At 53.6% G+C, this 56,695-nt stretch carries 55 protein-coding genes and 1 pseudogene (1 of these 56 cut by a window edge); 13 read left to right on the top strand and 43 right to left on the bottom strand.

Annotation, left to right across the window (positions count from 1 at the left end; all coding sequences use genetic code 11):
• Positions 1-1,111: the 5' end (the start) of a PD-(D/E)XK nuclease family protein gene (locus ACGLHT_RS23435; protein ID WP_274120949.1), read on the bottom strand. The gene continues 1,580 nt to the left of window position 1, outside the view; only the first 1,111 of its 2,691 coding nucleotides appear in the window; the start codon lies at positions 1,109-1,111; the stop codon falls past the left edge of the window.
• A gap of 162 nt (positions 1,112-1,273) precedes the next feature.
• On the opposite strand from ACGLHT_RS23435, the gene ACGLHT_RS23430 reads away from it, so the two are divergent.
• Complete coding sequence (locus ACGLHT_RS23430; protein WP_123085355.1) at positions 1,274-2,017, top strand: EAL domain-containing protein; 744 nt, start codon at positions 1,274-1,276, stop codon at positions 2,015-2,017.
• A 292-nt stretch (positions 2,018-2,309) separates the two neighbouring features.
• Here ACGLHT_RS23430 and ACGLHT_RS23425 read toward each other — a convergent pair whose 3' ends face one another.
• From ACGLHT_RS23425 to ACGLHT_RS23365, 13 genes are all read right to left on the bottom strand, one after another.
• Positions 2,310-3,326 carry an ATPase, T2SS/T4P/T4SS family gene (locus tag ACGLHT_RS23425; protein WP_274120950.1) on the bottom strand — a complete coding sequence of 339 codons (1,017 nt, stop codon included), beginning with the start codon at positions 3,324-3,326 and terminating at the stop codon, positions 2,310-2,312.
• An 8-nt stretch (positions 3,327-3,334) separates the two neighbouring features.
• Complete coding sequence (locus ACGLHT_RS23420; protein ID WP_259677111.1) at positions 3,335-3,817, bottom strand: SPASM domain-containing protein; 483 nt, start codon at positions 3,815-3,817, stop codon at positions 3,335-3,337.
• Positions 3,818-3,861: 44 nt separating this feature from the next.
• Positions 3,862-4,071 (bottom strand): type II secretion system protein, encoded by a 210-nt coding sequence (locus ACGLHT_RS23415; protein ID WP_259677112.1) that lies wholly within the window; start codon positions 4,069-4,071, stop codon positions 3,862-3,864.
• Complete coding sequence (locus tag ACGLHT_RS23410; RefSeq protein ID WP_123085357.1) at positions 4,052-4,567, bottom strand: type II secretion system protein; 516 nt, start codon at positions 4,565-4,567, stop codon at positions 4,052-4,054. The genes ACGLHT_RS23415 and ACGLHT_RS23410 overlap by 20 nt, the downstream gene beginning before the upstream one ends.
• A gap of 8 nt (positions 4,568-4,575) precedes the next feature.
• Positions 4,576-5,739, bottom strand: a complete 1,164-nt coding sequence (locus ACGLHT_RS23405; RefSeq protein WP_123085358.1) for a type II secretion system F family protein — start codon at positions 5,737-5,739, stop codon at positions 4,576-4,578.
• A gap of 10 nt (positions 5,740-5,749) precedes the next feature.
• Entirely contained in the window at positions 5,750-6,211 is a 462-nt protein-coding gene (locus ACGLHT_RS23400) for a type II secretion system protein (protein WP_021263644.1), read from the bottom strand.
• 89 nt (positions 6,212-6,300) lie between these two features.
• Positions 6,301-6,762: a type II secretion system protein gene (locus ACGLHT_RS23395; RefSeq protein ID WP_123085359.1), complete on the bottom strand. Its 462-nt coding sequence runs from the start codon at positions 6,760-6,762 to the stop codon at positions 6,301-6,303.
• 46 nt (positions 6,763-6,808) lie between these two features.
• On the bottom strand, positions 6,809-8,566 hold the full coding sequence (locus ACGLHT_RS23390; RefSeq protein ID WP_123085360.1) for a GspE/PulE family protein: 1,758 nt from the start codon (positions 8,564-8,566) through the stop codon (positions 6,809-6,811).
• A 2-nt stretch (positions 8,567-8,568) separates the two neighbouring features.
• On the bottom strand, positions 8,569-9,228 hold the full coding sequence (locus tag ACGLHT_RS23385) for a hypothetical protein (protein WP_021263691.1): 660 nt from the start codon (positions 9,226-9,228) through the stop codon (positions 8,569-8,571).
• A 2-nt stretch (positions 9,229-9,230) separates the two neighbouring features.
• Positions 9,231-9,707: a hypothetical protein gene (locus ACGLHT_RS23380; RefSeq protein WP_021263692.1), complete on the bottom strand. Its 477-nt coding sequence runs from the start codon at positions 9,705-9,707 to the stop codon at positions 9,231-9,233.
• Positions 9,704-10,639 carry a hypothetical protein gene (locus tag ACGLHT_RS23375; protein WP_123085361.1) on the bottom strand — a complete coding sequence of 312 codons (936 nt, stop codon included), beginning with the start codon at positions 10,637-10,639 and terminating at the stop codon, positions 9,704-9,706. The genes ACGLHT_RS23380 and ACGLHT_RS23375 overlap by 4 nt, the downstream gene beginning before the upstream one ends.
• Positions 10,639-12,285, bottom strand: coding sequence for a type II secretion system protein GspD (locus ACGLHT_RS23370; protein ID WP_274085618.1), 1,647 nt, complete (start codon positions 12,283-12,285; stop codon positions 10,639-10,641). Before ACGLHT_RS23370 ends, ACGLHT_RS23375 begins: the two co-directional genes overlap by 1 nt.
• A 13-nt stretch (positions 12,286-12,298) precedes the next feature.
• The gene (locus tag ACGLHT_RS23365; protein WP_123085363.1) at positions 12,299-13,186 is read right to left on the bottom strand and encodes a hypothetical protein; all 888 of its coding nucleotides are present in this window, start codon (positions 13,184-13,186) and stop codon (positions 12,299-12,301) included.
• 127 nt (positions 13,187-13,313) lie between these two features.
• Here ACGLHT_RS23365 and ACGLHT_RS23360 point away from each other — a divergent pair, with 127 nt between their 5' ends.
• Positions 13,314-14,807, top strand: a complete 1,494-nt coding sequence (locus ACGLHT_RS23360) for a hypothetical protein (RefSeq protein WP_274120951.1) — start codon at positions 13,314-13,316, stop codon at positions 14,805-14,807.
• 42 nt (positions 14,808-14,849) lie between these two features.
• Here the strand turns inward: ACGLHT_RS23360 and ACGLHT_RS23355 are convergent, their stop codons facing one another.
• From ACGLHT_RS23355 to ACGLHT_RS23220, 28 genes are all read right to left on the bottom strand, one after another.
• Positions 14,850-15,323 (bottom strand): hypothetical protein, encoded by a 474-nt coding sequence (locus ACGLHT_RS23355; protein ID WP_021263695.1) that lies wholly within the window; start codon positions 15,321-15,323, stop codon positions 14,850-14,852.
• Between the two features lie 5 nt (positions 15,324-15,328).
• On the bottom strand, positions 15,329-16,726 hold the full coding sequence (locus ACGLHT_RS23350; RefSeq protein ID WP_259677123.1) for a helicase HerA domain-containing protein: 1,398 nt from the start codon (positions 16,724-16,726) through the stop codon (positions 15,329-15,331).
• Entirely contained in the window at positions 16,690-17,379 is a 690-nt protein-coding gene (locus tag ACGLHT_RS23345) for a hypothetical protein (protein WP_010794193.1), read from the bottom strand. The genes ACGLHT_RS23350 and ACGLHT_RS23345 overlap by 37 nt, the downstream gene beginning before the upstream one ends.
• 47 nt (positions 17,380-17,426) lie before the next feature.
• Complete coding sequence (locus tag ACGLHT_RS23340; protein ID WP_123085514.1) at positions 17,427-18,332, bottom strand: hypothetical protein; 906 nt, start codon at positions 18,330-18,332, stop codon at positions 17,427-17,429.
• Positions 18,326-19,126, bottom strand: a complete 801-nt coding sequence (locus ACGLHT_RS23335) for a hypothetical protein (RefSeq protein ID WP_057382989.1) — start codon at positions 19,124-19,126, stop codon at positions 18,326-18,328. The genes ACGLHT_RS23340 and ACGLHT_RS23335 overlap by 7 nt, the downstream gene beginning before the upstream one ends.
• A gap of 155 nt (positions 19,127-19,281) precedes the next feature.
• Positions 19,282-19,662: a hypothetical protein gene (locus ACGLHT_RS23330; RefSeq protein ID WP_057382988.1), complete on the bottom strand. Its 381-nt coding sequence runs from the start codon at positions 19,660-19,662 to the stop codon at positions 19,282-19,284.
• A 114-nt stretch (positions 19,663-19,776) separates the two neighbouring features.
• Positions 19,777-20,370, bottom strand: coding sequence for a hypothetical protein (locus ACGLHT_RS23325; protein ID WP_010792577.1), 594 nt, complete (start codon positions 20,368-20,370; stop codon positions 19,777-19,779).
• A 98-nt stretch (positions 20,371-20,468) separates the two neighbouring features.
• On the bottom strand, positions 20,469-21,239 hold the full coding sequence (locus ACGLHT_RS23320) for a hypothetical protein (RefSeq protein ID WP_010794197.1): 771 nt from the start codon (positions 21,237-21,239) through the stop codon (positions 20,469-20,471).
• A 73-nt stretch (positions 21,240-21,312) separates the two neighbouring features.
• Complete coding sequence (locus ACGLHT_RS23315) at positions 21,313-22,578, bottom strand: DUF3150 domain-containing protein (protein WP_058201940.1); 1,266 nt, start codon at positions 22,576-22,578, stop codon at positions 21,313-21,315.
• Positions 22,579-22,736: 158 nt separating this feature from the next.
• Positions 22,737-23,015, bottom strand: coding sequence for a hypothetical protein (locus ACGLHT_RS23310; protein WP_183596742.1), 279 nt, complete (start codon positions 23,013-23,015; stop codon positions 22,737-22,739).
• Between the two features lie 115 nt (positions 23,016-23,130).
• Positions 23,131-25,185, bottom strand: a complete 2,055-nt coding sequence (locus tag ACGLHT_RS23305; RefSeq protein WP_274085619.1) for a hypothetical protein — start codon at positions 25,183-25,185, stop codon at positions 23,131-23,133.
• 2 nt (positions 25,186-25,187) lie between these two features.
• Positions 25,188-25,403: a hypothetical protein gene (locus ACGLHT_RS23300; protein ID WP_123085510.1), complete on the bottom strand. Its 216-nt coding sequence runs from the start codon at positions 25,401-25,403 to the stop codon at positions 25,188-25,190.
• Between the two features lie 167 nt (positions 25,404-25,570).
• On the bottom strand, positions 25,571-25,828 hold the full coding sequence (locus ACGLHT_RS23295) for a hypothetical protein (RefSeq protein ID WP_123085509.1): 258 nt from the start codon (positions 25,826-25,828) through the stop codon (positions 25,571-25,573).
• A gap of 131 nt (positions 25,829-25,959) precedes the next feature.
• Positions 25,960-26,781, bottom strand: coding sequence for a hypothetical protein (locus ACGLHT_RS23290; protein ID WP_123085508.1), 822 nt, complete (start codon positions 26,779-26,781; stop codon positions 25,960-25,962).
• Between the two features lie 11 nt (positions 26,782-26,792).
• Positions 26,793-27,914 (bottom strand): AAA family ATPase, encoded by a 1,122-nt coding sequence (locus tag ACGLHT_RS23285; protein ID WP_274120952.1) that lies wholly within the window; start codon positions 27,912-27,914, stop codon positions 26,793-26,795.
• A 159-nt stretch (positions 27,915-28,073) separates the two neighbouring features.
• Entirely contained in the window at positions 28,074-28,511 is a 438-nt protein-coding gene (locus ACGLHT_RS23280) for a hypothetical protein (RefSeq protein WP_010792586.1), read from the bottom strand.
• Positions 28,512-28,591: 80 nt separating this feature from the next.
• Positions 28,592-28,765 (bottom strand): hypothetical protein, encoded by a 174-nt coding sequence (locus tag ACGLHT_RS23275; protein ID WP_010792587.1) that lies wholly within the window; start codon positions 28,763-28,765, stop codon positions 28,592-28,594.
• Between the two features lie 46 nt (positions 28,766-28,811).
• Positions 28,812-29,108: a hypothetical protein gene (locus tag ACGLHT_RS23270; protein ID WP_274120953.1), complete on the bottom strand. Its 297-nt coding sequence runs from the start codon at positions 29,106-29,108 to the stop codon at positions 28,812-28,814.
• Between the two features lie 619 nt (positions 29,109-29,727).
• Complete coding sequence (locus ACGLHT_RS23265; protein ID WP_123085507.1) at positions 29,728-30,225, bottom strand: hypothetical protein; 498 nt, start codon at positions 30,223-30,225, stop codon at positions 29,728-29,730.
• Positions 30,226-30,287: 62 nt separating this feature from the next.
• The gene (locus ACGLHT_RS23260) at positions 30,288-31,238 is read right to left on the bottom strand and encodes a PD-(D/E)XK nuclease family protein (protein ID WP_123085506.1); all 951 of its coding nucleotides are present in this window, start codon (positions 31,236-31,238) and stop codon (positions 30,288-30,290) included.
• Positions 31,239-31,308: 70 nt separating this feature from the next.
• Positions 31,309-31,449: a hypothetical protein gene (locus tag ACGLHT_RS23255; RefSeq protein ID WP_172765401.1), complete on the bottom strand. Its 141-nt coding sequence runs from the start codon at positions 31,447-31,449 to the stop codon at positions 31,309-31,311.
• A gap of 468 nt (positions 31,450-31,917) precedes the next feature.
• Entirely contained in the window at positions 31,918-33,156 is a 1,239-nt protein-coding gene (locus ACGLHT_RS23250) for a toprim domain-containing protein (protein ID WP_274120954.1), read from the bottom strand.
• A 342-nt stretch (positions 33,157-33,498) separates the two neighbouring features.
• Positions 33,499-33,636, bottom strand: a complete 138-nt coding sequence (locus ACGLHT_RS23245) for a hypothetical protein (protein WP_153274579.1) — start codon at positions 33,634-33,636, stop codon at positions 33,499-33,501.
• 611 nt (positions 33,637-34,247) lie between these two features.
• On the bottom strand, positions 34,248-35,447 hold the full coding sequence (locus tag ACGLHT_RS23240; RefSeq protein ID WP_023111015.1) for a ParB/RepB/Spo0J family partition protein: 1,200 nt from the start codon (positions 35,445-35,447) through the stop codon (positions 34,248-34,250).
• Positions 35,447-36,346, bottom strand: a complete 900-nt coding sequence (locus ACGLHT_RS23235; protein ID WP_010792594.1) for a ParA family protein — start codon at positions 36,344-36,346, stop codon at positions 35,447-35,449. Before ACGLHT_RS23235 ends, ACGLHT_RS23240 begins: the two co-directional genes overlap by 1 nt.
• Before the next feature lie 174 nt (positions 36,347-36,520).
• Positions 36,521-37,963 carry a hypothetical protein gene (locus ACGLHT_RS23230; protein WP_274120956.1) on the bottom strand — a complete coding sequence of 481 codons (1,443 nt, stop codon included), beginning with the start codon at positions 37,961-37,963 and terminating at the stop codon, positions 36,521-36,523.
• Between the two features lie 119 nt (positions 37,964-38,082).
• Positions 38,083-38,943, bottom strand: coding sequence for a ParB/RepB/Spo0J family partition protein (locus tag ACGLHT_RS23225; RefSeq protein WP_019484885.1), 861 nt, complete (start codon positions 38,941-38,943; stop codon positions 38,083-38,085).
• Between the two features lie 61 nt (positions 38,944-39,004).
• Complete coding sequence (locus tag ACGLHT_RS23220) at positions 39,005-39,646, bottom strand: hypothetical protein (protein WP_123085501.1); 642 nt, start codon at positions 39,644-39,646, stop codon at positions 39,005-39,007.
• A gap of 141 nt (positions 39,647-39,787) precedes the next feature.
• Here ACGLHT_RS23220 and ACGLHT_RS23215 point away from each other — a divergent pair, with 141 nt between their 5' ends.
• The 6 genes from ACGLHT_RS23215 to ACGLHT_RS23190 are packed head-to-tail and all read left to right on the top strand — an operon-like array spanning position 39,788 to position 50,158.
• Entirely contained in the window at positions 39,788-40,174 is a 387-nt protein-coding gene (locus ACGLHT_RS23215) for a response regulator (protein WP_010792598.1), read from the top strand.
• A complete protein-coding gene (locus tag ACGLHT_RS23210; RefSeq protein ID WP_019439027.1) occupies positions 40,164-40,652 on the top strand; it encodes a chemotaxis protein CheW in 489 nt (162 codons plus the stop codon). Before ACGLHT_RS23215 ends, ACGLHT_RS23210 begins: the two co-directional genes overlap by 11 nt.
• Positions 40,653-40,663: 11 nt before the next feature.
• Positions 40,664-42,673, top strand: coding sequence for a methyl-accepting chemotaxis protein (locus ACGLHT_RS23205; protein ID WP_021018430.1), 2,010 nt, complete (start codon positions 40,664-40,666; stop codon positions 42,671-42,673).
• A complete protein-coding gene (locus ACGLHT_RS23200; protein ID WP_019439029.1) occupies positions 42,670-43,461 on the top strand; it encodes a protein-glutamate O-methyltransferase CheR in 792 nt (263 codons plus the stop codon). The genes ACGLHT_RS23205 and ACGLHT_RS23200 overlap by 4 nt, the downstream gene beginning before the upstream one ends.
• Before the next feature lie 2 nt (positions 43,462-43,463).
• The gene (locus ACGLHT_RS23195; protein ID WP_274120958.1) at positions 43,464-49,229 is read left to right on the top strand and encodes a response regulator; all 5,766 of its coding nucleotides are present in this window, start codon (positions 43,464-43,466) and stop codon (positions 49,227-49,229) included.
• Positions 49,226-50,158 (top strand): chemotaxis protein CheB, encoded by a 933-nt coding sequence (locus tag ACGLHT_RS23190; RefSeq protein ID WP_010792602.1) that lies wholly within the window; start codon positions 49,226-49,228, stop codon positions 50,156-50,158. Before ACGLHT_RS23195 ends, ACGLHT_RS23190 begins: the two co-directional genes overlap by 4 nt.
• 45 nt (positions 50,159-50,203) lie before the next feature.
• Here ACGLHT_RS23190 and ACGLHT_RS23185 read toward each other — a convergent pair.
• Positions 50,204-50,749: pseudogene (locus ACGLHT_RS23185) on the bottom strand (DNA recombination/repair protein RecA); the annotation flags it as partial.
• 266 nt (positions 50,750-51,015) lie between these two features.
• Here ACGLHT_RS23185 and ACGLHT_RS23180 point away from each other — a divergent pair.
• From ACGLHT_RS23180 to ACGLHT_RS23160, 5 genes are read left to right on the top strand one after another with little or no spacing between them, the layout of a single operon-like run.
• Positions 51,016-52,644 carry a hypothetical protein gene (locus ACGLHT_RS23180; RefSeq protein ID WP_169715795.1) on the top strand — a complete coding sequence of 543 codons (1,629 nt, stop codon included), beginning with the start codon at positions 51,016-51,018 and terminating at the stop codon, positions 52,642-52,644.
• The gene (locus ACGLHT_RS23175; protein WP_124082590.1) at positions 52,637-54,517 is read left to right on the top strand and encodes a hypothetical protein; all 1,881 of its coding nucleotides are present in this window, start codon (positions 52,637-52,639) and stop codon (positions 54,515-54,517) included. Before ACGLHT_RS23180 ends, ACGLHT_RS23175 begins: the two co-directional genes overlap by 8 nt.
• 1 nt (position 54,518) lies before the next feature.
• Positions 54,519-55,058, top strand: coding sequence for a hypothetical protein (locus ACGLHT_RS23170; protein WP_032489556.1), 540 nt, complete (start codon positions 54,519-54,521; stop codon positions 55,056-55,058).
• Positions 55,055-56,110, top strand: coding sequence for a site-specific integrase (locus ACGLHT_RS23165; RefSeq protein ID WP_180705491.1), 1,056 nt, complete (start codon positions 55,055-55,057; stop codon positions 56,108-56,110). The genes ACGLHT_RS23170 and ACGLHT_RS23165 overlap by 4 nt, the downstream gene beginning before the upstream one ends.
• An 8-nt stretch (positions 56,111-56,118) precedes the next feature.
• Entirely contained in the window at positions 56,119-56,340 is a 222-nt protein-coding gene (locus tag ACGLHT_RS23160) for a hypothetical protein (protein ID WP_180705492.1), read from the top strand.
• The last annotated feature ends 355 nt before the right edge of the window (positions 56,341-56,695 follow it).

Raw genomic sequence — 56,695 nt, 5'->3', positions numbered from 1 at the left:
GGACTGCATCACCTTTGTATACGCCGATTGCTCGGAGGAAGTCCTCACCCCCCATGGAAAGGCCCATGTTGTCGCGCAGCCAGATATCCAGCAATGCACGCGCGCGGCCTTCAGAAGCTTCACCGCCGATCCACGGCGAGCGCAGAACACGACTGAAGGCCTCGGAGTCCGCCTCTTGAGGAGTGATGGACAGAAGGTCCATAGCGGCACGGACCAGAGGGCGACTGCCCAAGGTCGCGCCACTGGAGATATCCCATGGAGTCCGCATATCAGAATCGGACTCGCCAGGAATCAGCGTTGCCGGGCTGCAGTGCAGCGAAAGTGCCTCAATCAGCGGGGCTTGGAAATTCCGGATATCGGGTACCAGGATGGCAAGTTGGGGCGCAGCGAGCGGAGTGTCAACGTAAGGTGAGAGGTGATTATTCACCCATTCTGCAACGAGCGTGAACTCATCGCCCTGGTTCGTTGCACGGATCAGTCGAGGTGTGGAGCGGTCACCGGCGACGTCCACTTCTTCCACTTCGACACCACGAGCAGCAATTGCCTGGAAGAGCACTTTCTCTGCAGGGTTCATGTCGAGGATGCCGACAATGACAATTTTGGTTGGAAGCTCAACCAACCCTTCTTGAACCGCATTCAGCAGCAAGCCTGGGACCTGAGCTCGGAAGACAACGCCCTGAGAGGAACACTCCCGACGAAGCATTTCTTGCAGTTGCCAGAAGACTTCCAGCTCGCGCTTGAACCGGAACCGTTCTTGATCCATCGGGATCTGGTATTTGAGGGCTTCGGAGTACGCGCTACCAATACGGCGAGAGGTCGCAGTAGAGGAAATCAGAGTTGCTGGCATCAGGCCGGAGCTATCTGCGAGGCCCTTCACCACTGCCAGTTCCTGTACCGGATACAGTAGTTGCTCTGCCGGCATCAGTTCGAGCCACGCATTTTCAATCCACGACGTGACGGTTTGAATTCGCCCTTTGTTGAACCAGGCTTTTTTGCCGGACATGGACTGCAGCAATGCTGACTGTAGCCTCAGGTGGCGGGCAACCCGCTCGGTTGATGTCAGCACCAGGGTGCCTTCGTTCAGGTCGCTCAACTCTTTCAGGAATTTCATCTGTTCTGGTCTCCACAGTGGATGGAGCCAGATTAACGTCCGTCTGCTGTGCCACCACCCGTCTGGCGAACCAGTTTCGCATTAAGATTTTCACGCCTGACCAGCGGATTTGGGGCAGTCGATTTCCACTATTGGGGAAAGAGCCGAAGCGAATCCCCTCCCATGATGATCAGCCGTCCCCGAAGTATTGCTGTAGGAGCTTGTGCAGGGCCTGACCTGGAACTCGCCCTGGTTGTCCAACCAGTCATGCACCTCGGCAGCCGCCATCCCTCAGCCATTGCCTATGAGTGTTTGCTCCGTGTGGTCGAAGGGACTCAGTTAGCTGCCCCCGCGCGCTTGATTGCAAGCGCGGAGGCTGATGGCTCGATTGTCGACCTGGATAGGTGGGTGGTCTCTCAAGCGGCTCGGATCGCTGGAGCGTTTCCGAATGTGCATCTCTGGGTGAACGCCTCGCAGATCTCCGTCAGCGATATCCGATTCATTGAGCACGCAATATCGGAGTTTGACCGACACGAAGTCACATCCCGAATGACGTTCGAGATCACTGAATCCGCGGATGGAGATGCCTGCAAAATCGTTAAAGGTTTGGAGCGTCTCAACCTCAAGGCGATGCCCGTGATGCTGGATGACTTGAGGGATGGATTCGCGAAGAGGCAACTCTTGATGAACCGCGCTGTGACCGGTTGCAAGCTGTCACGTCGGACTACACGAGACATCGCTGAGAGCCCAGCAGTCCGGAGTGAGGTAGAGAAGCTTGTGCGTGACTGCCGGGCGGCAGGGAAACGTGTGGTGCTCGAGGGGATCGAGGACGCAGCTGAGCTTGAAATTGCCCGGGCTCTGGAGATCGAATTATGCCAAGGCTTCTACTTTGGCCGCCCGGTACTTCCAGAATTCCTTTTCCGTTGAACGTCCCGTACTTTACGAGTTTCCCTAACCGGTCGGCCCCGCCCTCTCGGTCTTGGAAGGCAGACGGGGGAAAGCCGATGTGCCTTACTTTCAGCTCCCAACCAAGTCTTTGGAAGCGAAGGCTTTGTAAGAAAAGGCAATGTTCAAGAGCAGAGGCATCTCCTCCAATCCTGCCGAGTGGTTGTGAGGAGTTCCGCCGTCAACGCTTAGTGGATCTCGTTGACGGCGCAGATGAGCTAAGCAGGGCGCTCCAAAAGATATGGATGCGAATAGGACTTGGACGGTTTAAGCCTCAAAGCTCATTGATCCTGCCCCTGCGGTCTGTAAACTCACGAACCTCTTCGCGTGACACCTTATTGGCCGTTACCCATGCCATGGCGGTTTCCGCCATGTTCCGCCGACCCTGGCGCTTCATCTCGTTCGCCAGCATAGGCAACTTCTCCGGACCACCCTGCAGGATCTGACGCACAGCCCCAGTCACCTCGATCGACTCATAGATGGGGAGTGGAGCACGCTGCCCGTCCGAGAAGCGCAACATGTGCTGCCAGAAGATTCCGCGCAGCGTCTGTGGGACAAGTCTTTCATACCGGGGATCAACCAGGGCCAGCATTCGGGTGTACGCATCGGGTCCGCTATCAGCATGGATAGTCGCGAAAACCGAGTGACCGGTCGATGCAGCTAGCAGGGCGGCATTGGCCGTTTCAGGATCTCGGATCTCGCTGACCATGATGGTTTTTCGGTTCTGTCGGACACAGTCCCGGATGGCCTGCTCAAAGCTTTCTACGTGCTCTCCGACTTCACGCTGAATGACGCCACCGCCTTCGAAGATGTACTCGATGGGGTCTTCGCAGGTACCGAGCAACCCTCTTTCGAGGGGGTCCATATTCTCCAGCGCTGAGAACATGGTTGTGGATTTACCCGAACCCATTACCCCTGCGAAGAGCGTCAAGCCCGCACCTTTCATGAGGGACTTAACGACGTTGTAATCGAGTTTCAGGTCCTTCTGGAAGTTCAGCTTGCCCTGGAGTAGGCGGCGCATTGCGATCACCCAACCATCCATTGAGTTGGCCAGGTTGCAGCGGTAACGGTAACCATTAAAGGGGATCGTGAAGTCAGCAGATTTGCGCTTATTCCCCTTCCCTTTTTCCGCTAGCATTTTTTCATAGAAATCCTTCCAGATCGGCAGGATCTCCGGACTATGGACCTGGCCAAAGTTGTCGACCATCTCCATGGTGCGCTCGCTGAGTGTGATGTTCGTCGCTTCCTTGGCAAACGCTTCGGCGTCGAACTCCTTGGTTTTAAGCAGCATGGAATCTCCTAATACAGCGTGACGGGACCGCTCAACAGCGGCTCGATACCGCTGCGAGCAATAGCGTGCGCAACGAAGCGCTTCGCCACGAAGCATTCATCGTTGGGCTTATTGGGTTTGGCGAACTCCAACAGACATGCGTTCCGGAACTCGCAGTGCCGGCATTCGAGATTGTTATTCCGCGAGCTCTGTCGGCGCATGTACAAGAACCTCTCCCGAGAGCAGAGGATTTCTCGGAACGTTGTCTCCGGCTCCAGAATGTTGCCGATGGAGTGCATGTACTCCTTCCACCCATCCCGATAGTTGGGCAGTACAAACTCTCCGTCGGGGAGTAGAAACAGGGTCTGCCCTGCCATGTTGCTAAGGTCGCCGCCGGCGGCGTGATCGACTGCAAAATGAGCCTCACCAATGCTTGGCATCTTCAACCGCTGGGCCTTGCCTCTGTACCGGTGGTTTAGCATCTCGATCATGAAGTCGTTGAAGGCAGTCATGGTTGGCCTCCTCGTTGACTACCAGGCGGTCACCGGCAGATTACTCAAGCAGTTGTGCAATGCTCGGTGCCGGTTTGTGGCCAGGCTCCATGTTGATCTGCCGCGGTCAGGATGGCACGCTTCTGGTTGAGCTGCTCCATGTACCTGGGTGTGGCATAGACAGCAATCATCGCCATCACGGCCAGCACAATCGTCAATTCAATCAGCGTGAAGCCTCCCATCGAGGCCTGGGAATTAGCGCGTCGTTTCTTCATGGAGGATTCGCTTCTGATAAGACACCCAGGCGGAAGAGGAGCTCTGCGCCGGCCTGGTTGTGATGATAATCCGGGTGTTTGCCCCGACGTTCTCTGTGATGTAACCACCGTAGTTGTCTTCCTTGAAGGGCAGATCTACGGCTATGTAGCAGCGCTGCGAGTCGAACTTCACGAGGATGTTTGAGCCAAGTGGGTTGGTAGCTGGCAGGCGGTAATCGGCACTCAGCAGGTTCTGAAGATCCGCTGTTTTCGACCAGTTGGTCAGTGATCCATATGTATGGGTGACCTTAAGGTTCGCCCCGACGGTGGAGGACACTGCTTTTGTCCGCGCAATCTCGCAGACAGGAATCAGGTTCTTGGCCTGCAAAATTGAAGAATTGATTTTTCCCTGCTGATACTTCTCCATTGCGCCTGGAAGAAGCGCAACCGTCATGACTGCGACGATTGCCAAGCAGACGGCCAGCTCGATGAGGGTGAAGCCGCGGGAACGAACCATAGCCACAGTCATCGCATGGCCGATGCGAGGTTAATGATGGGCAGATAAAAGCCGATCGCGAACATCATGATGGTCAGGAGCATCATTGAGAAACCGATGACCGATGACATCTGGGCTACCTTCTCCGAATGCCGAAGGTAGTACGCCTTAAGAGCATCAGCCATATTGCTCAGCACGTTGTCTCGGCCAGCTGGTGACTGGTTGTCGAAACCCTGGAGGTTCTGAGTAATCAGGGGTGGCCACTCGGGGTTGTCGAAAACATCGGATAGCTCACGGCCCTCGACGAGGCGTGCGTGAGCTTCTTGATAGAGAGCATGTGCGCGGCCCCGCGAGCGTTGCATCATGAACTTGAAACTTTGGGGGTTAGTAAAGCCACTGCTGAGCAGTAGCTGATAAGTCTGAACAAACTCCAGGCCCATCCGCACCTTATTTCTCTCATTGAGAAACGAGAAACCTGGCAGGTTCCTCACCATTTCCCATACCCGAGCACGGAACACATAGATCCCGGCAGCGATTCCAAGCAGGACGTAGAGATACTGGGTATAGACAGTGTGCAGAAGCAAGATCAGCTGGCTCAGGGAGTTGAGCTGCAGGTCGAGGCGCTGTACATGGATGAAGTCGTGGATAGTTCCACCTGCCCATAGCGGAATGCCGATGATGAAGCCAAGACCAAAGCATGCGTTGATCATGGCTTTCTTCATCAGAGCAGAGAACTCTTTCTTCGCTGCCAGACGTTCTGCGATTGCTTTGGATGCCCTGTTCAGAGCATCAGGCAATCGCCCTGTCTTGTCACCGGCCTCAGCCAGAAGGACCGCGGTCTCGTCGAATCGAAGAAGCGACAAGTATTCTTTTGGGGTTTGACAGGAGTCGATTTGAGCAAATGTGATCTTCAGTGCTTTGTAGTCCACTGACTCCTGGACCGCCTTACCGAAGGTCTTGCCTGAAGAAATTTTTGAAGCAATGGCTGACAACATGAGGACCTGCTCGACAAGGGGAAACTTCTTGTCGAACAAGGCCAATTTGATCCCCCCGAGGTGGTCAACAGCAACGCTATGGATGACCGACTCGGGGATGCCGGACATGGCAATGGCCTGCTCTTTGGTTTCCGCCTCAACACCGACGGAAACCACACCACCCGATTCACCTAGATACTTCAGTTGGTAGTAGGCCATGGCCAATCCCTTAGTTGCAGCGGTACGCCACGGTCACTTTGGTGTTACCGGTCGCGGTTGCGGAGTTCTTCACGATGTTGTTGCTCTGGTTCAAAGCGGATGCCAGGTCGGCAGCGGCGCTGGTGTCGGTGCTGTCGATGGTGTAGCTGATGGTCACCTGGTTGCTGGTGACAGCATCAACGCTCCAGGCTGTGTTCCAGACTGTCAGGTCGGGCAAGCCGCGTTCCTTCAGCTTGGCTGCAGTGATTGTGGTCGTGCTGCAAGTGTTGGTGCGGCTCACCTGCCGGGCGATTGCACCGGGGAAGTCTTTCTGCAGCTGAGTGATCGCAGTGCTCAGCTTGGAGTCTTCACGCGCCTTGAGCATGCCCGGCAGGAAGAAGGCAGTCAGGATTGCGATGACCCCCAGCACAATGGCCAGTTCGATCAGGGTAAAACCCTTCTGGCGATTACCTTTGGTACTACGTTCGATCATGGATCGTTCCTTTTGTGTGAGTTTCAAGCTTGCTGTTGTGCAACCAAGACCACGTGCTGACTTGTCAAGCAGCAGTCAGGCTCGACCACTTAGTTGCAGCGGTATGCCACTGTGACTTTGGTGTTGCCCGTCGCTGTTGCGGAGTTCTTCACGATGTTGTTGCTTTGGTTCAATGCTGTTGCGAGGTCAGCAGCAGTATTGGTGTCAGTGCTGTCTATGGTGTAGCTGATGGTCACCTGGTTGCTGGTGACAGCATCAACGGTCCAGGCTGTGTTCCAGACAGTCAGATCGGGCAAGCCGCGTTCCTTCAGCTTGGCTGCAGTGATGGTGGTTGTGCTGCAAGTGTTGGTGCGGCTCACCTGCCGGGCGATTGCACCGGGGAAGTCTTTCTGCAGCTGAGTGATCGCAGTGCTCAGCTTGGAGTCTTCACGCGCCTTGAGCATGCCCGGCAGGAAGAAAGCAGTCAGGATCGCGATGACCCCCAGCACGATGGCCAGCTCGATCAGGGTGAAGCCCTTCTGGCGAACATGCTTGGTACTACGTTCGATCATTGATCTATTCCTTTTCTCTGTGTTTTTCCTGGGATGGATCTGGCGGTTACAGCTGTGGTACCAACGATGAAGTGCTCGCTTCGCGGGTGGGGCGAATACCCGTTTTCTCCTGTAGATTCTTCGGTGCGCCAACTCGATCAGAGAGGTAGGGGCGTAGCTCTTTTTCGAGCTGCTCGAACCCGATCACACCTTCGAACACCAGGCGTAAACCATCGTCCCAGAGGTCCTTGAAGGTCCCTTCTGCGATTTGGGAGCGTCTCAGCAAGCTGGGGGAGATTCCATTCAAAATGGCCTCCTGAATTTCCGGCGTAAGCTCGAGTACCTCGATGACACCGCGCCGCCCTTTCAATCCGCCAGATTGGTGCGATCCGTTGTTACACACCTGACAGCCTTTGGGGTTTGCTCGATAGAGCTTGAGATCGCCGTTGCTGCCGAACACCGGGTTCGAGCCATACAAGGCGAATCGCTTCTCATCAGACCGGAAGAGGTATTCGACTTTGCAGCTCTTGCAGAGGCTGCGGACCAAACGCTGGGCCATGATGGCTTGCGTGTTGGTTGCGATAATGTCTGTCGGAATATCCATCCTCCCGAGGCGATCCAGCGACTCGTGGGCATTGTTTGTGTGCAAGGTGGTCAAGACCAGGTGACCAGTTTGGCCGGCTTTGAAAGCGTACTCGGCGGTCTCGTTGTCGCGGATCTCTCCAAGTAAGATCACGTCGGGGTCTTGTCGCAGCAATGCACGGAGCGCGGTAGCAAACGACAAGTGCTTACCGCATTCGGTATGCGACATGCCCTCATGCTGGATCTCCACCGGCTCTTCGATAGTGTGGTAGTTCCGGTTCGGGTCCTGGCCATAGATGTCCAGGAGCATCGCATTGAGAGTTGTGGTCTTACCTGAGCCAGTAGGGCCTGTAACGATGATCAAGCCATTGGGGGCCTCACCCAATCGCCGGAGCAGCGCCTTGTTTTCGGCAGACATGCCCAGTCTGTCCAGGTTGGCCAAGCTCGTGTCGTTGCCCAATAGACGAACCACAACCTTGGGGGTGCTCTCCGAGCCCTTGGTGACAGGAAGCGTGCTAACCCGCAGGTTGATTTTCTTGTGGGTCGAGACCGCGAAATCAAACTTCCCATCCTGGGCTGCGTTCAACTCCAGGGTAAGGCCGCAGTTGTTCTCGATAATCACTCGGCAAATAGCCTCGTGAATTTTGGATGTGTAGAGCTGGCGAGTCAGAAGTTCGCCGTCGATTCGCAACCGGACTTGAACCTGATCACCTTGTGTAGGCTGAAGGTGGATATCCGAGGCATTGAGCTTTGCCGCCTCGCGCACCAGGTCTTCCACACGCTGTGTTGCTCGGGCCTTAAGCTGCTCGCTGTCATGGACTGCGCTATCATCATCTTCAGTTTCGATGGCCTTGATCGCTTCCAAGCGGGTCAGGCTTACCACACCAACCTTTGGCTGGTGGATGTTGTGGGTCCTGGCGAACCCTGTGGCACGCTCGTGCATCCGTTTGTGGAACGGATTGGCCATGAAGATGGTGTTGCCGTAAATGAACCATGGCTCCCCTTCAGGGCCCTGAGTAATCGAGAGCCCTTCCTCCAGCTCGAAGAACACTTCACGGCCGAGCGCCTTGCCGATCGCTTGGGCAACTGCTTCGTCGTCCTTGCAGACGCGGAGGATGTCGGGAACAACCTGCTCGATGACTTCGGATACTGGTTGCGTATCAGCTTGCTGTTGCGTGATTTTCCCCGCCTCAACCAGATTCCGCAGGATCTTTCGTTGAATCCCCTGGATGTTATTGCTCATGGTCAGTCGTCCGCATAGCGTTTGGATTTGGTCCAATCGATTACCAGTTCCCGAGTGCCGTCAGGACCTTTGAAAACAGCCTTGTCGAGCCCAAATCGCTGCAGTGTGTAGTCGTTGACCTTTTCGCCATTGCGCACGATTCGGCGCCCTTGGCTGGTCATTACTACGATCGAGTCAGCCCGAACCTCGAGGAGCGCCAGAAAGTGTTTGGCCTTGTCTTCATCGTCGTCGGGGACGTTTTTCTGAGAGGAGCCAGGCTGGCCTGGACCGCCTGGAGCACTCTGGCCATTTGGTCCGCTCATCCCCATCGTAGGCTGGTCGAGCATGAACGGTGCGGCATTGGGGATGACTGGATTTTGACCGAACGGGAGGTCAGCCTTATCGGGCTTACTGCCTGCCTTGCGCACCTCTTTACCCAGAGTTGCGATATCTGTTACTCCCAGTGGAGAGCCACTTTCGTCCACAATGAAGCCGGCATCCGACATTTTCTTGTAGGAGTCTGCCATTTCAGCTTGAAGTTTCAGCTGATCGCGCTTGTACTCCATGTCTCCAATCTTCCGACTGCGGTCACGATGAGTGTCTGCATCGTCCGCATCTGCAAGAGCATAGATAGGGAGCGAAAATTGAGCTGCCATAAGAGTGCCGATGACAAGATTTTTCATAATCAGGTACCCACGACTACAAAGTTAAGTTTCATCACTCCGTTCGCAATGGAGTAATCGTAGAGATAAAGGGGGATCTCCTTTTGAAGCGACCGCACACTTGATAACACCACCTGCGGATCGCCTATCACTTGGCCCGGCCAGCCTTTCAGCGGGCCTGAATAAGTATTCCCCATCTCCGAAGAATTATTCGCGTCGAAGGTTTCGAGCTTGAGCCCATCGAGTTCAAATGATGCAGTAACCTTTTTCCAAGAGGTCACGAGTTTCGGAAGCTTTTCTAGCTCCGTATACCGCTGAACGTCTTGTCTTGAAGTTTCAATTACAGCATCGATCTGATCGAAGTCTCTAGGGAGAGTGCGGCTCTCCCCCATGGTCATGCTGAATCGAACGGCACCAACTGCCACGGCTGCAATGACAATCAACATCAGATTCGAAAAGCCGAAGGTTGAAATTGACAGTTTTGAGCGCTTGATAATCATTGGTTGTCGCCCCCGCCAATTTCCGAAGGGTCAATTCGAATGACGTAATTCTGGTGGGGAGTGAACTCCGAAACTATGCCTCGGACTTTATCCGCCGGATCGAATGGCAAGTATCTGCTCGATACGAATCGGTGCAACGTCGTGAACCCGACATGAGTTTCACCATCAGGTGAAGTTTCAAGACTGCTATCGTAAGCAACTAGCTCACTGATTTTTCCGAGCTCAGCGGAGTTGTCCGGCCACTTATCCAATCGCTCACGCAGCAGCTCGCCGATCTTGGTGTCTAACTCGTCCCTTTGAATTTGCTTGGTTTTATAGACCGCCATGTCAGCGTTATACAGCGTGTACATCCCGTAGTTATATACAAGTGTAGCGATCAACATCAGGCCGCATATGCTTGCGACCATATACCAGCGTTTGGTTTGATCGTGCCTTTGCTTTTCGAATAGTTCTTGTCGGGTATATGCCGGGCTGGCGGGCAATACCAGGTCAAGATTGTCAAGATTAATGCGAGAAGCATTTGTGAGGTCGTAGTCCATCCACTCAGGGATGAAATTATCTACAAACTCAGAGGAGCTCAGAATGCTCGAAGGCTTATTGAGATCCGTACTAGAATCCACCCGCAGATAAAGCCCGCGGTCAGGACCCATTGGGAAAATAATAACCTCGTTTCCCAGAGGAACGAGGTTGTTGGCGAATAGGAGCTGCCAGAGTCCATACACGTTAATGCCCGGGTACGACTCCCGCATCGACTTTAGTTCAGCTTCGTCGATGTAGATCGCTGGCCGGCCGTCTTCGCGTGGCCCATCAATTATGGTATACACCTCCGACTCGCGGGAGCTGCTGAGCGCCTGCGAGCCGAGGGAGTCACGGCAGATGATGACCTCTTCGCCACCAATCTGGATTGGTACGCCAAGAAGCAACTGATTCATTAGAGAGCCCCCTCCACCAATGTGGGGGTGACAACCAGGACCAACTCACGTCTGTCGAGCTGATTGTTGATGTCCTGGGTGATAGGGTTCAGCACTGCTTTAGTGACCAGATTCTGCCAAGGCAAATGACGTAGAGCCTGGTTCATTTTTTTGGTAATCAGACCGCCCAGATGGACCGCTCGACCAGAACTGGTTATCAGTTGGGTGCTGAACTCCTTCAGGTTCACGCGGGGGGTTTGGAACTCATAGTCACCAATTGCAATGGTGTCATTACCACTAAGGTTGGATATTACCGGCCAGATATCGACCATTATTTGGTCGTTGTCTAGAACCCGAACAGTAACGCTAAGCGTCACACCTACTTTCAGCCGGCCGAGCTTAGGGGTCACTGTGACATTGCCGGATTCGTCTTGGCTTTGTTCGACGTCGACGATATAGGTAAGTTCTTCACCTGCGTAAATTTGGGCTGGAACCCCATTTCGAACGGTAATATTTGGCTGATCAGTAAGCTCTACCCGCCCAAAATTCTCAAGGAATCGAATGAGCACATCTGCTTTAACATGGTCAGACTCATAGGTCCCTTGCACATTCCAGAAAGGGTCCGTGTTTCCAGTTTTTGTATTGAAGAAGTTCAGGCCAAGTGGGTTGCCATTCAGCGTGCCTTGAACCAGCAGATTCCAGTCAACACCTTTCTGCTTGTCGTTATTGAGAATTACATCATACGCCTCAACCTGAACGTTTACGACTTTAGTGGCTTCGCCAATAGCTCGTTTGAAGTAGCGATCAAGAACCTTCATTTTAGAAGGCTTGCCACCTGCAGTGATAATTCCTACCGACCGAATACCTTCTATGTAAGGCTCAATCTCATCGTTCGATGTCAACAAACCGAAATCAGCTGGTGATGGAGCATCAAAGTTCAGGCCACTCGTCATGCCGTTGTTCGAGTTGTTACCCCCACCTACATTAGCGCTTGAAGCTCCCGAGGAGTTCTGTGTACGCCCACGACTGCCTCGGTCGGACTCTTTCTCTGCTCCGATGATCGTACGGGCACCTTCCATAACTTTCTGCCACTCATCTTCCGAGAGTTGAAGTCCAATGGTCGTGCCAGTCGCGACGTTCGAGTCCTGCTGATTATTGGAGTCGTCATCGCCCGCTTTAGCACCACGAGTCTGCGTGGATGCGATGACGTTGTTGACGTTCCGGGTCGATGCGAAAGTGGCAAGGTTCCACTCGCGGGTTTCGAAATCGCTAACAATTACTCGCTTGCCTACGATCTCGATGTTCAGGTCGCGGGTCCCTTCGATGTATTCGATGAAATCTGCAAGGGTCATCCCAGCAGCAGCTACATCGATTGGATCGTTGAGGTTGACCTTGCCTTTCGGAATGATCGCGTACCCAGGCAGCGTGTCTTGCAGCACGCTTCGAAGCGGCTTGCTCTGTGCAGTTAGGAAGATCGGCCGGGCTTTCGCGATATCTTCAGTCCTGATCTCGCGTACGAAAGTGTTACCCCGGGCAGCCTGAAGAGCATCTTTCGCTTCGGGGCGCAGGGAGGCATTTTTCGCTTCTTCGGAAATGTCGAAGCTGCTGGTACATCCCAACAGGCCGGTGGCAACCAGCAGAGCCAGGGCAATGGATTTCATCTTCATGGGTGTGGCTGCCTTAGTTCGGGCGGTCGGTGATCAGGATCATGGGAGAGGGATTTCCCTGTTCGTCAGTCAGGTCCCAGAAATACTGGTAGCGAACACGGGCGTCCCGGACGGAAGCCGTGAGCTTGCGCAGGGCAATGTCACGGGCGTCAGTGGAAATGAACTCGTAGCGGCGGGTCTCAAGCTCAGGCTTGTTGTAGAAGGCTGTTTTCACACGCCAACCGACCGGCATGATCCCTTCCACAATCTCCTTCAGAGTTGCCCCTTGGTATTCGGCTTCAACCGGTTCGTTGATCACCACGGTCGGGTCTACCCGCTCCAGGGTCACTCGTTTGCGAGCAGCCGTTTCGATCATCTCCGCGTTGTTCTCGGCCAGCATGAGAAGCTGTTTGCTTTCAGTGCGGATCTGTTCGATGTCCGTGAGCTGTGCGACCTGTACCTGATCAGCCTTCGACTGCGCCGCTTGGTTCAGCTCCAGGGCTTTACGAATCTCGGCCTCTTGCGCCAGCAGATCCTGCTTTCGCTTTGCAGCAGCCTCGATCGCCGTCTTCTGCGCAGCGATGAGGTTGCGTTCTGCTTCGCTACGTGCGGCAGTCAGGGCTTGGCGGTTTCGTTCCAGGTCTTCGAGAGTTTTCCTGTATTGCCGTTCGGTCTCTGTTTCTTCTACCGAGGCAACGGGGTTATCGATCGACAGGTCGATCATTGCCGCAGGTGCTGAAGGAGTTTGCGTGGACCGCTTGTAGTCGATGGGCTGCATCACCTGCTGCGCCCTGCCGGCTTCATAAGTGCGATCGAACGGTGAGAGAGTTTCGCTCCGCGCGAGGTGAGAATCATCAAAGGCGGAAGCGTAGGCGCCCTGGCTCAGGAGGCTGACGCCCAGGATGAGGATCGTTTTTTTCACTGCGGAGTCCCATAGAAGCTTCTGTTACCTCAATAGTGGGAAGGCAGTGCTCCAAATCCGGGGTTTGGTTGGAAAATCTTTTTCAAAACCTGCATCGTGATCTTGTGTTCACCACGTTGAGATAGTCATGTCCGCTTCTACACCGAAGGTCAAAGCCTCATCTGGGGTTGTTGCCCTGATCGTCATGATTGCAGTTGTCATCCTGGGCTATGCGGCTTACTTAGAATCCACGCATAAGGCATTGGACTTCCAGGCTGAAGCCCTGTCGCCCCACTTCTACATGTTCAAGCCTCATGCAGTGGTTCAGCTCATTGCATCTGGTGGTTACGTGGGGACGCTGGTTGCAGTCCTGGTAGAAGTGCTGCACTGCATTTTCGCGGCCGCTATGGTCTACACCATTGCCAGGGTTGCAGCTTTCAGGTATTTCCGACCGCGGAACACTTCGACTGAAGCCACTGTCGTGAGCGACGATCCCTTCGAGTACGAATGCTCTATTCCAGGATCGACCATGATGATCCTGCTCAGGAACAACAAGGACCCGCGAACCGGAGAGGAAATTGGAGGGGTAACAGACCTCAACCCCTACAACCAACGCTTCTTCCGATGCAACCGAAAACAGGTAGCTCTGAGCCGGGAGCCGTCGACGCCCATTGAACACCTCGAACTGGCCGTGCATGAGTTACTAGCTGCTCATCCTACAGTCCCAGCCAGTGTCGGCGCTCACCATGCCGATGCCACGTTACGCGAGCATTCCCTCGCCATCGCCAAGGAGGTCTTGTCCTATCTGAAGCGCCAGAATGTGCAGGAACCTCTCGCTTATCTCGCTGGGCTGTCTCATGACCTGGATAAGTTATTGGCATATGCCGAGAAGGCGCCTGGCCAGTGGGTTAAGAACAAGGACGCAACACACCACAACACCTACAGCGCTTACATCGTTCGTCAGATGCCTGAGTTCGCGAAACTCCAGCCGGAGGATCAAAACGTACTCACCCTTGCGCTGCGTTACTACCATCATCCTGCAATGCTTCCTGTTTCTTCTGGCCCGCGCGTTGAGAAGTTGGTCCAAGCGCTGAGACACGCTGACGGTTTCGTGATACGTGCAGAGAAGCAAGATGGTATTCGCGCAGCCAAGGAAAGCTCCCAGACTGAGGAACTGATCAGGGAGGCCATCCTGAAATTTGTCGGCGAAGCCAACATCAACAAGTTCCGGGCGACTGGAGAAGCAGAGGGCTGGACGAAGGACGCCATGGAGTTCGTCATCATTCCGATGTCACGAATCCTTGAGTCGATCGGCTCACATTTGCCGCTGGAGTTGAGCCGTCAGCTTCAGATGGGAGTTGATACTCGTACCTTCAGCCACCCTGCTATTCCGGTGATGCTGGAGACCCTCGAGGGTATGGGGCTTTTGCTCCATAGCTACAATCATCATGACAGCCCATCGGGCCTGTTTGATGTGAAGATTGGGGTGATCAACTTCAATGCTTGCGTATTGCTAGACAAGGAAACCCTGCAAGAGCTTCTACCCGGGGTTGTCGACCGTTGGGGTATGGCGAACTACAAAATTCAAGTTCGTCGCCCCACTCGAGATGGTGGCGCAGAAGAGGAATCGGGCGGTGATTGACCGCCCGATTTAGCATGCGAAACTCAAATCACTTGATGCTGCTCATTCGGTCCCGAGAATGCGAAGGGCAGCCTCAGTGCGAATAGTCCTCTCCGCTCTGTCTTCATGGCCGAGGTTGTTCCAGCAGGCATACGCATCCGGATAATGCGCCTGCCGTTCCGAGAGTCGGCACATAGTGACCTTGTACTCGTCTCCCGAAAGGTATTCTTTTGCGAACTGAGCCAGCGTCTGGTCCCTCCCGGTTTCCCAGAGGAGAGAAATCACAGTGTCGATTGCTATTTTCCTGCTCTCTCCGTTGAGCCCCCAGAACTGGATTTTCAGATCGCCCTTGTCCGTTCTATAGACGTACTTGGAGAGGAGCTGCTCTGCCTCCTGGTACTGCCCTCGTTGAACAGCCTGCTGAGCCCCGAGTATAAGGCTGCGGTCCTGAATGTCCGCCGCGGTGACCGGGAGTATGGTTTTGCCACCAGTGCACCCAGTCAGGGTTAGGCAAAGAAGCAGAGCATATTTCTTCATCCCTACTACTCCTTAAAGTGGGTTACTAGAGTGAAGGCGTCCCCTGCGCTGAAGAGTACGTTCTGCCGGTTCTGCAGTTGCTTCAGAAGCGAAGGCTTAACCCCGAACATCCGACTTACTTCACCGTAAGTCGTCTCGGGTGTCTTGAGAAGGAAGTAGGTTGAGACGTTTTTCAGGAGGTCCGGAGTGACCTGGTCTGGCTGCTGAACCCCAGCCCAAACACCCACACCGTAACCGCGTCCCTCGGTCGCAATTCGGTTCACTGGACTCAGCGGCGAGGACGAAATTTGTTTGACGTGCTTCCCTTCGTCCGCGATCAGGATGTGGCTGGGGTACTCGGGATTGAAGAGACCAGACCTTCGAGTATCCATCACTCCCATTGCAAAGACACGACTTGCCACAATACGCATGATGATCTGCTGGTGTTCAGACGAGATATCGGTCAGGACGTATCGGTTGATTTTGCCCGCCTGTGATTTTGAAGGGTTACCAGTGAATAGACGGGATTTCACCATGCCCTGGATGATGCTGCGCAAGCCAAAAAGGGAATCTTTGGACCAGAACTCCCAGAACGTTCCGTTGCCAGTGGACTTGTTCTGCAGCGCCTGGAAATCCAGATGCTTTTTGGCGTAGCCATGCAGGACTCCTTCCAAGTCATCAAGGATCTCGTTGACCTTGTCCTCGATCTGTAATGGATCTTTGCCATCCGCCTTCATCTTGACGATGGTCTTCTCTGCCTTCGACTTGGCCTGGCCATAGGCTTTCATGATGTCGGATACCGACCCCGAATCCATGCTGGCAGAGATGGAGTTGAACACGAGATCGATCTCATCAAGGACCTGATCTAAGGTCGGGGAAGGTCTGATCCAGGACTCAATGTCGTCCTGGGAAATTCCGGCTTTGCGGTAAACCTCGTTCAGAATCTCTTCGAGGTAGTCCAATTGCCGCTTGCCGGTATTCGGTGCAAAAACCTTCACCAACTGCTTCATACCTTCGACTGTCATCAGTACCCCACCCCCCTCTTTCGTCCTCGGGACTTGGAGTGGGTTGAGGGAGCTGCCGCCCTCGAAGTAGTTGAAGGTGATGTCGTTGAAATCTTCCGGCCGAACCAGGTGGCTGAGACCAGCCTTTTCGAAACTCTCGTAGGAGAAGTCGCCTTTGATGTCCAGGACGTGGAATGTCATGCCACGGCTATAGACACGCGCAAGTAGATTTTGAATCGTATGGGATTTGCCTGCGCCGCTTGCCCCTTCGAAGAGGACGTTAAAGTTGCTGGACTTTGCCAGCACCCAGTCCACGGTTTGGCCGCGGCTGTCGCTCCCGATCCTGATGGGATCATAGTGAGTGAGTCCTGCAATGGCCTGACTCAGCGCTGTAGGTTGGGATGGTGCAGCTTGATACATTTGATTCCCTCGAGGAATTTCAGGTCCGAGGCGATGCCCTCAGGCAGGGCAGAGTCTTGGGAAAGCCGGTGGTATGGAAACTTGCATGAGGAGCACTCGAGCTCTTCTTCCTGAAGCTTCACGGAATTGCCAGTGGTGTCGGCGATAACAGCGATGGCCTCATCTCCACCACACTCGCACTCGACGGCAAGCCCTCCTTTACTGAGCTTTACGGGACGATCGTCGAACGTACCCTTTACCTTTGCGGCAGGCGTAGCGTTCGGTGCCAGAGTGAATAGCCACTCCTGCCAGTCTTCGTCATGCAACTTCCCGATCTCTTCGCCCTTCTGCTTGACGTCTATTGCGTGCAGGATGTGTGCGAGCTCGTGAGGGATTGCTTCGTCCACCATCGTCTGCATGTCCTGCTGCAGATACAGGGGCTGAATGCGGAGTACAGCTATGCCGTGCGCCTCCCCACTGATCATCATCACGTCCAAAGTGGATGAAGTTGGGTCAGTCATTGAGGGGTCGAAACGAAGGTCCAGCCAGATCCTTTCAGCTGGGAAGTCGACGTTGGTCAGCAGCCGGTTAATTTCCTTCGCAGCGAAGAGCTCGCGTGGGTATTCGGCGTTGTGCTGTTTGATGCGGGCGAAAATGGGGATTTGGGCATTCATACCCCAATAGTGGGAGTTGAGTGCCCTATTCCGCCTCTAGGACCGAGTTAGGAGTTTTTGAACATGTCAGCGATGCGGTTCCACTCCGTAAATTCCCCGGCGTTCCCGTCCTTGATCAACCGGTCCATCTGAGCGATAGGAGCAGAGTCCTGGATGAACTCGATGACATCTCTCGAGCCCTTCCAGCGTTGCATGCCAACGGCGTAGATTGCCTTTCTGCAACGCTCCAGTCTCACTGGATCAGGTTCATCCTCAGCCATACCACGATCATCGTCTTGCGTTCGCTGGGGGGCAGCTACGTTGTCCGATTTCGCATGCGAAACTGGGAAGGGATTGCTCGCCAGGTTGGTAGAGCTTGCAGGCGCTTTCAGCAGCTGGAGGATGGCCACATCAGTGAATGTTGGATAGATCAGCTTGGCGTATCCAAGGCAGTAAAATTGCAGATGGATCACATCGTCATCCGATAGCCCAACCTGGATGGTCAGCGTACCTACTGCTTCTGAGTCGAACTCTGTTGCAGTAAGCATCCGGGCGAACTGGCCGTCCTGAAGAGTGAAGCCCTGGAGTCGTTTTGGAGATGCGCTCGCACGAACTATTTCGTATTCCAACCGCGGCTGCTGGTCAGAGAGCCAACGGTATAACTCACGTACCGCGCCGAGCCCAAGGTTGAGACTGAGCTTGTCCGGGTCGTCATTTAGTAGGTACCTGCCCTTCGCTTTATGGGAGAACGTGAGACGGAGTGCTGTGTGCACACTAATCGCCTCGCCGGCGGCATTCACGTCGTTTCGGATGTAGATCGCAGCGTTGAGAGCGTTATTGCTAAACACCTGGTACGCAGCCAGGTACTTCCCCTTGGCCGGCATCTTCGGGTTGGCGGGGGTATACACCCAGCCAGAATCTGACGGCCGCCCTTTAAGATACTGTGTGTGCTCGGCCTTGAAGTCGATCAGCATGAAGCCCCCTTTTTCATGAAACGCCGGCGGTGGAACGCGATGAGGAACAGCGCACCAGCAATCCAGACCGAATGGGCGACTCCGCAAAGCATGTAGAACAGTTCTCGAACCAAATGATGGACCCGGGTGGCGCCCGCGCTATCAATCACGATTCGTGCCTCTCCCTTGTCTAGGTAGTAGAGCACAGCTGCGACGCCATCATCCGATAGGTCGTTGAACACACCGAAACCATGGCCTTGCGGGAATGGCTTGGGGTGAGCCCTGAAAAAGGAATCAACCCCCTTCAATTGCTCCCTAAGTTCGGGTTTGAAGGCCCCATCCTCGAATGCGGTGCCCCGCCAGCAGGTCACTTTTGCTTGCTCACATTTGGGGGCGAAAGACTCTGCAGAGGCTTCAACCAGGTTGTAGTTCGTCCAAGCGAGATCCTTTGCCCAGAGAGGAAGAACACGGTTCACGAGGACGAGGTGGAAAATGGCAGTGGTGAGACAAACACTGATCAGAGCTACCAAGATCAGGGTACGGTCCATTGTTCTCCACCGAGAGCGGGAAACCCTGATCGCCAGGCCGAAGATACCCAATGCCGCGACTCCTGCGGTGATGAACTGAGGATTTGTACCTTCATTCAGCAGTAGGTCGGCCAGGTCGAATGTCAATTCCAGTTTTACGAATGTCCAGGCGAGCAAAAGCGCTCCGCAAGTGCCGGCGGCACGCAGAGTTGGTCTGATGGATAGGAAGGCTGCGAGGAATGAAACGAAGTAGATTAGGGTGTGATCGAGGTCAGCAAGATCGAGCATGGTAGGGCTTCCAAATGGGATGCCCTAGAGGTTACCGGCAAGGCCTTGGCCTTCCAGTGAAAACGGGGGGCTGAGCGCCAGGGGGCGGATTCTCAGCCCCCTTCAGCGTGACCAGGTCCACGCGCGCCCTTGGCCGCTCCGATCTGCCGCGGAAATTACCGCAACAGCCGAACGCAGGCATCGAAGTCCCACAGCGAAGTGAGTACGTCGACTTTCTGGACGCCGCCCATAAAAGCTTTGAAGAAGGAATCATCGGCAAAGAGAACCAGCACGTGGTTCCCCGGATTCGCCATCTCGTCCGCAGGACTGAAAGCGTAATAACCCATGCCAGGAAACAGCCCCTGCAGCTTCCGGTTCCAGCGCTCGATGTGATCGCGAACGAGTTCAAGCGGCATTGAGTCTGGAAACATCAACTTGGGTGCTGTGTGGCGGGCTACGTTGCCTTCCACCCCTTTGGGGAAATGGCTCTCGAGTGTGAGCCCAGAATTCCCGAAGGATTTCAGCAGGTCGTAGGCTCTGTTCGATACACCGTTCATGATTCACCTCTCGATTTCGGTAAAGGGCGGACGCCACCTCCAAACGCCCTCGTCGAGGATGCTTGGAGGTGACGTCCGCCCTCCCCTTAAGGGAGAGGCGGTGTCACTTCAGGCTTAGAACATCCGCAGCACTGCGGTAACCAATCCTTCGACGGTTACTCCCACGGACCAGCCGATACCAGCCATGAACAGATACCAGCCGAGAGCGCGAGCGCTACGACTGGATGCGTCATGGTCGGTGTACATATGGAAGAATTCGCGGTCACCGAGGTTGGCTTCGCCAACAATCAATTCCGCTTCCTCTTCCTTCTTGGAGATCCCCAGAGCCAACTTAGCGTCGTAATCGATCGCCATGGCATCCCGGGGCAAAGGACGACCTTCGTTTGCTCCCATTGCCCACAGAACCACGAAGTGGCCGTTTGCAGGGTTGAAGATCTTCACCAGCTTTTTACGGCTGACGATCCCTGTTTTCTTGTTCTCCGATTTGATGTGCTGCCAGCCCAACCGAACAATCGACTGGCCTGCATCCTCCCGAGGGAGGCTGAAGACTTTGCCGAATGTCACGCCGTTTACAGGTGGTCGTGCGGCGAAGTGCTCCTGGACCGGCCTCGGGTCAAAGACCTTCACCAGTTTCCAGACAGCACCAGCCAGTTTCAGAACAACCACATCGGCAACAGCAGTCAGCTTTGCTTTCAGAACATGAGTCATGATGTTTCTCCTCTGGGAGCCGGAGCCCAGTTCGCACACTCGAAGGTGGCTGAATGAATTTTCAGGCCCCGCCGGCGCAGGGGTCTGTTCGCAGTGAGTTACTCGTCGCAATCAAAGTCATCGTTTTCCATGTCTCGCATGAGCGAGTTGGAAACCGGTTTCTCTTCTTTTGCTTTCCGTGCCGCTGCACGCTTGTCCCGCATCTGGTCCCGTTTGGTCAGCCTGCGGATCGTTTCCCCCTTTCGGGAGTTATCGATGAAGTCGTGCTGTGTCATGACCTGCAGAAAGGCCTGCAGGCATGCATACGGATCTTCATCCTCATCCATCATGCGCAGCCGGATGGCGAGCACATGGACGGAGTTGATGATGAGCCAGCAGCAGGGGTCAGTGAACACCGGTTCAAGAGCATCCCTCGCAGAGGTCAGCACGAACTGGCGATTGAGTTCCCAGATCATCGAGCCTCGTTTTCCGAAAACTCGACTCCCCTTGAACGGCTTGCCTACTCGGCGGTACTGGTATCCGAGCTCGTCGGTTTGCCACTTGCCATCTTTGATGACCGGTGCCATTCCAAGAGCCTTCTCCAGGCGCTCGATCGTGGAATTGTCTGAACGGGTATCCGACGTCGAGAGTGCATCCGACAAATCATCATCCTCATCCAGCTCTTTCACGCCAGGCAAATAACCGGAGGAGGACCAGAGGGCCTTCCTGTCGATTACCAGCCTAGTTGGGGCCTTTCGAACTGCTTTGGGTTTCTCAACTGCGGTTGGTTGATTGATGGCTACTCCAAACAAATCCACCGGTGCATCCGCCTCCGAGGAGGGTTGAATGGGGTTGGACAGGATGGGTTCGCCAAAGAGATCGACTTGCATAGTGCGCTCCATAGGGCGCACCACTCCCCTGACGGGGTGTGGTGGCCCGTCAGGGGTGGGAGGGAGGTATTGCTTAGAGGAACAGCGCGAAGTTCTGCGACAGAGCCGGCTTCGGCTCTTCTTGCACAACAGGCGTGGACTCAACCGCGTCCGGGACCGTGGTGTCGTCCTCTTCGTCGGTAGCTTGTGCCACTACAACCGGAGTTGCCGTGGTTTGAGCTACAGCTGCTGCAGGTGCAGCAGCGCCAGCCTGAACAGTGCTCACAACCGAAGTTGCAGGCATTGACGCCGTGGCCGCCGGAGCGGTTGAAGCAGGCTGGTTCGAAGTTGCTTGCTGAGCTTGCCCAAGGTTGGCTTGAGCAGTCGCAAGAGCTTGCTGTGCGGTGTTGCTCGCAGCAGCTGTGGTTGCTACCTGGATCAGGGGTTGGCCGTTCTTCAAGCGGTCCCAAACGATGGTCTGGTCGCGCAGAGACTTCAGGCATTCCCGCAGATTTTGGAATTCACCACCAGTGAGAAAACCGTTAGCCGGCACCTTGTCCATTTCGCTTTTCAGGGCGTCATGGAGGGGACGGATAAGCGGGTGAATGAAAGCCAGGGAGTTCAGCTTCACACACATCGCTTGAGCACGACGGACAGTTCGGGGGTTAACCTTCACTTCGCCCGATTGGCTCCCGGTTGTCTTCTTGTCGAGGGTCTCCAGGATCTCCATGGACTCTTTGCAGACGTGTTGAATGACTGCTCCGAGGACACCCTCCCGCAAAGCAACAACGCTGTCGCGTTGCGCTTCATACAGGTCCGCATCGAACTCGCCATCCTCCATTGTTACCGGAGTGACGACAAACTCGAATTTGAACCGTGCGGCTACCTCTTCCCAAGTTGGTTGGCGCTTACGAAGGTGTTCGGCCAGCAGCATCACCTGGGCAGAGTCGGCACCTTTTGCAATTGCCTTCTGGCTCATCTCCAGCAGGTGCTTGTCGCACATTGCCTGATAGCCAGGTTCATCTTTAGCGAGTTGCTGAGCCCACTCCTCCTTGATCTTGTTCAGCTCACGGATCTTGATGACCGCTTCGCTGCGGCTCATCACTGCCCCAATGGAGCACATGATGGAACCGTCTTGCTTCAGGAGGGTTTCGCCGTTTTCACGGAGCCGGGCGTAGTTACGGAGAAAGTCTTTCGGGAAGATCTTCTCAGTCACCAGCTTACGGATCTCATCGTGCAACTCTTCAACCTTGATATTCAGCACGTCGAGATCGATCTGACGATCGGCCGCCATTGCGGAAACCAGCAGGTTGATTACTACTACTTTGTTGTCATTTGCAGCGCTGATTACTTGAGTCATCGGTATTTCCTCGCACCCGCCGCGCACGGGGCATTGAGATGTACACCCGGGCGCGGAGCCGGGTGGTTTGAGATCAATGACCTCGAACAACAACCCGGCAGTCAGCCGGATTGTTGGTCCAGCTCACTGAGCAAGGAAGGCCCCCGAGGGGGCCACTGTTACAGCAGACGTAGAATCGTGCCCTCTCCCAGCGGAGTGCGTTGGGAATAGCCGTACTCTGTTTTGTCCAGCACATAGCTGTAGGTTTCACGCATCCAGCTGAAGCTCAAGACGAGGGTGTTGCCCTCATCCCGGACCCGAAGATCGCGCGCGAATGTTCCTACCTCCTCGATGTAGCCCTGGAGTTCGGCTTGGGTAAGACGAACGCCTGTGGACTCGCGACGAAAGTGCAAAACGCTGTCTACTGACCGTCCGGAGACTTGAGTTTGAGTTGCCATTGAATTGCCCTCCCCCGTCGCGCACGGGGTGATCATTGAGAACACCCGGGCGCGAGCCGGATGGTTTTCCAGCTCGTTGGAGGGAGGGAGCCGCCCCGAAGGGCGGCATCAGTGGTTACATCAGCAGCTGCTTGGCTTGCTCCAGAAGAGCTGGACCAACGTCATCTGCGGTTGCAGCAACGGCGTACGGGATACCCGCCTCTTCCAGCCAGTCCTTTCGGACCTCATTGCCGATGAGGAGGTACACCACCTTGATTCCAGCGTCGACCGCTAACGCAGTCTGTTCTGTAGCCAGGGTCGCACACGACGGAGCACCATCCGTGAGGACAAACATCAGCTTCCTCTGTGCCGGATGGCTTGCCAGGCGTTGGGCTGCTTGGAAAACCGCCTCACCAATCGGGGTGTGATTCCCGCCGGTGATGCTGTCCAGACCGCCAATGCGGTCAACCGCGTTTTGATGGGAGTCCCCGAAGGTCCTCACCACCGTGTTGAGATGGCCAGTTTTTGGAGCAAAGCCCAAGAACTCGCGTGGAGTGTCGATCCTGTGGAACACCTTCTCCATGATCAGCAGGCTCTGCTGGATGGATTTGGCAACAGTCTGCACCTCGTACTCTTTTTCATTGATAGCTTCCCCAGCAGCAATGGCCTTGGCTTTCGCCTTCGCCAACGTAGCGAGAACGCTAGGATCAACCCAGCTTGTCGAGCTGGAAAGATCTGCAAGAACAGAGACCGCTGCGGTAGGGAGTACCGTTTCCTCTTTACGTTCGAAGATACGGCTGTCTCCCATACCTGCACGGTAGAGGTGAGATTGTCCGAGCGAACCGCGGCGCGTCGAGTAGACGTCCGCTTCTTCTCGGTTTAACAGGTAGGCCTGCAGTTTCGTGGCCAGTACATTGACCTTGCGGTCTAGCGCATCAGCCAGTTCACGTGCATGTTCCTTGTCAGCAGGGCAAACAAGCATCCCTTCGACCAGGTCCTTGACCGTTCCAGCCCCCAGTGAGGGTTGGTTCTCCACATCGCTCGGTTCAACTTCGAAAGCTGGAACCGGAGCAGCATCCTGATAGTCCGGGTTGGTACCGTTCTGGATGCTAGTCGCGAGTTGCTGAATCACTTTGTCCATATCCAGGACTTCGGAATCGTCACCACCATTGCTGCTGAGCATTTGCTCGATCAACTCGGCGAGGTCGACCCCGTTTTGCCCTTGGCTGTCGCCTTGGGCATTCTCGGATTGGTTATTGGCATCAGCGTCATCCTCGCCCGGCGCACCTTGGCCATCAGCCTTGGAGTCGGACTCGTCTTCAGCTTTACCGTCATCGCTACCCAGACCACCGGCGTCACCGTTGGTAGGTTCTTGATCATCTTTCTGGCCCTGGCCTTGGCCGTTGTCAGAGGTCTGATCGTCTTCCTGATTACTCTCATCATCCCCTTGCGAGGATTGCTGATCGTCCTGGTCATCCCCTTCGTCACCTTCCGAATTGTCGTCTTCAGGCTCCTCTTGGGGCTGCTCATCCTGCTGGTCACGCTGCTGCTTCAGCATTTCGATCAGCCGAAGGGTGAGATCGCCGGCGTCTTGAGTGGAACGAACGCTCGGGTACTCAGCCAGGAGGATGGTTTCCAGGTTTTCGCGCACCTGGTCGGCATGCTCACCGAAGTGGGCATCGAAGTTTTTCCGAACAGCCGCTAGAGGCTGCTGGTACTCACTCCACCGACGGCTGCGAAGGAAGCACAAGGTGTAGCTCGCAAATGCTTCTTGGGGGCTTTGGCTGCCGTCCCGGAACATGCCGCGATCGAACATGATCGCTGCTCCCTGACGGAAGAAACGCTCAGAACGTCGAGAAGACCGAGTTTGAGCGTATTCCATATACACGTCGTCGACAGCGTTCAGCAGCAGGCCCGCGAAGGCACCATGCTCCATACTGAACTCCTGAAAAAACGGCACATCGCTATGCATGATGTGGCCGACTTCGTGGTAACCCCAACGCTTGAACAGGATCAAGTCTTCCTCTGTCAAATTCGCCGGCAGAGACGGTAGGTACGCGACCTTACCGTCGGTGCACGGTCTGACATTCGGACGAATCACAAACTTGATCTTGGAGTTTCTTGCCAGAACACGAAGGAAGGAAATCCAACCGTCCTGGAACTGTTTCGCGGTACGTTGCAGCTTACTCATGATCAGACTCCCTTCCGGATTGCGTAGGCTTTCTGGGTGTGCTCATTGGCCTTCTCTCGCAGCACACGAAGTGCTTGAGTGGGGACCTTAAAGCGGGTGTAGATCACTTGGTCTGCAACGTACGTAGCCCGTTTCAGGTACATCCGAGCGGCAACCCGGTGGTACCTGAGCAGGACTTTGTCTTTTGCTGCTTTGATTGCTTTCTGAATCAGGTTCATGGGTATTTCCTCGCACCCGCCGCGCACGGGGCATCGAGATGAACACCCGGGCGCGGAGCCGGGTGGTTTGAGATCAATGACCTCGAACAACAACCCGGCTGTGAGCCGGATTGTTGGTCCAGCTCACTGAGCGGAGTGACTGCCCCCGAAGGGGCAGTCCGCATGGATCAGCAGGTTTCCCCGCGGATCAATTTTGCTTCCAAGTCATGACGCAGGACTTGGTGGCGATGGCTTAAAAACTGATCTTTGGCCCGCACTTGGTAGGCGGGGTTTTGGATCTCGTTTGCACGGCCTTGAACCTTTTGGGAGAGGCGCGCCGCCTTACGGCGGTAATGCGCACTCATCAAACGGTGGTAGGCATGCAGCACAACGCCAATCCAGAACTTATCCAGAGCAGCATCCAGTTTCGCGATTGCGATTTTCATGGTCTTACCTCTCACCCGCCGCGCACGGGCAATGTAGAAAAAAGCCCGGGCGCGGTGCCGGGCTCGTTAGAACAAACCCGGCATGAGCCGGATTTGTCCAGCTCACAAGGAGGGAGGCCCATGGGGCCTAGTTATAGGAACAGGGACATACCGATGTTGGTGGGCACCGAAACCTTGGTCCTGGAGCCACCTAGTAGACTGGCATCTTCAAGCACCTTCAGAAGGCCAGGGAACGTCTTGTACCAGTCCATTTCTTGAACGGACTGACGTTGGAACGGTCGCTGGAAATCGAGGGTGTAGTCAGAGTCACTCGTTACCGAGAACTCGGCTCCGGCTTTGTTGAGCTCGGCAAGAAAAGCCCGTGCACAGACATCCAAAACCGACTCTTGGGTTCTAAATCGCCATAACCCCTTCCCGCTTGGCAGCAGGATGGTGCTGTCGATAAAGCCCCTTTCCTCGAAAATTTCTCGCCCCTTCGGGGACATGGTTTCCCAGTCCCGTACCGAGGCGATGCCTTTACGAATCGAAGCCCCGTTCAAAGCGACTTCAAACTCATTGCCTACCATCCTGAAAGCTAGGGGATGACCCGCATCGATGAGCACCCGAACTACATTCTCTAAGTGGGCAAGCCCCTCATTGAACTGCTCTGCAGTGCAGCTTTTGACACGGACATAGATTCCCCGGCTTAGGAGATCAAACTCAGCGACTATCGACTGGGCTGCATCGAGTTCCACGGGGGAATGATCGATTGGCTGCGACGAATAGCCGTTGCTTCGAGCGTCGGCAACCTGGGCACAAACATGCTCCCAGGCTTCCTCCGCTGTTCCGCAGAGCAACTCCTTCTTACCGGAAACACCTCGCATGACTGAACCTTCCCACACTGTTACGAGGAACGTATTCACGTCCCCACGTACAGCGATGAAACGTCCCGAATCGTTCGTCAGGTAGAACATCACCTACCTCCTTACGCTATCTGAGCCGCATTGCTAACCGCAGCTTTCGTCAGCGCATCCAGCTGGTCCGCCACCGAGGTGGTGTACTCTTTCGGAAGTACGAGGTCGCGATCGAAGGTTTCATCGAAGAGTTCGCGGGCCAGAGCCTGGTCCGCTTCTTCGAGGTTGCCGTAGATAGCGTCGACGAAGGATTCATCCAGATCATCATACAGAGCCATTTTGGTAACCCAGCGTTTGAGCTCACGGAAGGAGATGTTGTCGAACGCCTCCTCCTGCGAAAACGCAACACGGAACCGGAACGCGAACTCAACCATCAGCTGGATGTTGAGATCATCCACTCCAGTGTTCAGACCATGCAGAGCAGCCATCTCTTTCTCAGCCGACATGAAGTTGGCCTTGAAGGAGGTGAAGCGGCTACGTACTGCAGCGTTCTGTCCCTTCGTGCCGGCATACCGGGGATCACGCGAGGACTTACCACCAGTGTTATCGGTTGCGAACAACCGGAACGACGGGTGACGAACGATGTTCATCCCACCTTCGAGGCCGAGGAGTTCCCTCGGGTCCAGTTCAGGGTCAATCCCGTGGTGTTTCAGCGTCACGACCTCATCACCTTGGAGGATGTCGTTCAGACTGAGAAGCACGCCGGGATTCAGGCTGCAGATTTCGTCGATGGTGCAGCTCAGCCCATGGCGATAGGCATAACTCAGCACACCATCAACACTTTTCACACCGTCCTTCCCAAGGGTACGGAACCCTACCAGATAACCTTCATCAACACCGGGGCCGGCATTGATTGCGATTGACGGACGGTTAAGACGGCCATTGATCTGGTTGATGAGGGAGGACTTACCGGTCCCCTTCTCGCCTACCAGCATGATGGAGTCTTTCGTCGCCATGCTCAGGAGAACCCGGCGAACCAGGCTCTCATTGAACACGTAATTGCTGTCGACACTCGGCGAAAGCGGATGACGCTCTGCCGGTACCGGGATCGGTTTCTCAAAACCCTTCAGAGGGGTAGAGAAGCCGAACAGCTCGTGGACCATTACCGGCTCGAACTTCTGGCTGGTGACAGCTTGGATGTGAGCGGCTTTGATCTCTTCGACGGTGATGTTCTTCTTGGCTACGTTGTTCATTTGTATTTCCTCGCACCCGCCGCGCACGGGGCATTGAGATGTACACCCGGGCGCGGAGCCGGGTGTTGTGAGATCGGTGACCTCGAGCAAACACCCAGCACTGAGCTGGATGTTTGGTCCAGCTCACAGAGCAAGGAGAGGCCCCTAAGGGGCCCGTTATTAGACGGCTACGCGGTCGTACATGGGGATCGCATCCGAGTCGTAAAACCCGAACATGATCATCCCAGCGCACAGTCGCTCTTCTGCGAGTCCGATTCTCCGAGCCAGCTCGGGAACCGAGAGATGCAGATCGATTTGCAGGTTGTTCAGCACGGCCCAGAAGGAGCGTGCTGGCAATACCTGGACCTCAATGACCGGCAGGATGCCAACCATCACGATCTCTTCGATTTGCTCTGACTGAGGAACGTCGTAGACGGCTCCATGAACGAACCCCTTCTTCCACTCGTCGTAGGAGATGGTGTCGGGAGTTTCAGGGTTGTCAGATAAGGTCCGGCCTCGTAGCGCAGCCTGACGGCCTTGCTCCCAGCTGGTTGCCCCGAAATAGACTTCCTGGATGATCCCGAACAGTTCGTTGTCGCTGTATTGGCGTTGTTGCATTGCTAAAAGCTCCTACCCGCTGCAGACGGGAGAATTGAAGAGTTCACTCCCGCCTGCAGGTCGGGAGGGTCCGACCTGGCTTAGCCTGGTTGGTCGTCGTAGAGGCGTGCGATGTCGTCCCAGTTGCCTGGTTCTTTCGCTACCAACCAGCCCATTGCCCATGCCCTGCCCTCTTGGGACATGGATGGGTACGGATTGGATTGGTTGGAGTTGCCCGAACGATATGCTTCTTTGCCTTGTTGAAACGCCTTCATTGAATGCTCCTTCCCGAAATCCGGGTGATGGCCACCCGAAACCCGATCACCGGGCCGGTTTTCCGATGTGCTTCATTTCCGCATGACAGGCCGCGAGGGCCAGATCCAGGGCAAACCTCGTATCGAGGAAAGCCATCCCCAGTGGGGTGTGGAGAAGAATCGGTTTGAGCAATTTTCGAATTATGTTCGTTGTCCGCAGCACGTAATCGGCAATGATCACCGACCAATACATCATCGGAACAATTGCTTTTGGTGCTGGTATATCTCCCCCGCAGCCAACATACAGGGCGAACCCGACTGATAGCTTTAGGTTAGAAACGAACTTGGATTTTTTGGTTTTCATGGTATTCACCTTCTAGTTTAGTTAGTTCATGGTTTTTCTCCTGTCCTAACCCCAGAGGTGATCATCCCTAAGGGGAATTTCACCCCCAGGGTATGTCCATGGAATTTATGGCGTACTGCTTCGTGTTCCACCTACGTCGCCACCGGCACGCCGGCGCTCAACGTAGTCACAACCCCAGTAAATTGCGAATGCAAGAAACAGGATTCCGAGAGTCACACTGAAAGACATGGTCGCATCCTCGCGATGAGTAATAAGAGATTCTTTCGATCCTCTACTCACCTAGGGGCTACGTGCACGCTTCTTTGCCCGACGCGATTTCCGTTTTACCGTGCGCGTCGGCTTCATTTTAGGACGCTTCTTCCGTCCCTGAGCCGTTGAGTTCAACGTAATGAGTGCAGTCATCAATATGGAAACCACAAAGACTATGCGAAGTTCACTAGTAGACCACCCTACGAACAGGGAGGAGGCAGAAGCACCCATGATGGACGCGATGATCACGACCATCAGGTTTTTTATGTAGCTCATGTTGCCTCCAAAGTTACGCCGTCGCGTGTTATGTGAAACACGACCAGGGCGTCCCGCCGGAAGTGTTGAACTTCCGGCCCGAAAGGGCTGGAAATTAGCCCTCCGGTTGGAGGAATAGCGGTGGCATATCGTCAGTATCCAGAGAGAAGTCGAGCATGCCCTGCTTTCGCAGTTCAACTCGGTCCTTAACTCTGGCTTCTAACTTGGCTTTGATTTCATCTCGAAGCTCATTGTGTTTCCACTTGGGCATCGAGCGGGACCACGAACCGAGGTAATGCGCACCGTGGAAGTCGCTCCGAATCCTCGGAGACAGCAACCTGTGCGTTAGTACCTGCTTATTCGAGCCCCATACCACATTGATGCCTTCCTCCCCATCGGAGCTCATGATGAGTTCAGAGGAGTTGGCAATAAGCTGTAAACGCTCGTAGTACGACACCCTCCCAAACTCTTCAGCTAGTAAGGCGCCTTCGGCCAAGTAATTCCGCATCAGGAAATCACCAATCTTACGACTGGCGAGATCCTCAGCTTCCTTGTCACGGCGAATTCGTACAGCACGTTGAGCGTAGCGCTCCATTCGATAAGACTCACGCATGTAGCCTCCTCGAGGGCGCACCAGCCCCGTAGGGCTGTTTTGCCCTACAGGGTTGTTTTAATTCAGATTAGGTCTGCAAGTGTCAGACCTGCTTTAACGCTGTATCCCGACAAGCAACCTTCGAGGCATAGCCCCGCCATGTCACACCGTTTGGAGTGACTATCGCAGGGTGAGTCGTAGGCCATATGAGGGGCACGGAAAAACTCACCTGCGCGAAGCCGTTTGGCAACTACGCGGGCATATTCCACTGCTTCCTCAATGTCGGCCGCCGTCCGTTTAACCCAGTGGACTGGGTGCCAGATGGCGTTCACAACTGATTTTGAGTCCGGTTTCGTGATGTTTGGTTTCTGCCCTGAGGCATAACCACAAAGCTTTGGCTCCCTGATTCCCAACTGCTGGCATGCTAATTTCACTGCCAGCCAGTAGTAGGTCAGCTGATACCCGTATCGGGAAAACAACTCACCCTCAGGCTGTGCAGCGGTTTTCCAGTCCAAGATCACAACGTCGCCAACATCAGCCAACATCTCCCCTTTCGGGTTGAATATCGGCTTAGTGCATTCACCGACAAAGTCGATTACTAGCGTGATGAAGGTACGCTCAGCGATTTTCAACTTGAACTGTCCTTCAATAATCAATGGCTTGAGGCCAAGATTACGGAAGTAAGACGGAAAGCCTGCAGCTAATTGTTTACCAAGAACCTCTGCTGTTTCCCGAGACTTAGATTTGGCCATGCTTATCAACTTTCCGTCGGATAAACCTTCGAACTTGTTAATAAACTGAGTGGCCATTTCCTCATCTGGGATGTATCCCTTGACGAACCCTTCGATCACCCAATGCAAGGCTGAGCCGAACAGTAGGTTGAGCGGAGTTGCCTCGGGTTTTACACGAGCTCGGTAGTACCCCAGCAGCCGAGTGCAAACCATGGATTTCATGATCTGTGTTGGAGACAGCGTTATGTCTACTTCATCCGGGAGTGGATTGAAGATGTAATGCGGATTCACGAACGAAGTCATGCGATCACCTTTTCGGGCGCACACGACTACCCGAGGGCAATCTTGTCGCCCTCGTGGGTTCTTGAATGGTTTAGAAGTCTACGACTTCAGATTCTTTTTCAGGTTGGTCATCCTCTCCGCGGAAAAAACGCCCTTGCGCGATTTCCATCTGCTCACCTTCCGGCTGTTGCCACAAGGATGGAGCTTCGAGAAGTTCAACTTGGCCTGTCATGGTGTTTCCTCCTATATCCCCGCTGCACCGGGAATAAGCTCGCGAAGAGATCCCGTGCAGGGGTAAGCATTGAAGCTGGAGGGTGCCTTTGACTGGTAAGCGTGCGAACACACTTACCTATATGGCAGGGAGATACACGTTCCTGGAACACGTCTACCTTGCAGGAGCAAAGGACATGCCTGGTATCTCGAGATTGTGGACTGATCAGACGATCGTCCAGTCTGTTCCAACAATGTCTGTGCTCATCTAACTCGAATTCGAGTATCGAGTCGCACCCCAGAAAACCTCGGTGAATTCACCAACGTAGTCAGGGTTTGCTCTTTCGGAGAAAGGCAAATGGGACAGACACTTTTTAGCCGAGCACATCCTAGTAGTCAAGATGTCCTCGATCGAAACAAAGCTACTCTGGGTTTAGCATGCGAAAAAAACCCCAGACCAGCAAAAGCTGGACCGGGGTTTCTTGAGCGCTCACGCGCAGGCACTGAGCAAGCCATCTGACGTGGCTGGCTTGTAGCCCATGAAGATCCCACCTTCGCATGCTTTCGCACGCAGGAGGTGGAAGCGTTGCGGCAATGGCTCTCCAATGACCTTCTCAACCACAATGATATCTTCCCAATCCTGGCCCTTGGCTCCAGGAGTGTGAATAACATCGGGCAGCATGAATGCCACCTCGAACCCTTTACGCATCAGCTCAATAAAGAGCTTCCAAGCAAAGGTTTGCCCATCGCCATATTTCCCACGTGCTTCGTTGTAAGGGTCGTTATCAGACCAGATAACTACCCTATCGAATTCAGCACGATCGACAAACAACGTCGCCAGAGTGGTGCAGGCATGCGCTACTCGAACAGACTCGCCTGTTGCCAGGTGGATTGCCCATCCTTTCTCTACGCCTTCGGTCACATGCAGCGTCCTGCAACCTTCGACGTTTGCTACTCGGATTGACGCTCCTTTGAACCCAGACAACGGGGAATCGATCTTCTTCACCTTCGAGACACCTTCCAGCTTATGACCATCCGGAGTCAGGTAGATCTTGTGGAAATTCACCACTCGACCAGTCCTGCTCCGAAACGCCGACACGATGGCCGGGAACCGACCGATGAGCTCCTTCACAACCTGACCATCTTTCTTACGGGTTTCGTAATACTCGAGGGCCGGGTGGAATTTCACGTCACCAAGGTTGCTGTTAAGCGGGATACCGCGGTGTTGAAAGTACAAACGGCCAGGAAGAGCATCCGGGTGGGTTAGCGAGATCAAGCCTTCTGCAGTCTTGATGTGCTTCGCCTTCCGCTTCTGCTCATCCTCCGGACTTATGCCAGCCCGTGAATTGACCACTACAGGAGTGACCTTACGGGTATAGCTTTTGCCGCTTGTTAGTGCATCTCTGACTTTGAACATTACGTCGGTGAAGTTGCGACCGACGCCGTCCAGGATCAGAAGCTCTACTGGGTCCCGGCCACCGTCCTGCAAGCAGGAGCAGATAGCGCGGTCTTCGTAGCCCGGCTTGTTTGAGAATCTGAAATCACTCTTCCCTCCCCCATTCCGGTGACGGTGTGGGAAAGGGCAGTCGACCAGATGTCCATGGTTCTTGAGTGCAGCATCGAACGAGCTAGTCAAACGTGGGATCACGTTAAGCCAACCGCCGTTGCTCTTCACCAGCTCCAGGACTTCCTCAGACAGTTTCGGACGATTGTCGTCTTGACGATCCATAGCTACCTCCAATTGCAAGGCAGCCACGTCCCCTTAGGGATGGCTTGCCCTAAGGGTGGGAATTGCGCGAGCGCGAGTTTTTAAAGAACCCAGCTCCAGAATTCTGGGACTGGAATCTTCTCCAGACATCCGTGCGGAATTTCGCATGCGAAAGCTGGGGGAAAGATCACCTCCAACGCTAAGGAGGCCCCCAGCTGAAATCAAGGACATGAAGTCTACAAATGCAGAAAGGCCCGGTGCATCGCTGCGCCGGGCCTTTCGTCTCATCTGTCTAGGGCACCTCTAATACAGCCTGCAAAGGTTGTATTAGGGGTGCCCTTGACTAAGTCATAGGGCACGAGATCAGCATTCAACTCCAGCAGCTTCAAAGGAAGCACATCTGTCGTGTTGGACCTTCGTCATTGTGTTTCGCGCATCATCTCCCTGAAAAAGGAAGAGAGCAGCAGAAAGCGCAAAGGCAAAGGTGAGTGCATATTTCATGTCGTGGTCCTCAATGTGAATTGAGACGACCACTACCCTCCCGAAGGCGATGTGGATCGCCCTAGGGGTCGAGTGAGATTTGCTTAGAAAACACTCTGCGACGGAATAGCGAATGATGAGGCCAAGGGGGCACACACCAAACACCAAACCGAGCGAATGTCACCACAACGCAGCAACCAGCTCAGCAAAATTGGCGAATGGGCGTGTTCACACCAAAACGCAAAATCGCAGAGTGAAGTCCTTTACGAACTCACGCGACACTGACTTGTTAAAGAACGTGAAGCAGGTAGATCACGATGATCAAGATGCAATGCACCTGGAACATCGCAAAACGATGAACCAAGTGAAAAGCACCAGGTTCACCTTGAAGCGAGATGATCAGAACGGCGACTGAATACAGTCACTGAACCAATCTCCCACCACAACCCTTGAATTCAAAGGCGGGGGCGGGTTGTGATCAGCTATCAGTGAGTTCACCAACAGCGGGAGATCACGAGAAAACGCCTTCACGATAGGTCGCCCTACCCCGCCATTCAAGTACGCCGTGTCCCAAAATGAAAAAGGGCGCCTCAATTGCTTGAAGCGCCCTATTCCCCTACTGAAGATTTAGTTCAGCCATCGGTCTCCATCGCTGCGACGCTGACGATGTCGATCTGATCCACCTTTATCTGCTTGGGCTGTTGTGATCCGCCGATCATCAGCATGCACCATGCCTTGGAAGGATCTTCGCTGACGCGATCATTCATCAAATACCCGGACGCTACCGCACTGTCCAGTGCAACCTTGATACCGATTACCTGACGCTCCGCAGTAATCGGTATGTATCCCTTACCATTCTTCTTCGAAGAACAATTCGGCGCAGCGGCCGGCCCCTGTTCCTGCGAAGGGGGGGTTACAACTGCTGGCGTATTTGTCTCGCCCTGGCCCTGGGCTTTTGACTGCCCCTCGGGTTTAGCATGCGAAACTGGGGACTGGTCGGTCTGACCAGGAGGGTTCGCCTGAGAAGAATTACCACCCTTCCCTACCCCATCTTGAGCTGGATTCCCGACTTTTCCAGCTTGGTGTTCAGTTTGCGGTTCTTGTGCCGGAGGAGCTTTCGTGGGCACTGTCTTGCCTTTTGCTGCTCTGACCGCATCACGTACTTGCTGCCTGCTGATGGAGCCTTCCGCTTTTGCCCTTTCAATGAATGCAGTGAACGTCTCGGGTTGAAGGTTCTTCAGTTGCTTCATTTCCCGTAAGACTTCGCTGTCGCTCGTAATGCCTCCTTTGATCAGGTCAACCAGTTCCTCGGGAAGGTCTGCGAGTCCCAAATGAATGGAGATGTAGGTCTCGCTTTTCCCCATGTAGGTAGCCAAGTCCTGGTTGGACAGGGGCTCCCCAGCAGCCTTAGCTTCAGCTTTGGCTTCAGCCAAGGCTTGACCAACCTCATAGGGGTTGAGATTTTGCCGCTGCTCGTTTTCGATCAGCTGCGAGAGGATCTCCTTGGCCGGCGTGCGTTTCTTGCCGTCAACGATAGCTTTCAGCTTAAAGCCTGGGCGAAGTACCGCAGCGGCATAGCGACGACCGCCTTTCTTCAAGGGGTACTTCTGAGTTTCAGGATTCATCGGACCAACGATGATGGGGGTTTGCTGCCCTTCGTCATCGTAGCTAGCTGCCAGTTCCTCGATCTCCTTGAAGTCTTTCCTCACCTGAGGTTTGACTTCGATCTGATCTACGCTGAGGAGAATAATCTGATTCTCCTGTGCGGCCCGGCCAAGGTCCATCAGGTCATTCAGTCGAGTCAAACTCCCTAGGTCTAATGTCTTAGCCATTAGATTGCCCCCACTTTCTTAGCGCGCGATTGGCTCTTTTTCTTTACCGGCTTTTTCTTCCGAGGCACCTTCGGTGCGATCACCACAGGCGTGATTTCTACGCCTGCTCGGTGCGCCATTTCCTCCATCAGCCTGATCATTTCTACGCCGGTCTCACGCTCAGCACCATTGGTTCGCATGCTCCAAACGGGCTTGCACTGGCGCAGCGCGGTATCAATTGCCCCTCGGATCGAGAGACTGTTTTGAAGAATTTTGGGACCAACTACTTTTCGCAGGTCCTCCAACGACTCGCGGTGAGCGTTCACGCGAGTGTTGTATTTGTTGCAGATGATCCCAGTAGGAGTGATCTGAGTGCCGAACAACGGCCCGACCATATCGAACGTCTCGATTAGAGAAATCACGCCATCTACAGCGAACGCCGCCAGCTCCACAGGTACAAAGATGTGATCCGATACCACAGATGCCGCAATCATCCGCACCCCATTGGTAGGTGGGGTGTCGATTACGATGTAATCGTAATCCTCTGCCAACTTTTGGATGTGCTTGGCAAAGGGACCTACCGCCGACAAGCCAATCTGCTCTACTGAACTCAACTCATCGTCTTTGTTCAGGGCATAGATCAAGTCGGCGCCGAGTGCCGTCTGGAGGGGCTTGAGATCAGGCAGTTCTTCTTTGAAGAGATGCGCGCTGCGGAGCCCTCCATTGCGGGAATCAGGCGCGAGTCGACTGGAGAAGTTGCCTTGGCTGTCCAGGTCGATACCCAGCACGCGGTATCCCTGCTCTACCAAGTAAACCAGCCAATGGAAATCGATCGTCGTTTTGCCTACGCCGCCCTTCTGGTTAGTAACAGCATGGACGTCGGCGAGCAGTTTTCTCTTCTTGAACGGGATTGCGGCCATGTGAGGCTCCTTGTCTGCAATGGAGTCCACTCTAACCGCATTGCAGTCCATTTCAAGTCAAAACACCTGCTTTGCAGCTTTTTTTCATGGCGGCGACCGCATTGCGAAATCAATAAACAAAAAGGGGCGAATCCCCTCGCCCCTTCTCACTGAGTTTCGCATGCTAAACCGGCGTTACATCGGCACCTCTTGCGGGTGCACGGTCGCATGATTGGTATTGGTCGTGCGGTTCAAATACTCGACGCGCTTCGCTGCAGCGAGCTTGTCGTAGAAGCGCCCCATGTAAAGGTAGTACGTGCTCCCTTTGTGTACCGGTTCGAAATCCTTGATCCCGTAAGCTTCCAGGTAGCGCTGGAACTTCTGCCAGCTACCTTCATCCTTATAAACGTAGAGGACGTCGTAGATCACACGTGACTTTGGGGATACGACGATCGGTGCTGGGGACTGTACTGAAGATGTCACAGGGCCGCCGGCAAGCACCGCGCTACCAGCATCTGAGCCCCTCTGAATCACAACCGGAGAGATCTTAGGCTCGAACTTGGCCACAGTTACTACTGGTGCCTGCTTGGATGCGATAGCCAGAGGCTTCGCATCTTGCTTGACTGGCTTGTCGTCAACCTTGGCGTAGGTGGTTGGCTTTTCACCATAGGAGCCTGCGTAGACCGCTCGACCAGTGACGACCGGGGCCACGACTGTAGCCTTTTTGATTTCAGCGCCGGCCGTCAAGGCCGCTACCTCTGTCCGGGCTTTGGCGGTGATTTCAGTTTTCTCACGCGCGAGTCGTGCTTTGATTTCGGCGATTCGGCTCTCTGTTAAGCTCCCGATCTGAGGCGAAGGCTGATCCGTAATTGCTGCTGTTACCGCCACAGGTGTCTGCAGCTGACGGGAGAGATCAGCCAATCGTTCATGCTCTTTCTGAGCCGCTGCCAATTTCGTCTCAAGCTGGGAGAGTTGCCCTTTCAGCTCACTAATCTGGTTATTGATTTCAACAACCGCATTTGCTGCTCGCCGTTCAGCGTCCGCGTTAGCTACCGCCATTGCAAAGCGTTGCTTCTCAAGAGTGCGGGAGCTTTCCGCCTTTTGTTCCGCAAGCTGAGCTTTCAGTTTCGCCAGATCGGCCTGCTTGGCTGCATCAGCAGCTTTCAACTGCTCAATCTCAGCCATTGCTCGATTCTCAGCCTCGAGTAATGCGCGGTCACGGTCATTCTCAATGATGGACTGGCGTATGGCCGCCTTTGAATTCTCTTCAGCAACCCGGGCCTGTGAGGCCTGGGTTGCCGCTTGGAACTCTTCAATCCGGCTCGACTCAGTTGAGGGAGCTTTACCCGAGCCTAGATCCTGTTCGTACGCTGTTGTAGAAAGCGACGCCTCCAAGGCCTGCTTTTGCTTTTCGAGCGAATCAATCTGATCCTTGAACTCGTTCAGGCGGCGCATGTAGAGAATCTGCGATTCGGTGTACTTCTGGCTACCGAGACCATCCTGGATACGTTGATCGTACTGGGATTGAGGCTCGATGGAAGCTAGCTCCACCGGCTCGTGGGTGGAGGTACAACCGGCTAACACTGCCGTCAGAGCGATAGCCAGCAGAGTTGGCACCGGGAATGGTCGGTTTAGCATGCGAAATTATACCTTCGGCCTCTGGCTACCCGCAGGATGGTCGGCAAGGTTCGGCAGGGCCATAACAATGGCTTCTGTCGTAATAATGGAAACGGAGTGCCCAAATTCGAGGGTAGGGGCTAACACTCGTCGACTTTGATGCCTAGCCGCTCCAGAAGCCCTGCGAATTGATCGTCACCTGTCATGAGAAAGCCCATCTGCCAATTGCCACTCGGTGTCTTCTGAATCACACAGGGATACCCCGTGTGATCGGATACCAGCCGGGTCAGACGTGCGATGTCGGCGTCTTGCTTGGGCAAGTTGACCTTTGGCTTAGGCTTGTTGAGGTGCTTGGCAACCTCATCTTCGATCCTCTTAACGCTCCACCCCAGCCTTACGGCTTTCGTCGCGACTTCACGTTGGATGCCTTTCGAGTCGAGTGAGCACAGCGGGCGAGCCTGGGTCGCCGTGAGTTTGCCGTGGATCAGGAAGTCCTTGGCAGTGATGTCCAAGGTGAGCAACCGCAGGTAGTTGGAGACGTGCGACCTGCTTTTACCCAGCTCCTTGCCTATTTGCTCGTGGGAGAGACCGGTTTCTTGTATGTCTGCATAGGCTTGAGCTTCTTCGATCGGGTTGAGTTGCACCCGGAGAACGTTCTCTACAGCAGAAATGAAACGGGCCTGGTTATCCGTGTAGTGCCCGATCCGACAATGCAGGCGGGGGATCATCTTGAGTTGCGCCGCGCGCCATCGTCGTTCGCCGGAAATGATGAAGTAGCCGCCCTGAGCCCGGGGACATAGCACCACCGGGGTTACATTCCCCCCGGCCTTGACCATGCTGTCACCTAGCTCTTCCAGCTCTGCAAGAGTGAAGTTCCGACGGGTTTGCCAGATGCCAGGCTGCATGAGATCAACATCGACGTCTCGGTGCTCAACAGGTACTAGGTTGATACCCAGGCAATGGGACTCTGTGGGGTTGATTCCGGTCTCTGATTGATACACGTGAAACCCTCGTGCGTTCGTGAAACATGATACACGAGGGATAACGGATTGGCCGCAAAAATCAACGCCCTAATGAGCTGGCCACCTGAATCGTTGCATCTTCGATTAGTCCCCAAGGCCGCCCTGCAGGACGTAAGCAGATCACCAGGCCAGGAGACTCGCCTCTGGAAGTGTAGGGTAGGGGGTGAGCAATGTGGGATGGATCATCGTCCGGCAAGAACCCATTCGTAACAAGTGCATCAATAACCGGTTTGCAGGCCGCGGTAACACTTTCTGGGTCGAGCAAGCTGCTCTCACCTGTGATGTATACCTCCTCGACCAACAGAGGATAGGTCGCAATGGCTATCCATTCCTCGAGAACAGCCTTGTAGGTGTATCGAAGGGCCTCCACTCGTTTCAGCCATGTGTTCTTCAGGCGGGTGGCCTTGGCGTCGTGGACGCGGAGCATGGTGTTGAGAGAGACCAGCTTCGCCCCGGGGAAGCAAATGGTCAGTACCCTGGATGTAGATTCCAGGCTAATCCTGTCTTTCCTCCCATCCATATTGGCGGTTTGGACTTTTTCGAGGCGCTGGACGGCCTTGCTCGGTTTTTTATCAGCAGGGGAGGGCGGGGTAGATGTTGGCTCGCTTTGGAGCTGCCTTGCAATCCGCTCCAGAAATTTGGGATCACTGGCGAATGCAGCCCGGTGGTTTGACTTACGCATAGGTCCTCCAGAAACAAGGGAGGACCATAACCGTGCATTGAGATATGACCAGTTTTTACCTGCTTGAGGTCGGTAAGGGCAGGTACGTCCAGAAGAGGGCACCTCCTGAACATTATTAGGGCATGAATCAGGAGTTGTTCCATGTCCAATATTCGATCTGTCTGCATCGTCGACGACTCCCCCGGAATGCGGAAGATGGGGGCCGGCTTTCTGCAGAAAGCTGATATCGAGGTTCACCTCGCAAAGGATGGGTACGAGGCCCTGCGTGTTATTCGCGAGGCTAGGCCTGATGCGTGCTTCATCGACATCGAAATGCCTAACCTGGACGGATTGAAGCTTGCCTCAATACTACGAGCTTCGACTCAATTCAAGCACCTACCCATCGCCATGCTTTCCAGTGCGAGTTCACCTTTCGACATACAGAAAGGGCTCTTGGCAGGCGCAGATCTCTACCTGACCAAGCCGTTCACAGGCGACAAGATCGCGAAAGCACTCATTGATATGGAAGCGATTATCGATGAGCAGTGATATCTCCAGCGGTCGTTACAAGTGCATTGGGTATCGGATCGGCGATACCTACTGCTTGAGCCCTTCATTGGCGGTAAACGCCATCACTCAGGTTCCTGTTAGTCCCACGCAAGTGCCCGGAACGAAGCCCTGGTTGCTCGGGGCAACCAAGCTGGATGGAGACATCATTCCTTTCGTGAACATAGCTCGGTTCCTCTCGATCCCTCAGACCATGTCCAGGGCAGAACACAGTAACCCAGTGGCCTTGATCGTCCGGGGCGGAGCTGATGTGGGTGACGTAGGCGTCATCGTAGATCAAGTGGTTGGGTTCATCCCTTCGGGCAACCTCACTGACGCCCCAAATGCCAATTTGAAGATCCCACCCGGGTTAGGTGCTTGCCTAGTCGGAGTCGTAACAGGCGACGCCCGGACGTGGGCTGTCATCGACATTCAGGCGCTAATTGCCGATCCCAAAATGCAAACGATTGACCTCACATGAGACAGGACCGCATGAGCAACAATTTTTCCTTCGTTCCCCTTACCGCGGTCCTGCTGATCGCAACTGGCAGCGCGGCTGCATGGACTGGATACAGCTTCCTTAAAGACACTCGGGCTGATTCCTTTTATGTGGCTGAAACCTACGAACTGAAGTCCGCCGCTATGCAAACCATCTACTTGGCAGACAAAGCAGCGGCTGATGGTGCATATGCAAGCCAGCTCGTCGAGGCGGAAAGTCAGGTAGAGCGCGCCCTGATGCATCTTCGGAATGGAGACCCAATCAAGGGTATTCCCGGCGCACCGGAATCGGTACTGCGTAGCCTGGAGTCCCTGAGTGCTTCCTGGGATGGCATTGCCCCCTCGATCGCCAAACTGATCAGTGGACAGTCTGGGACCGAAGCCTTCAGCCGATCCGCCAAGGAGGCGAAGACGGCCGTTGTGAAAGTGATTGAGAGTGGCCGCTCGGCTGAAGCGCTGCTATCTAAGCTGAATGCTACTTCCCAGCAGAAGAGCCAGCTGGCTCAGGCCCTCACTGAGCTGGAAGCTGACGTAGCGGGAGTAACTGCTACTACAGTGGTCGATGCCACCGGGCTGCAAGGCGCAGAGGCAGGGGTTAGCAAGTATTTAGGCGCGCTCACCGCATTCGGGAATTCGTTGCCTCGTGACAAGGCGATGATGGATGAGTTGATCAAAAGCTACCGAAGCGCTCAATCCGCTCAGAGCCTGATCAGCCAGGCAAGCGGCCTTTCCGCCAACTCGGCCCAGAATCTTCCGCATGCTAAAGAAATCTGGCAGGCACGGGACAAGATCGCGTCTTCGACAGATACCTTGATCGCTTCGGTGAAGGCTTTGCCGGATGCACGAGCCATCAACCCAACTCTCGTGGCAGTCCTGGGTGCTCTAACTATCGGCCTCGCGATCCTGAGTGTCCTCTTGGTGGCTCGTGTATCTGCTTCTCGGGCTCAGGCGGTTGAAACCCGCGGCAGCACGATTGAGGGTAGTCAGCGTGAACGGTCCAAGGAGCTGAGTCTCCTTTTGACTGAAATTGAGCGAGTAGGGCGGGGAGAGTTGGACCTTACCCTGACAGATGATCGCGATTCCACCAAAGAGATCGCGAAACTGCTCAACCAGGTATTCGCGCGGTTCCATGAGATTTTCACCGAAACCAGCCAGACCGTAATGGGGCTTGCTGCGGCGACGGAACAAACCATCACCACAGCTCGCAATGTTGACCGCAATCGTGACGAGCAATTCCGGGCGATCGAGCACATCAGCTCTCTGATCGCAGACATGAATACCTTCATCAATCTGATCCAGCAGCTCATGGGTGATACCCAGCGCGTTGCCAACAGCGTGGCTAACAAAGTCCACGCCGGCAGTGAGTCTGTGAATGGTGTGCACGAAGGTATTTTGGTCCAGACCCAGCACCTGAACTCTATCCAGCATCGAAACAAGCATCTGATCGAACGGTTCCAGATGCTGGAAAGGATCAGTGAGTTCGTAAAAGAGGTTGCGACAAAGTCCGAGCTGGTTGCTTACAACGCCTACCTGGTATCGGACCAAGTCGAGGGCAATACCGAGCTGTCCCGTGCGATGGCTAAGAGCGGTGAAGCGGTCCAGGACCTCAGCACCCAGTCGAAAGCTGTGGTGAGCGAGATTGGGCAACTGCTCAAGGACATGAATGAAGCTGCTCGCGATACCCAGACCGCTGTTGACATATCACTGAGCGAAATGCAGGGCCTGCTGACCCGCTCCAATGCGGCGCTCGCTTCCCTGAAAGACATTCAGAGCATTACTGAGAGCCTCACCACGAGTGTTGACGACGTCAATCAGCGGACCAATAGCCTCATTTCTCAGTCGTCCGAGGTATCCGAGACGATGAGCTCTATTCGTCACTACGCTTCCGAAAACTCGGCTGCGAGCGAGCAGACTGCATCTGCAATGAACAACCTGAATCGCCAAGCTCAGAACCTGCACAGTGGCATTCAAGACTTCTACAGCAAGCAACGCGAACGCGCATGAATACAGTCGATGATCTGATTCTCGATGAGGGGATGGCCAACTCTTGGATGAAGATCATCGAGGAGCGCTTTGCCATCGAAATTGACGAGCACCGGCGTGTTGCCTTTGCGAGGGCCCTTACCAGTTTCGCATGCGAAACTGGTGAGACCCTCGAAAGCCTGTTCAAGCTGTTCGTGTCTGGGCGTTTGGAGGAAGCGCAGAGATTCCAGATTCTGCACCTGGCGACCAATCACGAAACTCGGTTTTTCCGATATCCCCCATCGTTATCTGCTATCCGTGACGCCTGTGCTGATATTCGTAGACCTCCCAGAGTCTTGTCAGTCGGTTGCTCAACAGGTGAAGAGCCCTACAGCATCGCATGCACATTGCTTCGCGCTGGACATGCAGCATTTCATGTGCATGGCACCGATGTGTCCCAGCCATGTATCGATAAAGCGCGGCAGGGGATCTACCGCGGGCACCCCGAGATACGACTCGATGTCGCTGCACCACAAGGCCAGCATGAGGTCAGGTTTCACGCCTGGATACGAGACATGGTCACCTTTGAGCAGCACAACATTCTTGCTGAGCGTCCGGTGAACTTCACCGCTCCTGACGTGATCATCACCCAGAACATGCTGATCTATTACCGCGTCGAAACGCGGCACCTAATACTGCAGAAGCTGGCGGCCATGTTGCCGATTGGGGGGTACTTACTGACCGGCCCCGCAGAGGACGGTAACTGGAATCCGCTGGGGTTGAAGCGACTCCCTAACCACCTTCTCAATCTCTTTGTAAGGGTTGCTTAGCAATGCCCAAGAATGTCCACGCGGCACATCTTTCCTGGATTCGGCCCCCGATCATCAAGAGCGTCGAGATCGCCAAGGCGTCTATCGACACCTACTTCAAAAAACATGCTGATCTACAGAATCCTCCTCAAGGGGCACAGGCTGAATGGTTTGCCAACCAGAGGAAGGCGATGGCCGATGCATTCCGCAACGTCAGTGAACACGTAGAGTTGATTCACTCTGCGCTGACTGTCTGCGATAGCCCCGGAGGCTCGGCTTTATCGGTTGAAATGCGGGTAGTCTGCACCAGTGTCCAAGAAAAACTCCTCGAAGAGGAGAAGGTGGCCCCCGCAATTCTCGCCATGATGTCCGGCATGATCATGCTGCCAAACTATCTCAAGATGGTCATTGATGGAGCCCCTGATGCTCCTGGCATCCTCTCCAGGCAGATCAATGAAATCCGTGAGGTCAGGGGCGTTCCCTTGCTTGTCGAGGACAGCCTCCCCCCTAGCATGCTCTCATTCGAGTTTGTTGATCCTCCCCGCAAGATTCATAACGTTGACGATGCCCGGCAGCAGGAGGTCTTCTCGACCTCATCTCGTCGCTTCCAGACAGCCTTCAGTTCCTACATTGGGACCCAGAATAAAGGGGCGCTGGCGGACATGCGCCAGGTCCTCCGAGAACTCCAGGAAGTTTCTCATAAGCCGGAAGTGGGCGATTTCTGGTGGGTTGGTGAGTGTCTACTCGAGGCACTTGCCATCGGGGGCCTTCGTAGTGGCGGTAACACCGTCTCCCAGGTCCGCATGCTCTCTGTCGCGGTTCAGAAAATCGGTCTAGGTGGTGAAGAAGCCGCCCTGGAAGTCCTGGGTATCGATCGCTTCAAGTCGTTGCTCTACGTACTGAGCCTAGGTTCAAAAAGCACGCCTAGCATCGAAGCCGCGTTGAGGGTGTTCAATGTCGGGAAGTCAGTCGACACCGACTCGTTGGCAAAGCTTCAGAGCAAGCTCGAATCTACTGAGGCTACAACCATTGCTGACGTCGTCCTGGAGCTGAAGCCTCTTCTGGATGCAGCCATGGTCTCTCTGGGGCGGGCCCTGGGGGCACGCTCTGACGACATCTTCAATGTCCAGCTGTCTGCATATAGCGCGGCGATGCGTTCAGTAGCGAACGTGTTCTATATGGTGGGCGAGGATGAGCTTGCAGGGGTTGCCAATAAGTCCATCGCACTCGTGGCTGGCAAGGAAGGTATTTCTGCCATCGCTGCCGAGGTGGTAGACGATCTGAAGTCTTACATCCTCTACCTCGACGAGCGCATCAATCTCATCAATGAAAATGACGCGACAAAGGCACTGAACATTGAGGGTGTCGGTGCCGACGTTCTGGACACACTCGTCTCGGAATGTTTGATCGAAGTGGTGAAGACTCGTCGTTCCGTTTCGGTTCACGTAGAAAGTGGCATTGGCCAGGATGAACTGAAGGACGGACTTGCATCTCTCGTCAATACTGCTGCGGCCTTGAAGTTTTCGGGAGCAGAACAGGTTGGTGATTTGCTCGGTGCAGTCTGCTCTGGGATGGTAGGTCTCCTAGATAATGCGGAACTCACGTACAGCCCGGAGCTGGATCTGCTGGCGAAAGCCTTGGTGGCGATTGAGATGTACCTCGAAGCCATCAAATCCAAACTTGAACCTGATCCCGAAAACCTGACGAAGGCAGCTGAAGCTCTCCGCGAACTCGGGATAGATTTCACGGAGGTGGCTCCGGTAACCACCAACGAACTTTTGATTAAATTTGAGGCAGCCCAGGAAGAGGTACGCGAAGACGATGATCCGTTCCTCACCGAGCTTTTCGAGCTGAGGAGCGTCTTCGAAGATAGCTTCACGAGCCTCGACCTGCGTAGTCGTTCGTCCATTGAGCAACTCTACAAGGCTGCAGACCGCCTCTCCATGGCCGCCCGTATGCACGGTCATGAGTCGTTCGGAAAGATCGCCAGTGGTGTTGCTGCCTTCAGCAAAGGCGTAACAAACCGAGCCCTGAAAGAGGATTTCGACCATGCGGAGGAGCATGACTTGCTGCGCTCCGGCGTGGAGATGTGCCTCCGCTGCATGGATGAATATTCTCTCAGGAACAAGGTCTCCTTGTTTGTGAAAGATGTGGCCGATGCACTCATGGCTAAAGCTGATCCGGAAATGCAGTTGGCATACACGTCTCATTCAGAGATACCGGCATCGTCTACTAACGCAACTCATCAGCCTGCAGTCCAGAACAAGCTCGAGCAAGTCGTTGCCGAGCCGGATGCAGTGATACTGGCCCATGAGCAAGAACGGGAAATGCCCGAGGGCGTCGATCCGGTCCTGATCGATATCTTCCGTCAGGAGTTCACCGAGCAATACGCAGCAATGAGTGCGTATCTCAAAAGCGGGCGAAAAGACGTCAACGAAGCGTTTTGCCGTGTCGCTCATACCCTTCATGGAATTTCGTCCAGTGCTGATTGCCTCCCGCTTGCAAGTGCATTTGCAGCCCTAGAGACTCGCCTGTTCCAGTTGAGAAGTGAAGAGGCCGAACTGCTCCAGGGTGATGTAGAAGCCCTCCTGGATTTCCTGGCAGATGCTGAACGTTTCCAGCAAGCTTTCCCTTGGAAGACTGAAACTCCCGCACTTCACTCCTGGCTAGAGGTTGTCCAGGCATTGGGGTGCGGGGCGGAAGAGGCTGAGTACGTTGAGGTCGCTCAGGTCACTCCAGTTTCGCATGCTAAACCGGAACCGGATGCTCCGCAGGAAAGTCATCAGCCGGAAAATTTGAACCCAGTTTCGCATGCTAAACCGGGAAACTCTGAAAGCGATGATGTACAAGAGTCCACCACCAAGCATGCGCAGCAGCCTTCTGCCCCGCCGGCGATTGAATACAACCCGGAGATGGCTGAGTTCTATATTGAAGAAGCCGAGGAAGTTCTCCCTCAGCTTCAGCTGAACGTAGACCGCTGGATGGGCCAGATGGATGACCATGACCTGGTTACCACCATCAAGCGGCAGATGCATACTCTGAAGGGCGCTGCAGCTATGGCAGAGGCAGCTTCTATCAGAGAGATTACCCATTACATGGAAAGCCTCTTCGAGAGTCTTTCCCTGAGCATCATTCCTGCATCAGATGACTGCGCCAGGCTGGTCGAGTATGTTTTGGTCGCATTGGATCAAATGACTAGCGCGATGCGTCGCGCTGTCGGGTACGAAGTTCCCTCGGCCTTGATCCGTTGCGTTGAAGCTGCAGTCCAGCATAATCGAGTGGATCTTGGCCTTCTTGCTCAAGAGCCCTGCACAGCCGGCGAGGTCCTCCTTCAAGATATCCAGCTAGAGAAGGTGGCCACCCAAGATGCCAGGGCCGAAACCCTAGAAGCTTGTGAAGCACAATCTATCGCAGAGCTTGAAGAAGAAACGCCTAAGACTGAAGAGTTCGAGCAAGGCATCGTCCATCCTCAGGGTGAGGAAATCTCTTTGGCGGAGGAAGAGTCAGGACACAAAAAGACTCGTCGCAGGTCTCGAGGAAAAGGTGGTGCAAAACGTCACGCGGCCCGTATGGCAGCTCACGCTCAACCCGCTCAGGAAGACAGTCTGGTGGTGTCCTCGGAGCCGGAAGACTCAGTCGAGGTCGAGAGTCCAGCTTTGCCCGCCGTCCCGGAAGCTACCCCCGAAGAGTCTGGCAAGTCAGTGCCGGCACCTGTAGCAATTCCCGAACTCGTTGAAGTCCCACCGTCAATTTCTGCCGTCACTGTACAAGAGCAGGAAGTACACCATGAGCCAGAGCGGCAAAGCAGAACTCTTCGCGAGTCGGTCGAAGGCATAACCTCTAAATCTGCCCCAACCAAGCCTGTCAGCAGCTCGGTGATTCGCGAGATCCTGGCGAAAGCCCATGACTCCATCCACGGTGTCGGCAGCAAGCGTCGAAGCGGTGGCTCGGAAAAAATCAAAGTGGATCAGCGACTACTGGACACTGCAGTCGAGCAGTCCAGCGAGCTGACCGCAGCCCGATATCGCCAACAGGCGCTGCATGCCGAGTTGATGATGATCGTAACTATCATTCGGGAGAAGCTCGAGGCGCAACAGTTGAACCACATGAAGTTCACCAGCGCCCTGCGTCTTCACACAAACCAACCCGTTCCAACCGCCTTGGCCCATCAATCGGCAGGTGATTTTCAGCTTGAGCGATTCAATGATCTTTCAGCTCTCAATGTGACCATGGGGGCTCAACTGGCCCAGACCATCCAAGACGTCGAGGAAATGTTCGCACAGGGCAAGCTGATCAAAGACTCCTACCGTCAACAGGCGGGGCTCATCAGCAGCCTGCAACGAGATCTTCTCGATAGCCGCCTGGTACCGTTCCAAAACATTCGTCCAGCCCTGACCAACCTCATCGAGCGTGAGTCTTCAAAACTAGGGAAGAAAGTAGACACCGTTTTCACCGGTGGCGACGTAATCGTGGACAAAGTCATGCTCGATGCTGTGCGTGATCCACTGGTCCACCTACTCAACAATGCTCTCGACCATGGTATCGAGCCTGAAGCACAGCGGATTGCTCAAGGGAAATCCGCGCATGGCAGCTTGGAGGTAAACGTCTGCCGACGAGCTAAGAACATCGTCATCACTGTCAAGGACGATGGCAAAGGCATCGATACCACGATGATCAAGGCTAAGGCACTGGAGAAAGGCATCATCAGGCAGGATGATCAACTGACCGAATCGGATCTCCTGAGACTCATCACTCACAATGGGTTCTCTACTGCAGCAAAAGTCTCTCAGCTGTCCGGCCGCGGTGTTGGTATGGACATTGTCGCTACGACGGTAGAAAGCATGGGCGGCCGGCTGGTAATTGACAGCAAGGTAGGCTGGGGTACGACCTTCACTTTGGAAATGCCATTCACTATCGGCTCGAACCGAGCTCTCATCTGCCGTACGGGCAGTCAATGGTTTGCGATTCCCAGCTACACCATGTACCAGATCATCCAGTGCTCCCGAGCCGATCTGGAAAAACAGCGGTTGGAGAAGGGGAAAGCGGTACTTCATCACGAAGGAAAGTCCTTCGAGGTTGTGCATCTGGCCGACCTACTTGCAATGCCTGAGATGCGTTCCACTCACGATTTGGACCAGGAGGTCCTGGTCATTCTGTGTCAACAAGGCGAAATGGCTATTGGTATTGAGGTCGACAGCACTGATTCAATGCCCGAGATCCACATCAGGAAGCTGGACGGCATCCTTTCCAAAGTGCGCGGGATCATTGGCGAGACAGAGATGCAAGACGGTTCGCCGGTCTTCGTCATCGATGTCATGGAGCTGGTGAGGCTCAACCTCAAGCGGACAGACACCGGCTTCAAGGTTCGGCAAAACCGTGTCAAGTCTGTGAAACGAGATCTCAAACCGGTCTGCCTCGTCGTTGACGATGCTACGAGTTATCGCAAGCTGTTGCAGAAGCACTTCGAGGCTCGTGGGTATACGGTCATTACTGCCCGCGACGGGCAGGACGCAATGGACATGCTCCCTCTCGAGAGACTCCCCGAAATCGTCATGGTGGACATGGAAATGCCTCGAATGACTGGCTTGGAACTCACAAAGGCACTGCGAGCCCGGGTTGAATTCAATGAGGTACCAATCATCATGCTCACCACTCGCACAAATCTCGAGGACGAGGCCCTGCGAGCTGGCGTAAACGTTTATCTGAACAAGCCGTGCGACAGCATCGCGCTCGATAACGCGATTGCAGAAGTTCGCCCAGATCAAGCATTGCAAGGGTCAGCTGCATGAGAGTCGGTATCATTTCAACTAGCAACGTCCAAGTGGCTCTCATCCAAGAGGTTCTCTCGCCAGTTGTCGGAGAACTCACGGTCTATGACATGAGCCACGTGGAGAATGGAGACCTGTCAGCGACTGGCGTTCACGCACTGATCGTCGACTTCAGCGACGAGGCGATTCTCAACTCAGAAGATGTCCTCGAAATGTTGGGACGAGATGAGCCTGTCTGTGTGCTCAACGAACGTGAGTTGTATTCGATGAGCGCTGCAGAACGTCAGGCCTGGTGCAACAAGCTTGTCGATGAGCTTAAGCGAAGCATCCCCGACCTCGCAGAAAGCTTAGATGCGAGGAAAGCCGAGATTGAATCCCGAAACGCGAACGACACCTGGGTGATCGGCTGTAGCTCTGGCGGGCCTCAAGCTATCCGGGATTTTCTTGGCGAGTTACCCACGTTGCCAGTCAGTATTTTCTTGGTCCAGCACCTCACCGAAGCTGCATTCAACACCTATGTCCAGCGGGTACGCGAATGTACCTCGCGGTGGGAGGTGGTCGCGGCCGAGCATGGCGCCAAGCTTAAGGCCGGTACCATCTTCGTTGTCCCCCGTGACACCACAGTTGAAGTACGAAGCGGGGTGATCCAACTCCGGCCGGTCAAGCCAAACACCTACAGCCCGTCGATTAACAGCGTGATTCGGTCTGTGTTCAGTTCGATTGCAGGGAAGCTTGGAGTGATCATCCTCACCGGGATGGGGGATGACGGTGCCTCGGGAATTCGTGATCTGAAAGGAAAGGCGAAGATCGTTATGGCCCAGGATGCGGAGTCCAGCCAGGCCCGTTCGATGCCTGATGCTGCTAGGGAAACTGGGGCTGTATCCTTCTCGGGTAAACCGGCCGAGCTTGCCCGACATATGTACCGGATGTACGGCATCGGGAATCACTGATCACAAAACAGAAGGCCGCCCAAATTGGCGGCCTTTTCAGTTGGTCTATGCAACCTCTTGATCGTCATCACCATGTGAGTCGGTGATCACCGCAACACCGGTGATCTTCTGGCTGCGGAGCTTCGCCTCGATCTCATCGCTGACCGCGGGATTCTCCTGCAGATACTGGCAGGCATTCGCCTTGCCTTGCCCGATCTTCTGACCTGCGTAGCTGTACCAAGCCCCCGACTTCTCGATCAAGCCACCAGCTACCCCAAGATCAACAATCTCACCGAGCTTGTTGATCCCCTTCCCATAGAGAATTTGGAATTCAGCCTGGCGGAATGGTGGAGAAACTTTGTTCTTCACCACCTTCACCCGGGTTTCGTTCCCGATCTGCTCATCGCCATCTTTCACCGATCCGGTACGACGAATGTCCAGGCGCACCGAGGCGTAGAACTTCAGGGCATTACCCCCGGTGGTGGTTTCCGGGTTGCCAAACATCACGCCGATCTTCATGCGGATCTGGTTAATGAAGATGACTAGGCAGTTGGCGTTCTTGATGTTGCCGGTGATCTTGCGCAGCGCCTGGGACATCAGGCGGGCCTGCAGGGGAAGCAGTACGGATTTGGGTTCATATAGGCTGGCGCCTGAGAAACCAACACGTTGCAAAGCCATACTGTTCATACACTTTACCCTTACGGAAGCCCTATCCCTGACTACACTGTCTATCTGAACCAATTTCAGGTAGGAAAGCGATGAGCAGGATGCGGGAAGATTTGGTCGATAGTATCAGGGCTTGCTGCCCTGAGGACATCCTAATCTGGGTAGAAAAGCATCCTCCGAAGCGCCGGGCGCCCCTCATCCGCGTTTTTTTCATGATCGCTCACGAACTTGATTCAGAGTGGTATCGGAACCCTGTGGCAATCACCAATGCTTGCCGCCAATTTCTCTCTCATCGACGCAGTGCAATATCCGAAATTACAGGCAAGCCAATCAAAGAAGTCACCGTCATCTCTGACTACACCGCCGTTCGTTATTACTTGAACAGGCTTCAAAAAGCCAAAAAGCTACCTAGCAATGCGCTGATCCTACCAGTCCCAAACTCGACAGACGTATTCTCAGAAAAAGAATGCAACATTCTTGGCTATCTGACCTTGGAACATGCCATTCAAGCGAATTCAATGGAAAACGCTCTTAACGAGATTGCCCATCAAATCGAAAAACATAGAACTGTCATTCTCTCCAAATGCAAGCGCATTGTAGCAGAGGGTTATGCACGGTTTTTGGAAGTTCCAGGCATGATTCGCAGAAGCGATGTGGCCGCCATCCGACTCACAAAAGACAACCTAGATCCTAACCTGAGAGGATCTCGCTCTGGCCAACATATAAGCTTTTTCTCACCATCACATCCAAATGGCTTCAGCAACTCTGTTGCGTACCTAGCCACAGAACAAGATGGTCTATTTACACGCAAATCTTTCCCTGGCGCGCACCACATTTATTCCTGGTCTACTACGAAAATCAAATCCTACCTGGGAATTACCGAAGAGTTTGCTGTGGCGGCCATGTGCATCATCATTGACGAACTCGGGATAAATGTTTTCGACTTAGCAAATGCCCAAGTCAAGAAAACAAAAGATGGTCAATTTGTCACCATCCGAGAAGATGGCGGCATAACTATCACCACCCTTAAACCTAGGGCTAACAAATTAATTGAGCGCCACGCACCAAAAGCTACGGACGAGATTGAAATCGATGCAGAAAGTATAGACGCCCATACTGCGCTATGGATGCTATTGCAAATGAGAGTCCAGCACTCCAAAGCCTTGAATTCCAACTATCTTTTCGTCATGGATGGTTCTAGCCCTACTCGCCACGGGGATGAACACCTCTACCGTATCTTAGACACGAGACGTAAAAACACTTTCAAAGCAATCATTGATTCGCTGCCTTCATGGGTAGCTGAAGCTGAACCAACCATGCCTAAAATTAGGGTTTCACGAGGACTGCTGAAATGGATTGAGAGTGGTGGAGACACTTTGGAAACGACCATTTACCTAGGAAATTCCCTGCTAACAGCCCTGAGAAACTACATCCCACCTTCAATTCAAGAATTTGTTTACCGAAAGAGAATACGTGACCATCAAAAAATTCAACTACTAATAGCAGAAGATATCTCAACCCACTCCCCCCGCATTAAGAATAATAATTACGAGTGCGCCAAGATGCAGTTTATCGAGGCTGTGAAATTTTTAAGAACTAACAGCCGCCACACGACAACCCACAACCCAGGTCAAGTATTCTGTTTCCTTTGCTCACCAGAAGCAATTGGGTTGATAGTCTCTTACGCGACATATGGGACAAAACAAGAGCTCATCTCGACTTGCAAGAAAATCATCACAAAAATCCAAGACGAAGGCAGTCGAAAGATGATCAAGCTACTGGCGGACGCTACTCCGATACCAATGAACTTTGAGCTTCTTGAGGTACACGTAAATGAATAATGAAAAAATCAAGAAGAGCTCTCCATCTACAGCAACCTCCCAAGCGATCCTTCCTAGTTGGATCCACCCCAACTCCTCAAATATGAAGTGGTATCTTCCTCGCACCGGCACCAAGGTTACAGTTTCGGAAGATCCGAACAGCAGTCGCTATGTAAAGCTTAGCTTTGACTACCAGCTATTTGATGGGTCATCCACATCAGATCTGATATGGAATTTATTTATCAGAGATTTACAATCATCAGCGATAGCCCTCATCGAAAGCTCAAAGTCAAAACGACCGTGCGCATTAGTCGGCTTTGTTAGAACGGCTTTTGAAATTGCCGACCATGTGTATGAAGCCAGGCACCGCTTAAATCAGCCCCCTAAAATCGTCACCCTAGCCGATATCACCCTGGAAGACATAAAGACCTTCCTAGAAGCTCACGACCTCACGCTCATGGGGATAAATTTACTCAATCTCGACACGCAGTTAGGGCCTACGCCAAGAGGCCGCGAAAACATTGCATCCTGCATTTCAGGAATGCACATACCACCCATAACACAAAAGATCTTAATCCAGAAACTTAAAAATAACAGGTCTGACATCTGCCGGGAATTCACCTGTACGCACTCAGCAAATGAAGAGAATGAAGAGAATGAAGAGAATGAAGAGGACACACTCAGCATCTCCACAATCCAAAATAAATGCACCAACTTAACCTACCTACACTCCACTAAAGAATATCAAATTCATTCCTTTAAGGTAGGAACGCACGACATCTCAGATGTAATTAACAGCATGACCGGCAGATTTGTAGATAAAAGCCAAACCCCACTGATGCCTACAAATATTGCATTTCACTACATCAGCAATGCTATTGTTTTTCATCGCAACTATGCGCCACACATCCGAGCCTACATAAAGCAACTGGACAACCATTACAACAGAGAAATTATAGATAAATATGCCGCAAGCACAATTAGATCAAATGTGCACATTTTCAAGAAGCAAACCTTTGAGGCTGTACCAATCCCCAAGGCACTACAACATCTAAACATTAAAACATATGGTAAGTGCGGCAGCAACAGAGGTGGTATTTATTGCAACTCGATTATGCGCGAACACATCTCCACTGATGAACTAATTGATTTTTACGCTATCACAACACGCATCCTTATCCATACTTTTTCAGCTTGCCGAGTATTGAGTACCGCCTTGCTCGACGCTGACTGTCTTACAATTTCAAAACTGGATGGCTTGTGGGATCTGAAGCTTAAAATCCCGAAAGCCAGTAACAGCCATGAGCTTGAGATTATAAAGCGCCCAATACCTAAAGTCATTTGGGACTTCATTAACGAGTACATAGAGTTTATGGAGGATCGCCACCCAGGCATGACCTCCATCTGGCCCTCCGGCTCATTCAAAGGAAAAGATCGCAGTGAAATGACTCTACTAAAAAAACTGGATCAATACTCCGATTGGATTCAAGTACCTAAGATAGGCGAAACTAGATGGTATGCACGACCTCATCAGTTCAGGCGTTTCTTCGCCGCCTTTTTCTTCTACCTAAGCGGCAGTACAGAAATTGAACCATTGCGCTGGATGATGGGGCACATTGAACCTAGCGTGACCCTTTACTACGCCAATATCGCGAACCAGCCCGGTTGGGAGCGAGAAACCTTAGAATTCTTAATAGACTACTTGGAGGGGCATGTAGGCAAAAACGTATTAGTCGACGAAGATCTACAAGAAAATTTTGCTGAGTGTGAGCTTGAAATCAAACTTGGCGACCACGCCTTATTATCTGAACACCTTCAGGAACTGGCAAACCATCGCGAAATAAGACTCCAAATCATCAACAACAAAAAAATCTTTGTGTACGCGAGTAAATAATATGAGCCGTTATTCAAAGGGTGAAACTTCAGCAGCCAAGCTTCAGGAGAAGCAAGCCAAAACACAAAGCCTGATTACCAAAATATTGCTGATTAGAAAAGCAATCGAAGACCGGCAAAGACTTCCTTCCCTGGACGCACTTAAGAGCAAAAGAGGCATACCGTTCAAGTCCGCCCTTAATTGGTCAGATGCCGACCTTGGAGTTATTTCTTGCTCTTATAATACATCGCGAGAACCCTACAACACTGAATACTCAGATCAACTAGCAGCCGCCTTAGAAACATACAACAACCTCACGCCCGCCACACAAACCCTCCCACCTCAAAAGCGAACAACCCAGCGTTCACAGCAAGAAGAAATCTCCACTCTAAAAAATCAAGTCGACTACCTCACAAATACATTAGGCGAAGTCTACAGGGCGTACATGCAACTGGTTGCTAGAGTGGACGAACACACTCGCCAGGACATCAGATATCAGCAAGTTTTGAAAAGCCACACCCTGGCACTTGATAGAGCTCATCTCACCTTGGTGAAACCATGATACATGTAGCAAAAGCTCCGCGTCTTGACTTCCTTTTTAATCACGGCCACACCACACCTCCGTCTCTTCCAATGCTTTTTGACTCCCGAGGAAACTTTTGCTGGGAGCTCAATAGCTACCTTACGAGTATCGGCGGTGGTGCCAACAGCTATGGGGTCCGGCCAGCAATTAAAACAGTGTTCAGCCATGCTGATACTCTAAACGTCTTCCAGAAATACATAGAACGCAACAAGTTAACCATTCTTGATGTCACTGACGAAACCCTTTACGACTTCGTTAAGTACAAACAAAACTCTAGAACGGCAAACTCGACCACAATCAAGAAAATTGTCCGACGCATATTAGCTCTATTAGAGCACACGCAAAAAGAAAACAAATTCCAGAACCTACTTACCACTGACCCTCGCGCACATAACTTTCAAATTAATGCTACAGAGGACTTCTACAGACTTAACAGGCGGACGCCACTGCGTTTTCTAACCCATCCCTGCCTAGATGAACTAAGGGATACTCCGACCAAACCAACAAGCTTCATAAGAAACAATGAACTGAACGCATGGCATGAAGCAATTCACGACTACACATCCAACCAGTATATAATTGATAGATGGTACATCCTTGCCACATTACTCGAACACACAGGCAGCCGAATAGAAGAAGCCATTAACATCCCAGCAAGCTCCATTATTAATGCCTATAAAAATAACGGCCCTGTAACAAACATCCCCGTTTTAAAAGGAAAATACAAAGGTTGCTTACGCCAGGTACTAATACCGAGAACCGAGCTTCAAGAAATCTACAAATTCGTTCTACTCACTCGTTCCAGCCATCCTCACAGCGAGCTTCATGACAGGATATTCGTTAGCGAAGATACTGGATATCCTCTGGCGCGCACCACCTTTAACTCCTATTACAACGTAGTCATCAAGACTTCAAGACACGCAGAACTCCTCAAAGGTATCTCCTATCATAACTTCCGCCACCGATACTTCACCATATTAGTCGCCAAGAACATCAGTACGCTTTCAAAAATGTCGAAAGCAATATTCTAGACGTAGCGATGGCCATCGCTCGCAAAAACTCATACCACGCATCCAAGAGCACACTCTCTACTTATATCCATCTCACACAAGATGCTGAAATACAAGACATCCTGAAAGCAGAACCAAATGCGTCCACGACCCTCCATGCGATCCAAAGCATTGTCGATGCAACTGACGACAGATCCCCTGATGAGAAGCTCACGGCAATAACGGCATTGATACAAGCCAAGCTCTCTTGAAATGCTACTTCTTCTATTTTTCTAACCCGGAGTGGTCAGCGGAAGTGGCATCAAGCGAGAGGGACATTTGTACCTTTGTACCTTTTCTGGACAACGGTGAATCGGGGTTATGACAATAGCGTGCATTCTACGGCCCTCCAAATATGGAGCGCCGCTCCAGAAAAAGGACTCACGCTATGCTCTATCTTTCGGATGTCCAGCCTGCCTATTGCCCTCAGTGCGGCAAACCCATGGAGCCGAGGCTGCATGGTTGGGAAGCCCAGGATCGTTTCTATAACGTAAGCGCTCCATGAACCCCACATTCAAAGCGCTTACCTGATCCTCGATGCTGTGCTCCCGATTTCTTTCTGGAGCT

It is taken from the genome of Pseudomonas sp. PsB (assembly GCF_043658375.1).
GTDB lineage: Bacteria > Pseudomonadota > Gammaproteobacteria > Pseudomonadales > Pseudomonadaceae > Aquipseudomonas > Aquipseudomonas putida_Z.
The sequence above is the reverse complement of the archived record's forward strand: the minus strand, read 5'-3'. Positions and strand labels throughout refer to the sequence as shown.

Excerpts from the sequence above, each read along its gene's own strand:
- ACGLHT_RS23220 (WP_123085501.1), bottom strand. The coding sequence starts at position 39,646 with ATGCGTAAGTCAAACCACCGGGCTGCATTCGCCAGTGATCCCAAATTT.
- ACGLHT_RS23400 (WP_021263644.1), bottom strand. The coding sequence starts at position 6,211 with ATGATCGAACGTAGTACCAAAGGTAATCGCCAGAAGGGTTTTACCCTG.
- ACGLHT_RS23200 (WP_019439029.1), top strand. The coding sequence starts at position 42,670 with ATGAATACAGTCGATGATCTGATTCTCGATGAGGGGATGGCCAACTCT.
- ACGLHT_RS23325 (WP_010792577.1), bottom strand. The coding sequence starts at position 20,370 with ATGACTCATGTTCTGAAAGCAAAGCTGACTGCTGTTGCCGATGTGGTT.
- ACGLHT_RS23315 (WP_058201940.1), bottom strand. The coding sequence starts at position 22,578 with ATGACTCAAGTAATCAGCGCTGCAAATGACAACAAAGTAGTAGTAATC.
- ACGLHT_RS23340 (WP_123085514.1), bottom strand. The coding sequence starts at position 18,332 with ATGCTGATCGACTTCAAGGCCGAGCACACACAGTATCTTAAAGGGCGG.
- ACGLHT_RS23310 (WP_183596742.1), bottom strand. The coding sequence starts at position 23,015 with ATGGCAACTCAAACTCAAGTCTCCGGACGGTCAGTAGACAGCGTTTTG.
- ACGLHT_RS23255 (WP_172765401.1), bottom strand. The coding sequence starts at position 31,449 with ATGACAGGCCAAGTTGAACTTCTCGAAGCTCCATCCTTGTGGCAACAG.
- ACGLHT_RS23385 (WP_021263691.1), bottom strand. The coding sequence starts at position 9,228 with ATGAAAAATCTTGTCATCGGCACTCTTATGGCAGCTCAATTTTCGCTC.
- ACGLHT_RS23230 (WP_274120956.1), bottom strand. The coding sequence starts at position 37,963 with ATGCTAAACCGACCATTCCCGGTGCCAACTCTGCTGGCTATCGCTCTG.
- ACGLHT_RS23280 (WP_010792586.1), bottom strand. The coding sequence starts at position 28,511 with ATGCAACAACGCCAATACAGCGACAACGAACTGTTCGGGATCATCCAG.
- ACGLHT_RS23205 (WP_021018430.1), top strand. The coding sequence starts at position 40,664 with ATGAGCAACAATTTTTCCTTCGTTCCCCTTACCGCGGTCCTGCTGATC.
- ACGLHT_RS23300 (WP_123085510.1), bottom strand. The coding sequence starts at position 25,403 with ATGAACCTGATTCAGAAAGCAATCAAAGCAGCAAAAGACAAAGTCCTG.
- ACGLHT_RS23360 (WP_274120951.1), top strand. The coding sequence starts at position 13,314 with ATGTCCGCTTCTACACCGAAGGTCAAAGCCTCATCTGGGGTTGTTGCC.
- ACGLHT_RS23245 (WP_153274579.1), bottom strand. The coding sequence starts at position 33,636 with ATGAAATATGCACTCACCTTTGCCTTTGCGCTTTCTGCTGCTCTCTTC.
- ACGLHT_RS23180 (WP_169715795.1), top strand. The coding sequence starts at position 51,016 with ATGATCGCTCACGAACTTGATTCAGAGTGGTATCGGAACCCTGTGGCA.
- ACGLHT_RS23405 (WP_123085358.1), bottom strand. The coding sequence starts at position 5,739 with ATGGCCTACTACCAACTGAAGTATCTAGGTGAATCGGGTGGTGTGGTT.
- ACGLHT_RS23240 (WP_023111015.1), bottom strand. The coding sequence starts at position 35,447 with ATGGCTAAGACATTAGACCTAGGGAGTTTGACTCGACTGAATGACCTG.
- ACGLHT_RS23210 (WP_019439027.1), top strand. The coding sequence starts at position 40,164 with ATGAGCAGTGATATCTCCAGCGGTCGTTACAAGTGCATTGGGTATCGG.
- ACGLHT_RS23260 (WP_123085506.1), bottom strand. The coding sequence starts at position 31,238 with ATGACTTCGTTCGTGAATCCGCATTACATCTTCAATCCACTCCCGGAT.
- ACGLHT_RS23270 (WP_274120953.1), bottom strand. The coding sequence starts at position 29,108 with ATGAAAACCAAAAAATCCAAGTTCGTTTCTAACCTAAAGCTATCAGTC.
- ACGLHT_RS23170 (WP_032489556.1), top strand. The coding sequence starts at position 54,519 with ATGAGCCGTTATTCAAAGGGTGAAACTTCAGCAGCCAAGCTTCAGGAG.
- ACGLHT_RS23250 (WP_274120954.1), bottom strand. The coding sequence starts at position 33,156 with ATGGATCGTCAAGACGACAATCGTCCGAAACTGTCTGAGGAAGTCCTG.
- ACGLHT_RS23275 (WP_010792587.1), bottom strand. The coding sequence starts at position 28,765 with ATGAAGGCGTTTCAACAAGGCAAAGAAGCATATCGTTCGGGCAACTCC.
- ACGLHT_RS23320 (WP_010794197.1), bottom strand. The coding sequence starts at position 21,239 with ATGCAAGTCGATCTCTTTGGCGAACCCATCCTGTCCAACCCCATTCAA.
- ACGLHT_RS23305 (WP_274085619.1), bottom strand. The coding sequence starts at position 25,185 with ATGAGTAAGCTGCAACGTACCGCGAAACAGTTCCAGGACGGTTGGATT.
- ACGLHT_RS23215 (WP_010792598.1), top strand. The coding sequence starts at position 39,788 with ATGTCCAATATTCGATCTGTCTGCATCGTCGACGACTCCCCCGGAATG.
- ACGLHT_RS23195 (WP_274120958.1), top strand. The coding sequence starts at position 43,464 with ATGCCCAAGAATGTCCACGCGGCACATCTTTCCTGGATTCGGCCCCCG.
- ACGLHT_RS23265 (WP_123085507.1), bottom strand. The coding sequence starts at position 30,225 with ATGCGTGAGTCTTATCGAATGGAGCGCTACGCTCAACGTGCTGTACGA.
- ACGLHT_RS23175 (WP_124082590.1), top strand. The coding sequence starts at position 52,637 with ATGAATAATGAAAAAATCAAGAAGAGCTCTCCATCTACAGCAACCTCC.
- ACGLHT_RS23165 (WP_180705491.1), top strand. The coding sequence starts at position 55,055 with ATGATACATGTAGCAAAAGCTCCGCGTCTTGACTTCCTTTTTAATCAC.
- ACGLHT_RS23390 (WP_123085360.1), bottom strand. The coding sequence starts at position 8,566 with ATGAGCAATAACATCCAGGGGATTCAACGAAAGATCCTGCGGAATCTG.
- ACGLHT_RS23330 (WP_057382988.1), bottom strand. The coding sequence starts at position 19,662 with ATGAACGGTGTATCGAACAGAGCCTACGACCTGCTGAAATCCTTCGGG.
- ACGLHT_RS23160 (WP_180705492.1), top strand. The coding sequence starts at position 56,119 with ATGGCCATCGCTCGCAAAAACTCATACCACGCATCCAAGAGCACACTC.
- ACGLHT_RS23350 (WP_259677123.1), bottom strand. The coding sequence starts at position 16,726 with ATGTATCAAGCTGCACCATCCCAACCTACAGCGCTGAGTCAGGCCATT.
- ACGLHT_RS23235 (WP_010792594.1), bottom strand. The coding sequence starts at position 36,346 with ATGGCCGCAATCCCGTTCAAGAAGAGAAAACTGCTCGCCGACGTCCAT.
- ACGLHT_RS23290 (WP_123085508.1), bottom strand. The coding sequence starts at position 26,781 with ATGTTCTACCTGACGAACGATTCGGGACGTTTCATCGCTGTACGTGGG.
- ACGLHT_RS23190 (WP_010792602.1), top strand. The coding sequence starts at position 49,226 with ATGAGAGTCGGTATCATTTCAACTAGCAACGTCCAAGTGGCTCTCATC.
- ACGLHT_RS23425 (WP_274120950.1), bottom strand. The coding sequence starts at position 3,326 with ATGCTGCTTAAAACCAAGGAGTTCGACGCCGAAGCGTTTGCCAAGGAA.
- ACGLHT_RS23370 (WP_274085618.1), bottom strand. The coding sequence starts at position 12,285 with ATGAAGATGAAATCCATTGCCCTGGCTCTGCTGGTTGCCACCGGCCTG.
- ACGLHT_RS23395 (WP_123085359.1), bottom strand. The coding sequence starts at position 6,762 with ATGATCGAACGTAGTACCAAGCATGTTCGCCAGAAGGGCTTCACCCTG.
- ACGLHT_RS23295 (WP_123085509.1), bottom strand. The coding sequence starts at position 25,828 with ATGAAAATCGCAATCGCGAAACTGGATGCTGCTCTGGATAAGTTCTGG.
- ACGLHT_RS23415 (WP_259677112.1), bottom strand. The coding sequence starts at position 4,071 with ATGAAGAAACGACGCGCTAATTCCCAGGCCTCGATGGGAGGCTTCACG.
- ACGLHT_RS23420 (WP_259677111.1), bottom strand. The coding sequence starts at position 3,817 with ATGACTGCCTTCAACGACTTCATGATCGAGATGCTAAACCACCGGTAC.
- ACGLHT_RS23410 (WP_123085357.1), bottom strand. The coding sequence starts at position 4,567 with ATGGTTCGTTCCCGCGGCTTCACCCTCATCGAGCTGGCCGTCTGCTTG.
- ACGLHT_RS23430 (WP_123085355.1), top strand. The coding sequence starts at position 1,274 with ATGATGATCAGCCGTCCCCGAAGTATTGCTGTAGGAGCTTGTGCAGGG.
- ACGLHT_RS23345 (WP_010794193.1), bottom strand. The coding sequence starts at position 17,379 with ATGAATGCCCAAATCCCCATTTTCGCCCGCATCAAACAGCACAACGCC.
- ACGLHT_RS23380 (WP_021263692.1), bottom strand. The coding sequence starts at position 9,707 with ATGATTATCAAGCGCTCAAAACTGTCAATTTCAACCTTCGGCTTTTCG.
- ACGLHT_RS23375 (WP_123085361.1), bottom strand. The coding sequence starts at position 10,639 with ATGAATCAGTTGCTTCTTGGCGTACCAATCCAGATTGGTGGCGAAGAG.
- ACGLHT_RS23335 (WP_057382989.1), bottom strand. The coding sequence starts at position 19,126 with ATGCTCGATCTTGCTGACCTCGATCACACCCTAATCTACTTCGTTTCA.
- ACGLHT_RS23355 (WP_021263695.1), bottom strand. The coding sequence starts at position 15,323 with ATGAAGAAATATGCTCTGCTTCTTTGCCTAACCCTGACTGGGTGCACT.
- ACGLHT_RS23285 (WP_274120952.1), bottom strand. The coding sequence starts at position 27,914 with ATGAACAACGTAGCCAAGAAGAACATCACCGTCGAAGAGATCAAAGCC.